This window comes from Falsiroseomonas sp. (assembly GCF_051860665.1).
Classification (GTDB): Bacteria; Pseudomonadota; Alphaproteobacteria; order Acetobacterales; family Acetobacteraceae; genus Falsiroseomonas.
Window position 1 is genome coordinate 1 of the sequence record NZ_JBHYDM010000010.1, and the last position, 55,231, is coordinate 55,231.

The 55,231-nt window shown below is 70.7% G+C and carries 53 protein-coding genes (1 of these 53 cut by a window edge); 31 read left to right on the forward strand and 22 right to left on the reverse strand.

All coding sequences use genetic code 11. The features are described from left to right. A partial coding sequence (locus ACTIF1_RS12385) for a VCBS domain-containing protein (RefSeq protein ID WP_439596733.1) occupies positions 1–2,948 on the reverse strand: 2,948 nt, incomplete at its 3' end. Positions 2,949–3,081: 133 nt separating this feature from the next. Continuing rightward, positions 3,082–6,144 (reverse strand): autotransporter outer membrane beta-barrel domain-containing protein, encoded by a 3,063-nt coding sequence (locus ACTIF1_RS12390; RefSeq protein ID WP_439596734.1) that lies wholly within the window; start codon positions 6,142–6,144, stop codon positions 3,082–3,084. A gap of 433 nt (positions 6,145–6,577) precedes the next feature. On the opposite strand from ACTIF1_RS12390, the gene ACTIF1_RS12395 reads away from it, so the two are divergent. The 4 genes from ACTIF1_RS12395 to ACTIF1_RS12410 are packed head-to-tail and all read left to right on the forward strand — an operon-like array spanning position 6,578 to position 11,055. Next, positions 6,578–7,123, forward strand: coding sequence for a demethoxyubiquinone hydroxylase family protein (locus ACTIF1_RS12395; RefSeq protein ID WP_439596735.1), 546 nt, complete (start codon positions 6,578–6,580; stop codon positions 7,121–7,123). Between the two features lie 51 nt (positions 7,124–7,174). After that, positions 7,175–8,449 (forward strand): FAD-dependent oxidoreductase, encoded by a 1,275-nt coding sequence (locus ACTIF1_RS12400; RefSeq protein WP_439596736.1) that lies wholly within the window; start codon positions 7,175–7,177, stop codon positions 8,447–8,449. A gap of 14 nt (positions 8,450–8,463) precedes the next feature. Continuing rightward, positions 8,464–9,441, forward strand: a complete 978-nt coding sequence (locus ACTIF1_RS12405) for a Bug family tripartite tricarboxylate transporter substrate binding protein (RefSeq protein WP_439596737.1) — start codon at positions 8,464–8,466, stop codon at positions 9,439–9,441. Between the two features lie 3 nt (positions 9,442–9,444). Then, complete coding sequence (locus ACTIF1_RS12410) at positions 9,445–11,055, forward strand: FAD-dependent oxidoreductase (RefSeq protein WP_439596738.1); 1,611 nt, start codon at positions 9,445–9,447, stop codon at positions 11,053–11,055. Positions 11,056–11,058: 3 nt separating this feature from the next. Here ACTIF1_RS12410 and ACTIF1_RS12415 read toward each other — a convergent pair whose 3' ends face one another. The 3 genes from ACTIF1_RS12415 to ACTIF1_RS12425 are packed head-to-tail and all read right to left on the reverse strand — an operon-like array spanning position 11,059 to position 13,863. Next, complete coding sequence (locus ACTIF1_RS12415; RefSeq protein WP_439596739.1) at positions 11,059–12,348, reverse strand: TRAP transporter large permease; 1,290 nt, start codon at positions 12,346–12,348, stop codon at positions 11,059–11,061. Further along, positions 12,345–12,845 (reverse strand): TRAP transporter small permease, encoded by a 501-nt coding sequence (locus ACTIF1_RS12420; protein WP_439596740.1) that lies wholly within the window; start codon positions 12,843–12,845, stop codon positions 12,345–12,347. The genes ACTIF1_RS12415 and ACTIF1_RS12420 overlap by 4 nt, the downstream gene beginning before the upstream one ends. A gap of 7 nt (positions 12,846–12,852) precedes the next feature. Next, positions 12,853–13,863: a TRAP transporter substrate-binding protein gene (locus ACTIF1_RS12425; RefSeq protein WP_439596741.1), complete on the reverse strand. Its 1,011-nt coding sequence runs from the start codon at positions 13,861–13,863 to the stop codon at positions 12,853–12,855. Between the two features lie 87 nt (positions 13,864–13,950). Between ACTIF1_RS12425 and ACTIF1_RS12430 the strand changes: the two genes are divergently transcribed. Continuing rightward, entirely contained in the window at positions 13,951–15,198 is a 1,248-nt protein-coding gene (locus tag ACTIF1_RS12430) for a M24 family metallopeptidase (protein ID WP_439596742.1), read from the forward strand. 62 nt (positions 15,199–15,260) lie between these two features. Further along, positions 15,261–16,238 (forward strand): Bug family tripartite tricarboxylate transporter substrate binding protein, encoded by a 978-nt coding sequence (locus ACTIF1_RS12435; protein ID WP_439596743.1) that lies wholly within the window; start codon positions 15,261–15,263, stop codon positions 16,236–16,238. Here the strand turns inward: ACTIF1_RS12435 and ACTIF1_RS12440 are convergent, their stop codons facing one another. Together ACTIF1_RS12440 and ACTIF1_RS12445 are read right to left on the reverse strand one after the other, a co-directional pair. Next, positions 16,239–16,871, reverse strand: coding sequence for a fumarate hydratase C-terminal domain-containing protein (locus ACTIF1_RS12440; protein ID WP_439596744.1), 633 nt, complete (start codon positions 16,869–16,871; stop codon positions 16,239–16,241). A 20-nt stretch (positions 16,872–16,891) separates the two neighbouring features. Further along, entirely contained in the window at positions 16,892–17,761 is an 870-nt protein-coding gene (locus tag ACTIF1_RS12445) for a fumarate hydratase (RefSeq protein WP_439596745.1), read from the reverse strand. A gap of 76 nt (positions 17,762–17,837) precedes the next feature. On the opposite strand from ACTIF1_RS12445, the gene ACTIF1_RS12450 reads away from it, so the two are divergent. The 10 genes from ACTIF1_RS12450 to ACTIF1_RS12495 all read left to right on the forward strand — a co-directional run bounded on the left by ACTIF1_RS12450 (position 17,838) and on the right by ACTIF1_RS12495 (position 26,938). Beyond that, complete coding sequence (locus ACTIF1_RS12450; RefSeq protein WP_439596746.1) at positions 17,838–18,776, forward strand: NAD(P)-dependent oxidoreductase; 939 nt, start codon at positions 17,838–17,840, stop codon at positions 18,774–18,776. Positions 18,777–18,845: 69 nt separating this feature from the next. Further along, positions 18,846–19,445, forward strand: coding sequence for a glutathione S-transferase family protein (locus ACTIF1_RS12455; RefSeq protein ID WP_439596845.1), 600 nt, complete (start codon positions 18,846–18,848; stop codon positions 19,443–19,445). Beyond that, positions 19,445–20,647 (forward strand): CaiB/BaiF CoA transferase family protein, encoded by a 1,203-nt coding sequence (locus tag ACTIF1_RS12460; protein ID WP_439596747.1) that lies wholly within the window; start codon positions 19,445–19,447, stop codon positions 20,645–20,647. The genes ACTIF1_RS12455 and ACTIF1_RS12460 overlap by 1 nt, the downstream gene beginning before the upstream one ends. Next, positions 20,644–21,237, forward strand: coding sequence for a carboxymuconolactone decarboxylase family protein (locus tag ACTIF1_RS12465; protein ID WP_439596748.1), 594 nt, complete (start codon positions 20,644–20,646; stop codon positions 21,235–21,237). The genes ACTIF1_RS12460 and ACTIF1_RS12465 overlap by 4 nt, the downstream gene beginning before the upstream one ends. A 69-nt stretch (positions 21,238–21,306) precedes the next feature. Beyond that, positions 21,307–22,284, forward strand: coding sequence for a Bug family tripartite tricarboxylate transporter substrate binding protein (locus tag ACTIF1_RS12470; protein ID WP_439596749.1), 978 nt, complete (start codon positions 21,307–21,309; stop codon positions 22,282–22,284). Between the two features lie 5 nt (positions 22,285–22,289). After that, complete coding sequence (locus tag ACTIF1_RS12475) at positions 22,290–23,267, forward strand: Bug family tripartite tricarboxylate transporter substrate binding protein (protein ID WP_439596750.1); 978 nt, start codon at positions 22,290–22,292, stop codon at positions 23,265–23,267. Further along, complete coding sequence (locus ACTIF1_RS12480) at positions 23,264–24,232, forward strand: Bug family tripartite tricarboxylate transporter substrate binding protein (protein ID WP_439596751.1); 969 nt, start codon at positions 23,264–23,266, stop codon at positions 24,230–24,232. Before ACTIF1_RS12475 ends, ACTIF1_RS12480 begins: the two co-directional genes overlap by 4 nt. After that, positions 24,229–25,191: a Bug family tripartite tricarboxylate transporter substrate binding protein gene (locus ACTIF1_RS12485; RefSeq protein ID WP_439596752.1), complete on the forward strand. Its 963-nt coding sequence runs from the start codon at positions 24,229–24,231 to the stop codon at positions 25,189–25,191. Before ACTIF1_RS12480 ends, ACTIF1_RS12485 begins: the two co-directional genes overlap by 4 nt. Then, a complete protein-coding gene (locus ACTIF1_RS12490; protein WP_439596753.1) occupies positions 25,188–25,958 on the forward strand; it encodes an enoyl-CoA hydratase/isomerase family protein in 771 nt (256 codons plus the stop codon). Before ACTIF1_RS12485 ends, ACTIF1_RS12490 begins: the two co-directional genes overlap by 4 nt. Before the next feature lie 11 nt (positions 25,959–25,969). Beyond that, positions 25,970–26,938 carry a Bug family tripartite tricarboxylate transporter substrate binding protein gene (locus ACTIF1_RS12495; RefSeq protein WP_439596754.1) on the forward strand — a complete coding sequence of 323 codons (969 nt, stop codon included), beginning with the start codon at positions 25,970–25,972 and terminating at the stop codon, positions 26,936–26,938. 3 nt (positions 26,939–26,941) lie between these two features. Here the strand turns inward: ACTIF1_RS12495 and ACTIF1_RS12500 are convergent, their stop codons facing one another. Both ACTIF1_RS12500 and ACTIF1_RS12505 read right to left on the reverse strand, forming a co-directional pair. Further along, the gene (locus ACTIF1_RS12500) at positions 26,942–27,385 is read right to left on the reverse strand and encodes a PaaI family thioesterase (protein WP_439596755.1); all 444 of its coding nucleotides are present in this window, start codon (positions 27,383–27,385) and stop codon (positions 26,942–26,944) included. Next, positions 27,382–28,119: a class I SAM-dependent methyltransferase gene (locus ACTIF1_RS12505; protein ID WP_439596756.1), complete on the reverse strand. Its 738-nt coding sequence runs from the start codon at positions 28,117–28,119 to the stop codon at positions 27,382–27,384. Before ACTIF1_RS12505 ends, ACTIF1_RS12500 begins: the two co-directional genes overlap by 4 nt. A gap of 126 nt (positions 28,120–28,245) precedes the next feature. Between ACTIF1_RS12505 and mutM the strand changes: the two genes are divergently transcribed. The 4 genes from mutM to dnaA all read left to right on the forward strand — a co-directional run bounded on the left by mutM (position 28,246) and on the right by dnaA (position 32,260). Next, positions 28,246–29,145, forward strand: a complete 900-nt coding sequence (gene mutM / locus ACTIF1_RS12510; protein WP_439596757.1) for a bifunctional DNA-formamidopyrimidine glycosylase/DNA-(apurinic or apyrimidinic site) lyase — start codon at positions 28,246–28,248, stop codon at positions 29,143–29,145. Positions 29,146–29,196: 51 nt separating this feature from the next. Continuing rightward, the gene (locus ACTIF1_RS12515; RefSeq protein WP_439596758.1) at positions 29,197–29,973 is read left to right on the forward strand and encodes an enoyl-CoA hydratase; all 777 of its coding nucleotides are present in this window, start codon (positions 29,197–29,199) and stop codon (positions 29,971–29,973) included. Between the two features lie 142 nt (positions 29,974–30,115). Continuing rightward, positions 30,116–30,394, forward strand: a complete 279-nt coding sequence (rpsT, locus tag ACTIF1_RS12520; protein ID WP_439596759.1) for a 30S ribosomal protein S20 — start codon at positions 30,116–30,118, stop codon at positions 30,392–30,394. Positions 30,395–30,736: 342 nt separating this feature from the next. After that, positions 30,737–32,260 carry a chromosomal replication initiator protein DnaA gene (gene dnaA, locus ACTIF1_RS12525; RefSeq protein WP_439596760.1) on the forward strand — a complete coding sequence of 508 codons (1,524 nt, stop codon included), beginning with the start codon at positions 30,737–30,739 and terminating at the stop codon, positions 32,258–32,260. 64 nt (positions 32,261–32,324) lie between these two features. On the opposite strand, the gene ACTIF1_RS12530 is transcribed toward dnaA, so the two are convergent. The 13 genes from ACTIF1_RS12530 to ACTIF1_RS12590 are packed head-to-tail and all read right to left on the reverse strand — an operon-like array spanning position 32,325 to position 45,679. Then, positions 32,325–33,356, reverse strand: coding sequence for a hypothetical protein (locus tag ACTIF1_RS12530; protein WP_439596761.1), 1,032 nt, complete (start codon positions 33,354–33,356; stop codon positions 32,325–32,327). A 3-nt stretch (positions 33,357–33,359) separates the two neighbouring features. Further along, positions 33,360–34,337: a hypothetical protein gene (locus tag ACTIF1_RS12535; protein WP_439596762.1), complete on the reverse strand. Its 978-nt coding sequence runs from the start codon at positions 34,335–34,337 to the stop codon at positions 33,360–33,362. Next, complete coding sequence (locus ACTIF1_RS12540) at positions 34,334–35,503, reverse strand: amidase (RefSeq protein ID WP_439596763.1); 1,170 nt, start codon at positions 35,501–35,503, stop codon at positions 34,334–34,336. The genes ACTIF1_RS12535 and ACTIF1_RS12540 overlap by 4 nt, the downstream gene beginning before the upstream one ends. After that, positions 35,500–36,960 (reverse strand): 4-hydroxyphenylacetate 3-hydroxylase family protein, encoded by a 1,461-nt coding sequence (locus ACTIF1_RS12545; protein WP_439596764.1) that lies wholly within the window; start codon positions 36,958–36,960, stop codon positions 35,500–35,502. The genes ACTIF1_RS12540 and ACTIF1_RS12545 overlap by 4 nt, the downstream gene beginning before the upstream one ends. After that, positions 36,954–38,399 carry an NAD(P)-binding domain-containing protein gene (locus ACTIF1_RS12550; protein ID WP_439596765.1) on the reverse strand — a complete coding sequence of 482 codons (1,446 nt, stop codon included), beginning with the start codon at positions 38,397–38,399 and terminating at the stop codon, positions 36,954–36,956. The genes ACTIF1_RS12545 and ACTIF1_RS12550 overlap by 7 nt, the downstream gene beginning before the upstream one ends. 2 nt (positions 38,400–38,401) lie before the next feature. Then, complete coding sequence (locus tag ACTIF1_RS12555) at positions 38,402–39,187, reverse strand: substrate-binding periplasmic protein (protein WP_439596766.1); 786 nt, start codon at positions 39,185–39,187, stop codon at positions 38,402–38,404. Further along, positions 39,184–39,966, reverse strand: coding sequence for an amino acid ABC transporter ATP-binding protein (locus ACTIF1_RS12560; protein WP_439596767.1), 783 nt, complete (start codon positions 39,964–39,966; stop codon positions 39,184–39,186). Before ACTIF1_RS12560 ends, ACTIF1_RS12555 begins: the two co-directional genes overlap by 4 nt. Continuing rightward, complete coding sequence (locus tag ACTIF1_RS12565) at positions 39,963–41,219, reverse strand: amidohydrolase family protein (protein ID WP_439596768.1); 1,257 nt, start codon at positions 41,217–41,219, stop codon at positions 39,963–39,965. The genes ACTIF1_RS12560 and ACTIF1_RS12565 overlap by 4 nt, the downstream gene beginning before the upstream one ends. Continuing rightward, positions 41,216–41,869: an amino acid ABC transporter permease gene (locus ACTIF1_RS12570; protein WP_439596769.1), complete on the reverse strand. Its 654-nt coding sequence runs from the start codon at positions 41,867–41,869 to the stop codon at positions 41,216–41,218. Before ACTIF1_RS12570 ends, ACTIF1_RS12565 begins: the two co-directional genes overlap by 4 nt. A gap of 3 nt (positions 41,870–41,872) precedes the next feature. Next, positions 41,873–42,739: a polysaccharide deacetylase gene (locus ACTIF1_RS12575; RefSeq protein WP_439596770.1), complete on the reverse strand. Its 867-nt coding sequence runs from the start codon at positions 42,737–42,739 to the stop codon at positions 41,873–41,875. Further along, positions 42,739–43,758, reverse strand: a complete 1,020-nt coding sequence (locus ACTIF1_RS12580) for an ABC transporter substrate-binding protein (protein WP_439596771.1) — start codon at positions 43,756–43,758, stop codon at positions 42,739–42,741. Before ACTIF1_RS12580 ends, ACTIF1_RS12575 begins: the two co-directional genes overlap by 1 nt. Positions 43,759–43,769: 11 nt before the next feature. Next, the gene (locus ACTIF1_RS12585) at positions 43,770–44,246 is read right to left on the reverse strand and encodes an ureidoglycolate lyase (protein WP_439596772.1); all 477 of its coding nucleotides are present in this window, start codon (positions 44,244–44,246) and stop codon (positions 43,770–43,772) included. After that, positions 44,243–45,679, reverse strand: a complete 1,437-nt coding sequence (locus ACTIF1_RS12590) for an FAD/NAD(P)-binding protein (protein WP_439596773.1) — start codon at positions 45,677–45,679, stop codon at positions 44,243–44,245. Before ACTIF1_RS12590 ends, ACTIF1_RS12585 begins: the two co-directional genes overlap by 4 nt. A 410-nt stretch (positions 45,680–46,089) precedes the next feature. Between ACTIF1_RS12590 and ACTIF1_RS12595 the strand changes: the two genes are divergently transcribed. From ACTIF1_RS12595 to ACTIF1_RS12645, 11 genes are all read left to right on the forward strand, one after another. Beyond that, complete coding sequence (locus ACTIF1_RS12595; protein WP_439596774.1) at positions 46,090–46,629, forward strand: sigma-70 family RNA polymerase sigma factor; 540 nt, start codon at positions 46,090–46,092, stop codon at positions 46,627–46,629. Then, positions 46,626–47,318, forward strand: a complete 693-nt coding sequence (locus tag ACTIF1_RS12600; protein WP_439596775.1) for an anti-sigma factor — start codon at positions 46,626–46,628, stop codon at positions 47,316–47,318. The genes ACTIF1_RS12595 and ACTIF1_RS12600 overlap by 4 nt, the downstream gene beginning before the upstream one ends. Before the next feature lie 103 nt (positions 47,319–47,421). Then, a complete protein-coding gene (locus ACTIF1_RS12605; protein ID WP_439596776.1) occupies positions 47,422–48,294 on the forward strand; it encodes an imm11 family protein in 873 nt (290 codons plus the stop codon). Positions 48,295–48,394: 100 nt separating this feature from the next. Continuing rightward, the gene (locus ACTIF1_RS12610) at positions 48,395–49,225 is read left to right on the forward strand and encodes a DUF4394 domain-containing protein (RefSeq protein WP_439596777.1); all 831 of its coding nucleotides are present in this window, start codon (positions 48,395–48,397) and stop codon (positions 49,223–49,225) included. A 114-nt stretch (positions 49,226–49,339) separates the two neighbouring features. Continuing rightward, positions 49,340–50,266: a 2-dehydropantoate 2-reductase gene (locus ACTIF1_RS12615; protein ID WP_439596778.1), complete on the forward strand. Its 927-nt coding sequence runs from the start codon at positions 49,340–49,342 to the stop codon at positions 50,264–50,266. Beyond that, positions 50,263–51,132: an aldose 1-epimerase family protein gene (locus ACTIF1_RS12620; protein ID WP_439596779.1), complete on the forward strand. Its 870-nt coding sequence runs from the start codon at positions 50,263–50,265 to the stop codon at positions 51,130–51,132. Before ACTIF1_RS12615 ends, ACTIF1_RS12620 begins: the two co-directional genes overlap by 4 nt. A 69-nt stretch (positions 51,133–51,201) precedes the next feature. Then, positions 51,202–51,885, forward strand: coding sequence for a fumarylacetoacetate hydrolase family protein (locus tag ACTIF1_RS12625; protein WP_439596780.1), 684 nt, complete (start codon positions 51,202–51,204; stop codon positions 51,883–51,885). Between the two features lie 37 nt (positions 51,886–51,922). After that, positions 51,923–52,342, forward strand: coding sequence for a hypothetical protein (locus tag ACTIF1_RS12630; protein WP_439596781.1), 420 nt, complete (start codon positions 51,923–51,925; stop codon positions 52,340–52,342). A 50-nt stretch (positions 52,343–52,392) separates the two neighbouring features. Then, positions 52,393–53,211 carry an exodeoxyribonuclease III gene (locus ACTIF1_RS12635; RefSeq protein WP_439596782.1) on the forward strand — a complete coding sequence of 273 codons (819 nt, stop codon included), beginning with the start codon at positions 52,393–52,395 and terminating at the stop codon, positions 53,209–53,211. Position 53,212: 1 nt separating this feature from the next. After that, entirely contained in the window at positions 53,213–53,584 is a 372-nt protein-coding gene (locus ACTIF1_RS12640) for a DUF2946 family protein (protein WP_439596783.1), read from the forward strand. Between the two features lie 38 nt (positions 53,585–53,622). After that, positions 53,623–55,231 carry the 5' portion of a TonB-dependent receptor family protein gene (locus ACTIF1_RS12645; protein ID WP_439596784.1) on the forward strand. It continues 482 nt past the right edge of the window, so 1,609 of the gene's 2,091 nt are visible here — the first part of the coding sequence; its start codon is at positions 53,623–53,625; the stop codon falls past the right edge of the window.

Consider the following 55,231-nt stretch of genomic DNA (forward strand, 5'->3'; position numbering starts at 1 on the left):
TAGGTGCCGGCGAGCGACGCGGGCGTGCGGAATACCGCCTCGCCGGCGTCGACATCGGCGACGTCGAGGTCGCCCGTGACACTGGTGCCACTGCCCTCGGTGATCGCGCCGGAGGCCGAGCCGCTGATGCTGGCGGCGTCGTTGGCGCCGGTCACCGTGACGGTGATGGCCTGGCTGGCGGTGCCGTCGGCGGAGGTGACGGTGAGGCTGTCGGTAACGATCTGGCCATCGGTCAGCGCCTGGGTTGCCGGGCGCGTGTTGTCGAGCGCGTAGCTCCAGGCGCCGGTGGCCGCGTCGAACGCAAAGGTGCCATAGGTGCCGGCGAGCGACGCGGGCGTGCGGAATACCGCCTCGCCGGCGTCGACATCGGCGACGTCGAGGTCGCCCGTGACACTGGTGCCACTGCCCTCGGTGATCGCGCCGGAGGCCGAGCCGCTGATGCTGGCGGCGTCGTTGGCGCCGGTCACCGAGACGGTGATGGCCTGGCTGGCGGTGCCGTCGGCGGAGGTGACCGTCAGGCTGTCGGTGACGATCTGGCCGTCGGTCAGCGCCTGGGTCGCCGGGCGCGTATTGTCGAGGGCGTAGCTCCAGGCGCCGGTGGCCGCGTCGAACGCAAAGTTGCCGTAGGTGCCGGCGAGCGACGCGGGCGTACGGAACACCGCCTCGCCAGCGTCGACATCGGCGATGTCGAGGTCGCCGGAGATCGTATCGGTGCTGCCCTCGGTCAGGGTGCCGGAGGCCGAGCCGCTGATGCTGGCGGCGTCATTGGCGCCGGTCACCGTGACGGTGATGGCCTGGCTGGCGGAGCCGTCGGCGGAGGTGACGGTGAGGCTATCGGTGACGATCTGGCCGTCAGTCAGGGCCTGGGTCGCCGGACGCGTATTGTCGAGCGCGTAGCTCCAGGCGCCAGTGGTCGCATTGAACGCAAAGGTGCCGTAGGTGCCGGCGAGCGACGCCGGCGTGCGGAATACCGCCTCGCCAGCGTCGACATCGGCGATGTCGAGGTCGCCCGAGATCGTATCGCTGCTATCCTCAGTCAGCGTCCCAGAGACGGAACCGCCGAGGCCGGCCGCGTCATTGGCACCCGTCACCGTGACAGTGATCGCCTGGCCGCCCGTGCCGAACTCCGTCCGGACCGTCAGGGTCTCGGTGGCCGTCTCGCCATCGGTCAGTGCCTGCGTCGCGGCTCGCGTATTGTCGAGCGCGTAGCTCCAGGCCCCCGTCGTGGTATCGAACACAAAGGTCCCATAGGTCCCGGCCAGCGACTCCGGTACGGCGAACCGGCTCTCCCCTGAATCCGCCGGTATGATCTCGAGGTCTCCGGTGACCGTCGCGCTCCCATCCTCCACGACACTCCCCGTTGCGCTGCCGGTGACGCGTGCGGCCGAGCCCGTGCCGCGCACGGTGACCACCAGGATCTGCTCCGCCGAGCCATCCACCGAAACCAGCCGCAGCGTATCGAACACCGTCACGCCGTTGGACAGCGCCCGCGTCGCGCCCAGGCTGTTGTCGAGGGCATAGGTCCAGACGCCGGTCGCCGCATCGAAGGTGAAGTTGCCGTAGGTGCCGGCCAGCGAATCCGGCATCCGGAAGGCGGCCTCTGCGCGATCGATGTCGGCGACGTTCGCGTCGCCCGTGAGGGTCAGCGAACTCCCCTCCCGCACCGTGCCGACGGCCAGGGTCGCGATGCGCGCAGCGTCGTTCGCGCCCGTGACGGCGATGGTGATGGACAGGGTGGTGCCGCCATCCGCCGTCGTCACCGGCAGCACATCCTGTGCCAGCTGCCCGGCCGGCAGTTCCTGCGTCGCCGCCCTGGTATTGTCGAGGCGATAGGTCCAGGCGCCGGTCGAGGGATCGAAGGTGAAGCTGCCGTACACGCCATCGAGGGAAGCTGGCATGAGGTAGCCTGCGCCGCCCGGCCCGGCGGCACCCGGCGGCAGCGCGCCGCCGATCACATCGACGCTGTCTTCTGTGATCGTTCCCGTGGAAATGCCGCCACTGGACCCGCCGCCGATCGGCGCCGTGCCGTCGTCGACCGCCTCTGCACGCAGGGTCGAGAGCAAGATCTCACTGCGGCCCGGCTGCGGACCGGCGATCAATTCGCCAAGGAGTGTACCGATCCGCGTCGGCGTATCCGCGCCCGCGGCCATTCCGGCCGCAGGCGCCGCCGTCTGGCTGCTGTCCCTGCCGGAGACGAAGCCGCCATCATCCGGCGTGCCCGCCGCCGCGTTGCCGCCGCCCTGCAGCCGTTCGGCGATCAATCCGCCAAGGATGGCGCCGATCTGCGGCGGCGTGTCACCGCTCGCCTCACGCCCCAGCTCCGCGCCCGCCGCGCTCGCGGTCCTGCTGGTCGCCACCACGAAGGCCCCGCTGGCGCCCTCGGGATCCTCCGCCGCGCCGCCGCCGCGCGGCGGTTCGGCGATTTCGCCGAGCTCCAGCGGATTGGCGACCCCTCCGCCCGGGATCGTGGCGCTCCCCGTGGCTGTCTCGCCGCCCGGTCCGTTTCCCGTCACCTGCGCCGGTTCGGCCGAAGGCGCGGCCCTCCCTTCGCGACCATGGCCGAAGCTGCCCTCGGCCTGGTCCGCCACGGCCTCGCGCTGCGGCGTGCCGGCGTCCAGGCTGGCGAACTGCGGATCCGCGCTGCCCGCCGGCAGGCTGGCCGTGCCGGCATCGCCCGAAGCCTCGGCCCCGCTGCCGTCCATGCCATCCGCGATGGCGATGAAGCGGTCGCCCGCTGCCTCCGTGGCCTCGCCGCCCTCAGGCAGTGTCACCATGGTGCCGGCGGCCAGGGCGGCGTAGCGGGCCGCGTCGTTCTCCTGCCCGATCCTCGCCGCATCCGCCCGGGACCTGCCGCGCAGCACATCCTCGCCCTCGGCGCCGAGCAGGCTGTCCGCCGTGCTCGCCCCGGCCAGGGTATCGGCCTGGCGATTGCGGTTGATGATGGTCATGGTGACGTGACCTCAGGGACGGGACATGGACGGGGTGAAGCCCCGGCCGTGCCGGACGCGGCAGAAGCCGCGGCCTTGAAAGGGAGACAGGCGCCGAAAGGGCCGAGGCGGGAGCCGCGACCCTGCCGGCCAATCAGAAGGCGTAGCGAACCCGCGCCATGCCGCTGACATCGCGGACATTGGAGGAGGTTTCCGTATCCAGCCGCGCGCCCAGCGTCAGGCCCGGCCCGATGCGGGTCTCGAAACCGGCGCCGAGCAGGGCCGCATCGCGATCCCGCCTGGCGCCGCGTACCGTGAAGCTCTGGTCCGGGAAGGCCGCAATCGCGACATCGCGCGCCACGTCCCGTTCCAGGTAATGCGCCCAGGACAGTCGCAGGAAGGCGCCGACCGGATGGTCGCCCAGCATCGCGCGGCCCTGCAGCTGCGCGCCGAGCTCGGTCCGGAAGGTCGTGGCCTCCGCGGCTGCCACCTGGCTGCCGAAGGCCGTGGCGCTGCCATCCGAGGCATGCTCGCGGTAGCCATCGGAGTCCACGCGCTGCCATTGCAGCGCCGCGACCGGCTGCAGGCGAAGGGTGCCGAGGGCCAGGCCGTCCTGCGCCGCTTCCGTCCGCATCGACCAGACCCGGGCGCTGGAATCGCCCCGCAGCCTGGTGGGGCCCAGGAAATCCAGCGTCCGCTCCGTCTCCAGGTCCAGCCAGCCGGCGGCGACGGCGGCGGAGAGCGTGACGCTGCCGAGCCGCAACCCGCCATGCAGCCCCGCCTGAACCAGGTCCCCGCGCGCGACGCCGAGCCCGCCGGAGAGCCCGGCCCGGCCCTCGCCGACCGAGATCGCGGCGCCCGCGACCCCTTGCGCGCCCACCCGCATGTCGAGCCCCAGCGCGAAGCCCGCGAGGCGCGTATTGCGCGTGGCGGAACCATCGCCGGCGTCGCCCGCCGTGCGCCGCGCCTCGCCCATGGCGCTGCCCCAGACGGAGATGCGGGGGCCTTCCTCCGTGCCGCCGCGCAGCCGGCCGCCCAGCAGCGTCTCCCGCCCATAGCTGAAGGGGTCGAGCATGGCGGCCAGGAAGCGGTCGGCGCCGGAAAAGCCGATCTCCGCCCCCGCCGTGGCAACCTCGCCGGAGAGCTGGTTCACCGCGGTGCCGAGCGTCGCCGCGGGCTGGTTGTAGACGTTGAAGAAGTCGGACATGTCGCGACCGGACGCGGCCGCGGCATCCAGCGCCGCGGCCGTGACGTGCAGGTTGTGGGCCGCGAAGCTGCCGAGCGTCGGTGTCGCCACCAGCACGGCCGGCGACAGGGTCAGCAGCAGCTCCGTGCCGGTCTGGGCGACATCCGCGGTCACGCCCGTGCCGAAGCTGCCGGTGGTCGAGACGCCGGACAGCGCGCCCGTCACGCTCGACGCCGTCAGCAGCGTATAGGGGGTGTTGAAACTGTAGCTGCCGCCGGCCGCCACCAGGCGCAGCCCGCCCGCAAGGGCCGCAGTGCCGGTGACGTTGATACGATCCGCCGTGGCGCCGGCCACCTCCATCACCAGCACGCCGCCGGAGGCGAGCACCAGGTTGCCGTTGATGGTGAGGGTGCCGATGGAATTGCCGGGCGCCAGGCTGCCGCCGGAAGCCACCGTGACCCCCGGCAGCGACCCGCCGCCGCCCAGCAGCGCCCCGGCGCCGACCGTGACGCCGGAGGAGCTGGCGATGGACCCCTCGACCAGCATGGTGCCGGCATCCACGCGCGTCGCGCCGGTGTAGCCATTCACGCCCGTCAGCACGAGCGTGCCGGAGCCGGCCTGCGTCACGCCGCCGCTGCCGCTGATGACATTGGCCAGGGTCAGCCTGTCCGCCCGATTGGCGACCAGCGTCCCGTCATTGGCGATGGGGCCCGCGCCGATGGCGCCGCCGGTGCCGCCATTGCCGAGCTGCAGCACATGCCCGGCATCGATGATGGTGCCGCCGGCATAGCTGCTGAGGCCGGTCAGCACGAGGGTTCCGTTGGTGGTGGTGCCGACATCGCCGATGCGCAGCGCGCCCGCGCCCGTGATGGCCCCCGCGAAGTCGCCCTGGCCGATCCGCAGCACCGTGGTGCCCAGGCTGCCGGTATTCACCACCCCCGCGCCGCGCAGGTCCCGGATCTGGGTCACGGCACCAAAGGTCTGGTCGTTGAAGTCGAGCGTCGCGCCGGCGGCCACCGTGGTCGTCGCCGCGCGGGCGGTGACGTCGGAGAAGGCCCCGCCGTCGCGCACCGTGCCGCCCTCGACCGCCAGGGTGAAGGTCGGCGCGAAGCCATAGACGCCGCTGGCCATCACCAGCGTGCCGGCATCCGTGGCGCTGCCCAGCCGCACCTGGCTGTTCGCATCCGCATTCAGCTGGCCGGTCAGCGTGACGGTGCGGCCGCTGGCCGCCGCCAGGATGCCATTGGCGCCGGCATTCCAGGTGACCGGCGTCGCGAGCGAGCCGGTGGCATCCACCCGCAGGGTGCCAGCCGTTGCGCCGGAGAAGATCGTCTCATCCGCACCCAGCGCGCCGAGATCGGTGATGGTGACGCGCCCGCCCAGGATCTCCACCCCGCCGGTGAAAGCCTGCGCCGCGGAGAGCAGCAGGCTGCCGCCCGCGGCCAGGGAAAGCCCGCCCGCGCCCGTGATCTGGCCGCCGAATTCGGAGCTTCCGGCGCCCACGCGCAGCGTATTCGTCCCCATGGCGACGGTGCTGCCGGCGGCGCCGAGCAGGGTCCCGACCTCCAGCGCGCCGCTGGTCAGGCCGGCGGCGCTGAGCGTTCCGCTGGTGCCCAGGGCGATGGTCGCGCCCGCCGCATTGGCAGTATCGGCGAAGCTGATCGCGGAGGCATTGCCGGCCGAGAGGCGCACGGCGCCCACGGCGGCCGCATTGGTGAAGGCGAGCGTCTGGCCATCGGCGACCGAGACCTGATGGGCCGCCGTGCCCAGGTTCGCGATGCCCGCGCCGGCAATGGTGCCGCGCGCATCCAGCAGCAGGTAGGTGGAGGCGCCGGCCGAGAAGACGATGGCCTGCAGCCCACCGCCCAGGTCGACATTGGTGACGCTGCCGCCAGCCCCGCCGAAGGTGGCGACGCCGGTCGGCACCGCGGCAGGCGACCATCGCGCCGCCGTGCCGAAATCGGCCGGGGTGCCGGCGATCCAGCTGGCATCCTGCGCCGGGGCTGAAAAGGAGATGAAAGGTGCGACCACCGCAACGCTGGCAAGCAGATATCCACGTCGACCTTTAACGCGCCCCACCCCTGTGATTCGTTTCACCCCTGCAGTCCCCGGAAACGCAATTGGCATCAATGCGGTTACGATTCCGACGCTACGAGAGAAATGGATCGCGGAAAAGTCCGACTTAAACGCGAGGCCAACGAAAGGCCGTCTCAAGAACAGGGATGCCGGAGACGATGACTGTGGTCAGGCGCGTGCGTTAACGTGACAATTGCATTCGTGAAGTTGACTAGTGCGAAATCAAACAAGTTAACGTGATTGATTATCACGTAAGCGTGATAACGCTTAGCTGGAGCTGGAAGCGCCAAAGATCGCGGCCGCGAAGGCGAGGGGGGCGGCCTGCCCGGCCTATCCCCACCCTGGCCAGGCTTGCCCTTGCGGCGACCCGGACCATCTCCGGGCCGCCATGACCCATCTCCGCCCCCCGCCTGTCGCCGACCTGCCTGCCTGGCTGATCGGCGAGTTGCGCTCCGACCACGCCGGGGAGACCGGCGCCGTGATGATCTATCGCGGCATCCTGGCCTTTGCCCGCGACCCCGCCATCCGGGACTTCGCGCAGCGACACGGCGCCACCGAACAGGGGCATCTCGACCTGCTGGAGGGGCTGCTGCCGCCCGGCCAGCGCAGCCGACTGCTGCCGATCTGGCGCGTGGCGGGCTGGCTGACCGGGGCGCTGCCGGCCTTGGCCGGCAACCGCGCCATCTATGCGACCATCGATGCCGTCGAGACCTTCGTCGATCACCACTACCAGGCGCAGATCGACCGGCTGGATGCGGAGCGCATTTTGCCCGAGATCCGCGCCCTGCTGGCGCATTGCCAGGAGGAGGAGGTGGAGCACCGGGACGAGGCGCGGGAAGCCGCCGACGCCCCGCCCGGCGCCTTGCTGCGCGGCTGGGCCTGGCTGGTGGGCAGCGGCTCCGCCGCGGCGGTCCACGCAGCGCGACGGATTTAACCCGCCGCCCCACCCCTGACGCCGCGCGGCAAGCGGCGTAGAAGCCGCCGCATGGAGCTTTCAGCGGATATCCTCGTGGCCGGCGGCGGCATGGCCGGCACCCTCGCGGCCATTGCCGCCGCACGTGCCGGCGCCGATGTGCTGCTGGTGGAGCGCTTCGGCTTCCTGGGCGGCGCCGCCACCGCGGCGGCCGTCGGCCAGTTCGTCGGCTGGGAGACCGCGGCCGGGCGCCGCGTGGTGGCAGGACTGGCGGAGGAGGTGGTGGTGCGGTTGCAGGCGCTCGGCGCCAGCGACGGCCATTCCCACTTCACCATGTCCACCGGCCACCGCATGGACCGCGTCTGCTACGACCCGGAACTGCTGAAGCCGGTGCTGGACGCCATGGCGGCGGAAGCCGGCGTGCGGCTGCTGTTCCACACCGCCATTCTGGGCGCGGAACGCCAAGGCCGCGCCATCGCCTCGGTCGATCTGCTGACCAAGGCGGGGGTGTGCCGGGTGACGCCGCGCCTGGTCATCGATGCAAGCGGCGACCTCGACCTGCTGGCGCGTGCTGGCGCCGATTTTCTCGCGCTGCAGCCGGGCCAGGTGATGCAGCCGGCCACCGCCATGTTCCGCTTCGGCCCGATCGACCTGCCGACCTTCGACGCCATTCCGCCCGAAACCCTGGCCGCCCTGGCGCAGCAGGGCGTGGCGGAGGGGCGACTTGCGCGCGCCGCGCTGCATGCCAGCCGGATCGAGGGCACGGCGGATGCCTGGTTCAACATCGGCCGCCTCGCCGTCGATGCGACGGACCCGCTGGCACTCTCCGCCGCCGAGGTGGAGGGGCGGCGCCAGTCGCTCGCCGCCGCCGGCTTCCTGCGGGACCTGGTGCCGGGCTGCGCGGCGGGGCGCATCCAGGCCTTCGCGCCACAGGTCGGCGTGCGCGAAAGCCGCCGCATCCACGGCCTGCATGTGCTGGAGGAGGCAGAGCTGCGCGAAGGCCATGCTTTTGGCGACCGCATCGCCTGGGGCGCCTATCCCATGGATATCCACCCGGCCAAGGGCGCCGGCCTGCACTTCGAAGGTTTTGGGGCCGACCACGCCTATGCGATTCCGCTGCGCGCGCTGCTGCCGCGCGGTTTTGACAATGTGCTGGTGGCCGGGCGCGGCATCTCGGCCAGCCACAAGGCGCATGCGGCGATCCGGGTGATGCCGATCGTCATGGCGATCGGCCAGGCGGCGGGAATCGCGGCCGCGATGGCGGCCAGGGGCAATGCGGCGCCTGCGGAGATCGACGTGGCCGTCCTGCAGGACGCGCTGCGCCAGGCCGGTGCGCATCTGCCGTGAGGAGGGAACAGGATATGACGGACCAGAAGCTCATCACGCGCCGGCTGGCGCTGACGGCGGGCGGCGCGCTGCTGGCGGGTGGTGCCTTCGCTCAGGCGAGCACCTGGCCGACGCGGCCGGTCCGCATCATCGTGCCCTTCGCCGCCGGCGGCCCGGCCGATGCGCTGGCCCGCATGCTGGCCGAAATCTTCGCGCCGCAGCTCGGCCAGCCCGTGGTGGTGGAGAACCGCGCCGGCGCCGGCGGCATCTTGGGGACCCAGGCGGCGGCGCAGGCGAATGACGGGCACACGCTGCTCTTCGGCAGCGTCAGCATGACCATCGTGCCGCACCTGCAGCCGCAGCCGCTGGCCTATGACGTGGTGCGCGACTTCGTGCCCCTCGGGCTGGTGGCCTCCACGCCCTTCGTGCTGGTGGTGCCCGCGGCCTCGGCCGTGCGCAGCGTGGCGGATGTGGTGGCGGAGGCACGCAAGGGCACCCTGGCGGCTGCGAATAGCGGTCATGGCACCATCTCCCACCTCACCGCCGAGCTGTTCGGCGAAGCCGCCGGCGTGCGGATCGAGCCGGTGGTCTATCGCGGCGAGGGCGTGCTGATGCCGGACCTGCTGAGCGGCGCGGTGCCGATGGCCTTCCTCACCCTCCCCACCGTGCTGCCGCAGATCCAGGCGGGGCGGCTGCGCGCACTGGCCATTGCGGGCGCTGCGCGGCTCGAAGTGCTGCCGGATGTGCCGAGCCTGGCCGAGCAGGGTTTTCCGGGCATCGAGGCGGATGGCTGGCAGGCGCTGTTTGCGCCGCGCTCGGTGCCGGAGGCGGGCGTGCAGCGCCTGGTGCCGCTGGTGCGCGATGCGGTGGCGAGCCCCGCGCTGCGCGAGCGCATTGTCGGGTTTGGCGCCATCCCGGGCACGCGGGATCGTGCGGAGTTCGCGGCGATGTTCCCGCAGGAATACCAGCGCTGGGGCGCGGTGGTGCGGGCGCGCGGCATCCAGGCGCAATAGGGCGTGGAGGACATCTATGATGCGGTGGTGCTGGGCAGCGGCGCCGCGGGGCTGACGGCGGCGCTGACCGCGGCGGTGGCGGGGCTGCGCGTGCTGGTGGTGGAGAAGACCGACAAGCTCGGCGGGACCAGCGCCATGTCCGGCGCCGGCACCTGGATTCCCGCGAACCACCATGCGGCGGAAGCCGGCATTGTGGATACGCCGGAGGAGGCACTCGAATACATCCGCGCGGCCGCGCCGGAAGGGTGGGCGGCGACGGAGGACGCGCTGTGGCAGCGGCTGGTCACGGCCTCGCCCGCCATGCTGCGCTTCGTCGAGGCGCATTCGCCGCTGCGCTTTCGGCTGACGCCGGAGGGCGATCCGCTGCGGACCCTGCCGGGCGCCAAGCCGCGCGGCCGCATGCTGTCGCCGCTGCCGCTCAGCCGTTTCCGGGCCGGGCGCTTTGCCTTCCGCATCCGGCGATCGACCATCCCCGAGATCTTCACCTATCACGAGGCGGTGGAGACGGACTTGTATCACCACCCCTATCGCACGGCGGCAAGACTGTGGCCGCGGCTGGCCTGGCGGCTGCTGGTGAACAGCCGCGGCAAGGGGACGGCGCTGATCACCGGGCTGGTTCGCGGCTGCCTCGATGCGGGCGTGCGCTTCTGTCTCTCGGCCCGCGCGGTTGCCCTGGTTCAGGACGAGACGGGCGCGGTGGTGGGCGTGGAGGTGGAACAGCGCGGCCGGCGGCGCACCGTCGCGGCACGGCGCGGCGTGGTGATCGCGACCGGCGGGTTCGAGTGGGATGCGGCGCTGCGTGAGGCGCATTTTCCGGGGAAGGTCGACTATCTCGGCAGCCCGCCGGGCAATGAAGGTGATGGCCACCGCATGGCCGAGGCCGCCGGCGCGGCGCTGGCGCATATGGACCAGGCGACGCTGACGCCGGCCGTGCCGGTGCGGCATGAGGGGCATCTGATGGCGCGCCCCGTGCCCTTCCACACCGAGCCCAATGCGATCCTGGTGAACCGCCACGCGCTTCGCTTCGTGAACGAGCTGGTCTTCAACATCGGCGAGGCGATGGATGCGCGCGATGCCGCCGGCCAGCCCGTGCATCTGCCCTGCTGGGTGATCGCCGATGCGCGGCTGCTGGATCGCCTGCCGCCGGCCCGCTGGGCCGCCAAGGACGATACGGGCTGGCTGCACCGCGCCGACAGCATCGCCGAGCTGGCGCAAAAGATCGGCCTGGACCCGGCGGCGCTGGAGGCGACGGTCGCGCGCTACAACGCGGCCTGCGCCACGCAGAAGGATGCCGATTTCGGCCGCCCTTCCGCCGCCGATGCCGCGGCCAGTGGCGACAAGCGCCGCCGTGGCGGGCTGGAGGCATTGGAAAAAGGGCCGTTCCTGGCGATGCCCTTCAACCGGTCCATTTTGGGCACCAAGGGCGGCCCGCGCACCAATGACCAGGCGGAGGTGCTGCGGCCGGATGGCAGCGTGATCGCCGGGCTGTTCGCGGCGGGCGCGTCGAGCGCCAATCCGCTCGGCACCCGCGGCGTCGGCACCGGCACCACCATCGGCCCCTATATGGCCTGGGGCCATGTGGCGGGCCTTCGGCTCGCGCAGCGAAATGCGTGAGGATCAGCCAAACGCGACGGAGGGAAGCCAGGTGGCGATGCCCGGAAACAGGCAGAGCAGACCCACGCCGACCAGCAGCGCGATCCAATAAGGCAGCGCGGCCAGCGCCGCCTCGCCGAGCTTCACCTCGCCGCCGGTGATGCCGACAAGAACAAAAAGATTCATGCCGACAGGCGGCGTCAGCATGCCGACCTCGATCATCAGCGTGACCACCACGCCGAGCCACACGGCGTCAAAACCCACGCCGGTCATCAGGGGAAAGACCAGCGGCAGGGTCATGATCATCATCGACAGCCCGTCGAAGAACATGCCCAGCAGCAGATAGACCGCGACGACCACCAGCAGCAGCACCCAGCGCGAGAGGCCCCATTCCGCCACGCTCGCCAGCAGCTGCTGTGGCAGGCCCAAAAGGCTGATCGCCTGGGCCAGCACCAGCGCGCCGATGAAGACCATGGCGATGACGGCGAAGGTACGAACGGTGCCGAGCAGGGAGTCGATGCAGCCGCGCCAGGTGAGGTCGCCGATGGTGACGCCGAGCAGCAGTGCGGCCGCGACGCCGACCCCCGCGGCCTCGGTCGGCGTGGCGAGGCCGGCGAAGAGGCTGCCGAGGACGGCGACGATCAGCCCGACCAGCGGCAGCACGGCGGGCAGGCCCCGCAGCGCCTCCCCCAAGGCCACGCGGCGTTCCTCCGGCGCGATGGCGGGGTTGCGCAGCGCGGCCACCAGGATCCAGGCCATGAACAGCGCCGCCATCATCAGCCCCGGCAGCACGCCGGCCAGGAACAGCCGACCGATCGAGGTATCGGTCAGCGCGCCGTAGATGAGCAGGGAGAGCGAGGGCGGGATCAGCAGGCCGAGCGTGCCGCCGGCCGCCAGCGAGCCCACCGTCTCTGCCCTGTCGTAGCCGCGCGATTTCAGCTCCGGGTAGGCGACGGACCCGACCGCGGCGGCGACGGACATGGAACTGCCGGACACCGCGCCGAAGACCGTGCAGACCGCGATATTCGTGTGCAGCAGCCCGCCCGGCAGCCGCGCGAAGAACGGCGCCATGGCGCGATAGACGCCGCGCGCCAGGCCGGAGGCGACCAGCAATTCGCCGAGCAGGATGAACAGCGGGATCGCCGTCAGCGTGAAGTCGTTCAGCGTGTTCCACACCGTCTGCACGCCGATGCGCGTGGAGCCGCCGGCGAAGAAATGCAGGATGGCAAACCCTGTCAGCCCCAGCGCCGCGCCGAGCACCGCGCCGGACAGCACGGTGGCTGTCACCATGCCGAGCAGAAAAGTCCAGATCACAGGTGCTGAGCCTTTTCCGCCGGAGGTGGCCGCAGGGCCGCCCAGGCCGCGACCAGCGCCGTGAAGGCGAGGCCGGCCGGCGCCAGCGCCACCCAGGGGCCGAGCGGCAGCCGCGCCTGTTCGCTCAGCAGCGACAGCCGCCAGGTGAATTCGGCCAGGCCGTAGCTTTCCCAGGCAAAGATCGCGCAGAAGGCGACCATGATGAGCTGGCCCAGCACCCAGGCGATGCGCCGGCCGAGCGGCGGCAGCCTGTCCGTCAGCAGCGACACGCGGATATTCGCATTCCCCGCCATGGCGAAGGGCAGCGCCAGGAAGGCGAGCGCGGACAGCAGCAGCCCCGCCAATTCCTCGGTGAACCAGAAGGGCGCGGCGACGGCGTAGCGCATCACCACCGCCGCCACGACGAGCCCCAGGATCCCCGCGCAGGCCGCCGCCGAAAGGGCGAGCAGCGCGCGGGAGATCGCCAGCAGCGCGCGGTCGATCAGCTTCAGGCCCATTGGCAACTCAGTTGGCGCCGAGCGCGGATTGGATGCGCGTGCGCCAGGCGGGGCCCTGGCCGCCGGCCTCGCGCATCAGCGTGTCCCAGGTGGACATGGCGGCGGTGCGGATCGCCTGCTGCTCGGCCTCGGAGAATGTCGGGTGGAAGGTCACGCCCTGGCCGCGCAGGCGTTCACGGGATGCCTCGTCATCCGCCGCATCCTGCTCGAACCGCGCGCTGCGCTGTTCCATCGCGCCGACCGCCGCCTGCAAGGCGCTGCGGTTCTCGGCCGAGAGCGCGCGAAAACGCGCCTGGTTGGCCAGGATGATATAGGGCGTCGGCGGGAAGGCGAAGCCGGTGCTGGTGGCGTGCTTTGCCACCTCCTGCAGGCTGATGGTGTGGACGATGCGCGGCGGATAGAGCGCGCAATCCACCACGCCGGTCTGCATCGCCGCATAAAGCTCCTGCTGCGGCACGATCTGCGCCGCGACACCCAGCGCCCGGAAGGTCTCGACCTGCTCCCGCGATCCGACGCGCAGTTTGACGCGCTTCAGTTCGTCCAGCGTGCGGACGGGGCTGCGGCAGAAGATGGCGGCGTCCAGCAGGCCGAGCTGCATGTATCCGACGGGCTCGATGTTCCAGCGGCGGATGCCCTGGCTGAGGCTTTCCTGCAGCGCCGGCATCACGCGGTTCAGCTCCGCCGCATTGCGGATCAAGCCGAAGACCAGGATGGAGGACATGGCCGCATCGTCGCGGCCCAGAAAGGGCGGCCAGATGAAGCTCATCTCCGGCGTCGCGCCCTGCATGGTGCGCAGCATGTCGGCATCCCGCAGGTTCATGGCATTGCCCTCGAACACGTTGAGGGTGAAGCGGCCATTCGTGCGCGTGCGCAGGTCGGCGGCGAGCTCCCGCACATGCTGGCTCTCGATCCGCGTCGGCGCGTAGCTGTTGTGGAAGCGCCATTCCACGTTCTGCGCCTCGGCCGCGCCGGCCAGGCCGACCAGGGCGGCCATCGCACCCAGGATCCAGTTCCGCATCTCCGCCACTCCGCCAGGATTTATGCGGACGATAGGAGGCGGAGGAGGAGATTGACAATCATCCATCCGGCGCCGCCCATTGCAACCATGGCAGGACATATCGACAGGGCCCGCGCCGCGCGGCTGATGCAGGCGGCCGGGTTGGATGCGCTGGTGCTGGCCGCGCCCGAAAGCTTTGGCTGGGCCACCGGCGCGCCGGCCGGCGTCGCGGCGAACTGGCGGCGGCTGGGGGCGGCGATCGCCGTGGTGCCGGCGGATCCGGCGCGGCCGGTGGGCGCGGTGGTCAGCGACCTTTTTGCCGGCGCGGCCGAGGCGGCGGGCTGCGCGCCGCTGCATCGCCACGTCACCTGGCCGGAGACCGCCGACCTGCGCCCCTTCCTGGGCACGGCGGAGGACGCGGCCACGCTGGTGGCCCGCGCCAACGCGCAGCGCGCCGCACACTTCGCACGCCCCGCCACCTTCGACCGCGCCGCCGGCCTGGCCGCCCTGCGCGCCCTGCTCTCCGACCAGGGTTTTGCGAGCGCCCGGCTGGGGGTGGAGCTCTCGGCGGTGCCGGCGGCGGATCTGCCGGCGCTGGAGGCGGCCATCGCGCCGGCCAGCATGACCGATGCCTCGCCACTGGTGGAGCGCCTGCGCGCCCACAAATCCCCGGCCGAGATCGCCCTGCTGCGGGAGGCCGGGCTGATCACGGAGACCGCCCTGCTCAGCCTGCTGCCCGAAATCCGCCAGGGCACGACGCGCGAGGCACTGGGCCAGCGCTTTCTTGAACTGGTCCGGCTGGTGGCGCAGCGCCGGGGCACGCCGGCGGTGACGGCCTGGGAGTATGTCGGCTTCGGCGCCTCCCCCTGGTCCAGCCCGGGCGGCATCGCGCGCGGCGACGTGGTGAAAGTGGATGTCGGCGCCGTGGTCGGCGGCTATTCGGCCGACCTCGCCCGCACTTTTGCCTGCGGCCCGCCGCCCCCGGCGGCGCGCGAAATCCACGCGGCCCTGCGCCACGCCTTCGAGATCGGCCGCGCGCTGTTCCGCCCCGGCGCCGCGCTGCGCGACATCCACGCCGCCTGCCTCGGCGCGATGCATCGGGCGGGTTTCCCCAGCTATGCGCGGGGCCATTTCGGCCATGGGCTCGGCGCCTCCATCTGGTCCGAGGAGTTTCCCTATACGGCGGCGGACAGCGAGGTGGTGCTGGAGCCCGGCATGGTGATGGCCTTCGAGCTGCCCTGGTACCTGGACGGGCTCGGCGGCTTCATCGTGGAGGATATGCTGCTGGTGACGGAGGAGGGGGCAGAGACGCTGGCCGGTGGTGGGCTGCCGCACGCGCTGGTGGAACTTCCCTGATCCGGACTTCACGCCCGGGTCATCCGGTGCAACCCTGGGTTCAACGGCACAGGGGCAGGCACATGGCAGGGTTTCGTTCAGGCCGCCGCCTGGTTCTTGTGGCGGGTGCCGCGGCGCTGGCGGCGCCCGCGCTGGCGCAATCTGCCTGGCCCGCGCGCCCCATCCGCCTGGTGGTGCCCTTCGCGGCGGGCGGCGGCACGGATGTGGTGGCGCGGATCTATGCGGCGAAGATGAGCGAGCTGCTCGGACAGCCGATGACGGTGGACAATCGCGGCGGCGCCGGCGGCAATTTCGGCATCGAGAATGTGGTGCGCTCACCGGCGGATGGCTATTCGCTGCTGCTCTCCTCCAACGGTCCGGTGGCGGTGAACCGCTTCCTCTACCCCGGCCTGCCCTTCGACCCGCTGCGCGACCTGGCGCCGGTCAGCCTGGCCTTCCGCATCGAGCAGGCGCTGGTCGTGCGGCCCGACCTGCCGGCGGCCGATGTGGCGGAATTCGTCGCCCTGGCGCGGCGGGAGGAGCTGCACTGGGGCTCCGGCGGCACCGGCAGCACGCTGCACCTGGCCGGTGCCCTGTTCAACCTGCGCGCCGGGGTGCGGCTGGCGCATGTGCCCTATCGCGGATCGGCGCCGGCCATGGCGGATCTGCTGGCCGGGCGGATCGATGCCATGTTCGACAGCCTGCCGAGCTGCGTGCCGCTGATCCGCGCCGGGCAATTGCGCGTGCTGGCGCTGTGCGCCGCGCGGCGCCACCCGCTGCTGCCGGAGGTGCCGACGATGCAGGAGTCCGGCATTGCCGATTACGAGGCCGGGACCTGGGGCGCGGTCTTCGCCCCGCGCCAGACGCCGGAGGCGGTGCTGGCCCGCCTGGCGGCGGCGACGCAGCAGGCCTTGGCCGATCCCGCCACACGGGCGCGGCTGGCCACGGCCGGCGGCGACGCACAGGCCTCGACCCCGCAGGAGCTGGGCGCCCTGCTGCAGGCGGACAGCGCCATGTGGGGCGAGGTGGTGCGGCAGGCCAATATCACCAGCGCGGGCTGATCAGCCCGCGCGGTCGCGGTCGAGCTGCGCCAGGATTGCGGGCATCCGGTCCGTGGCCTGCTGCGACAGCGTCTCGAACAGGCTGTTGCCATGGGCGTCGATGCCGACGGTGACGGGGCCGAGGCCGCTGACAGCGAGCCGCACCAGCCGGTAATGCGCCACCAGGTCGTTCCAGGCCACCGCGCGCACCGCGGTGATGGCGGAGGAATGCAGCGGCGCGCCGCCGCCGAGGAAGGAGAAATAGACGCAGCCGACCTCGGCCATCGCCTCCCGGCAGGCCGCGTCCAGCCCGCCCTTGCCGCCCACCGCGGTCAGGCCGAAGTGGCGGATCAGGCGGGGCATCAGCGGGTTGAAGCGGGTGCTGGTGGTGGGGTTCATGTACAGCACCTCCAGCCCGCCATCGGCCGTGTCCTGGCTGTAGCTGCCGAGATGCAGCAGGGACTGGCCCTGCAGCGGGATCGGCGGCGCGATCCCGTCCTCCATGCATTTCAGGATGCGGTGATGCGTCGGCAGGCCGGCGGTGATGGTGATCTCGCCATCCAGCAGCACCATGTCGCCGGCGCGGAGCGAGCGCGCATCCTCGCGCGACAGCGGCATGGTGACGCGGCGGTAGTTCGCGAACATCTCGCTCATGCCTTCAGCTTCACGAATGGTCATTCGATGCGCTCCACGGTTCCATCCGCATGGATGCGCGCGCGGGTGCGGCGGTTGATCCAGCAGTTGAAGCAGACGGCGACGGGCGTGTAGCCATGGCCCGCGCTGTAGTCGACATGCACGGCGAGTGCGGTGGTGTCGCCGCCCGTGCCCATGGGGCCGAAGCCGGTGGCATTCACCGCGCGCAAAAGGCGTTCCTCCATCGCCGCCAGCACCGGCTCCGGATTCACGCTGCCGATCGGGCGATAGGTGGCCTTGCTGGCGATCTTCGCCGCGACGTCGAGGGAACCGCCGATGCCGACGCCGATGATCACCGGCGGGCAGTGCTGGGAGCCGGCCTGCATCACCGCGCGCATCACATAGGCCTCGATATCCGCGAGGCTCGGGAAGCTGAAGGTCTCGGCCTGGGCCCAGCGCCCGGAGCCCAATGCCTTGGGCTGGCAGGCGATCTCGATCCAGTCGACGCCGGATTCCATCTCCCAGGTCACCAGGGGCATGTCCTTGCCCTTGTAGCCCCGTTCGTTGGTCAGCGGGTTCGTCACATGCTTCAGCAGCGGCGGCTGGATGCGGCCGACGAGCTCGTCGAAGCCCTCCACGATGGCGGCCTTGAGGTCACCCTCCCAGCGCGCCTGGGCGCCGATCGTCACGCGAAACACCGGCACGCCGGCGTCTGAACAGACGAAGCGGTCGGTCTGCTCGGCGCGCATGGCGCTGCCCAGCATGATCTCCAGCACCCGCTGCGCCCCCTCATGCGTCTCGGTGGCGCGGGCGCGGCGCAGCGCGTCCTTGGTGTCGTCGGGCACGCGGCGCAGGGACCAGTCGTAGAGCTGGGCGGAGAGCGTCTTCACGGCCTCCTGGGTGATCGGCATGGCGGACGGGCTTTCCTTCCCCAAAAAGGTCATTACTCTGGCCTTTCTGGCATCATAGCCCCATAGGACGCGTTCCATGCAAGCCACTCAAGGCGAATCCCTTCTGGTCATGACCGCGGTGCCCGCCGATCTGCGGCAGGCGCTGGAGGCGGAAGGGCATCGGCTGGTGGAATTGTCCAGCCAACCAGCGGGGCCGGTGACCGGCTTCCGGATCGGCGTGACCAGCGCCATGGCGGGCTGCGATGCCGCGATGTTCTCCCGCATCCAGGGGATGAAGCTGCTGGCCAGCACCGGAACGGGGTTGGACCGGATCGACCTGGATGCGGCGCGCGCCGCCGGCTGCGCGGTGCTGAACACGCCCGATGTGCTCACCGAGGATACGGCGGACTATGCCATCGCCCTGCTCTACGGCATCGCCCGGCGCGTGGTCTATGCGGATACCTTCGTGCGTTCCGGCGCCTGGGCCAAGGGGCGGCCGGAGAGCGGCACGCGGCTCTTCGGCAAGACCTGCGGCATTTTCGGGCTCGGCCGGATCGGCGCGGCGGTGGCGCGGCGGGCGCAGGGCATCGGCATGAAGGTGCTCTGGTCCGGCCCCCGCCCGAAGCCGGAGGCGCCCTGGGCCTATGTGCCCTCCATCGCCGAACTGGCCGAGAAATCCGATGTGCTGGTGATGTGCTGCCCCGGCGGGGCGGAGACGGCGGGCATCGTGAATGCCGCGATCCTGCAGAAGCTCGGGGCGGCGGGCTTCCTGATCAATATCGCCCGCGGCTCGGTGGTGGAGGAGGCGGCGCTGGTGGCGGCGCTGCGGGACGGCACCATCCGCGGTGCCGGCACCGATGTGTTCCAGTCCGAGCCGGTGCCCGACCCGCCGATGCTGGCGGCGCCGAACCTGGTGGTGGCGCCGCACTACGCCTCCCTCACCCGGGAGACGCGCGTCGATATCGTGCGGATGATCGTGGACGGCATCGGCGCCTTCCGGGCCGGCCGGCCGCACCACGACGCCACGCGGGGATAGACGGGAGGTGCCGAACCGGCTTAAGGTCATAGAGCTGACCTAAGCCGGTTCGGAGGAAACAAAGTGTCCATGCTGCTGCACTGGTCGCCGCGCTCGCCTTTCGTGCGCAAGGTGATGATCTTCGCGCATGAGACCGGCCTGGCGGACCGCATCACCACCACCCGCACGCCGGTCGCCATGCTGGCGCCGCATGCCGGGCTGATGGCGGAAAACCCGCTGAGCAAGATCCCGACGCTGCGCCTGGAAGACGGCAGCGTGCTCTACGACAGCTATGTCATCTGCGAATATCTCGACACGCTGCATGGCGGCCCGCGGCTGATCCCCACCGAAGGTCCGGCGCGTTTCCTGGAATTGCGCCGCCATGCCCTGGGCACCGGCTTCCTGGACCTGCTGATCCTCTGGCGCAACGAGCGGGACCGCGCGCAGCCGCTGCAGCCGATGATGGATGCCTTCGCGGTGAAGACCAGGGCCGCGCTGGCCGCGGTGGAGGCCGAGATCGACAGCGTGCCGCGTGGCCTCGCGCAATTCACCTTCGCGGTGCTCGGCAGCTACCTCGATTTCCGCTTCGCCGATCTCGACTGGCGCGCGAACTGCCCGCGCTTCGCCGCCTTCCATGCGGAATTCGAGAAGCGTCCTTCGATGCAGGCCACGCTGGTGACGGAGGGCTGATGGGCCCGCTCTCGCATCTGCGGGTCCTCGACCTCGGCCGCATCATGGCGGCGCCCTGGTCCACGCAGATCCTCGCCGACCTCGGCGCCGACGTGATCAAGATCGAGCGCCCCGGCGTGGGCGACGACACGCGCGCTTGGGGGCCGCCCTTCCTGAAGGATTCGGACGGCAAGCCGACGAAGGAGGCCGGCTATTTCCTGGCCGTCAATCGCGGCAAGCGCTCCGTCACCATCGACATCACCAGGCCCGAGGGCCAGGCGGTGGTGCGGCAGATCGCGCAGACCGCCGATATCGTGGTGGAGAATTTCAAGGCCGGCGCACTCGCAAAATACGGGCTGGATGCCGCGACGCTGCGCGCCCTGAAACCCAGCCTGATCTGCTGCTCCGTCACCGGCTTCGGCCAGGACGGGCCGCGCGCCGACCAGGCCGCCTATGACTTCATGATCCAGGCCATGGGCGGGCTGATGAGCGTGACCGGCGCGCCCGAAACGCCGCCCCAGAAGGTGGGCGTGCCGATCGTCGACCTGATGACCGGCATGTATGCCACCGTCGCCATCCTGGCCGCCGTGGCGCGGCGGGCGGAGACCGGGCAGGGGGAGACCATCGACCTCGCCATGCTCGACGTGCAGGCGGCGTTTCTCGCCAACCAGGCGATGAACCATTTTGTCGGCGGCCGCGTGCCGCAGCGGGCGGGCAACCGGCACCCGAATATCCAGCCGCAGGATGTGTTTCCGGTGGCGGACGGTTTTGTCGTGCTGGCGGTCGGCAATGACGGGCAGTTCGTCAAGCTGTGTCAGGCCATCGACCGGCCGGACTGGGCGACCGATCCGCGCTTCATCCGCAACGCCGATCGCGTGAAGAACGAATCCCTGCTGACGCCGCTGCTGACCGAACGCTTTGCCGAGTACACCCGCAGCGAGCTCACCGCGCTGCTGGATGCGGCAGGCGTGCCCTGCGGGCCGATCAATACCGTGCCGGACGTCTTCGCGGATCCGCAGGTGGTGCATCGCCAGATGCTCCGCAAACTGCCGCATCCGCATGGCGAAGTGCCGCAGGTGGTCAGCCCGATCCGCCTGCAGGATGCCCCGCTGGAATTCAACCGCCCGCCCCCGCTGCTCGGCCAGCACACGGCGGAGGTTCTGGCGGAACTGGGTTTGGATGACGCCGCGCGAGCGGCCCTGGCCGAAAGTGGCGTGACATGAAGCCTCGAATTCCCCTCCCCGGCCGCGAAGACCTGGACGCGGCGCAGCGCGAGGTCTGGGACAAGGTGGTCTCCGGCCCGCGCGGCCAGGTGATCGGGCCGCTGCGGGCCGCCATCCACAATGCGGAACTCGCCGGGCGCTGGTCCGCGCTGGGCGAATCGCTCCGCTTCTCCACCAGCCTGCCGAAGCGGCTTTCGGAGCTGGCCATCTGCGTCACCGGCCGCCGCTGGAGCGCGCAGGTGGAGTGGTTCGTGCATGCCCGCACCGCCGAGCAGAATGGCATTTCGCCCGCGATCCTGGATGCCATGCGCGAAGGTCACGCGCCGGTCTTCGAGAAGGCGGATGAACGTCTCGTTTATGAATTCGCGCGCAGCCTGCAGCAGGAAGGCCGCGTGCCGGATGCGATCTATGCCGAGGCTGTCGAGGCCTTCGGCGTGCGCGGCGTGGTCGAGCTGACGGCGCTGGTGGGCTACTACACCATGGTCTCCATGACGCTGAACGCGCATGGCATCCCGCTGCCGGAGGGCGAGGTGCCGCCGCTGACGGCGCCGGAGCGTGGCCTGTTTACCCTGCCGGAGGCCGCAGCGTGACCCGGCCCCCAAGACACCCGGCGCGCCAAGACTGACGCCGGGACAATCGACATGGAGGAAACGAAAACAATGAACATCACCCGCCGCGCCGCACTCGGTGCCCTCGCCCTGCCGCTGGCCGCGCCAGGCCTGGCCCGTGCCCAGGCCGCCTTCCCGGACCAGCCGATCCGCATGATCGTGCCCTTCGCCGCCGGCGGCCCCGCGGACCTGATCGCGCGGGTCACCGCGCGGGTGATGTCGGAACGCCTCGGCAAGCCGATCGTGGTGGAAGCGCGTGCCGGCGCGGGTGGTGCCATCGGCGTGGATGCGGCGGCCAAGGCGCGGCCGGATGGGCATACCATCGTCATGGCCAGCTCCGGCGCCATCGTCATCCTGCCGCATCTGCAGGCAACCATGCCCTATGACGCGCAGAAGGACCTGGCGCCCATCACCCAGGTGCTGGCGGTGCCGCAGATCATCGCCATCGCGCCCAACCTCGGCCCGAAGAACCTGGCGGAATTCGTCGCCATGGCGAAGGCGCGGCCCGGCGCCCTGTCCTTCGGCTCCGCCGGCGTCGGCTCCTCCCTGCATATGGCCGGGGAGCTGTTGAAGATCCGCGCCGGCATCGACATCGTGCACATCCCCTATCGCGGCGCCGCGCCGGCGGTGACGGATCTGCTGGCGGGCCGCATCCAGATGCTGGCGGCGGATGTGCCGGCGCTGCTGCCGCATGTGCAGGGCGGGTCCGTGCCCGCCCTGGCGGTGACGGCGGAGGAACGGCTCGGCATCCTGCCCAACCTGCCCACCGCCATCGAGGCCGGCGTGCCGGGCATGATCAGCGAGACCTGGTACGGGCTGCTCGGTCCCTCCGGCATTCCCGCCGACCGGCTGCGCATCCTGGCCGAGGCCGCGCAGGCGGCGCTGCGGGACACGCAGACGCGGGACGCGCTGATCGCCCAGGGCGGCCGCGTGGTCGGCAGCAATCCCGACGATTTCGCCAATTTCATCCGCACCACTTCCACCACCTGGGCCGAGGTCGTGCGCACCAACAACATCAAGCTGGATTGAGCGCCATGCAGCGACGTTCCCTTCTGCTGTCCGGCGCCGCGCTGGGCCTTTCCGGCGCGGCCCGCGCACAGGCCCAGGGGTCCCATTGGGCGCCGGCGCGGCCGATGCGCCTGGTGGTGCCCTTCGCGCCCGGTGGCGCGGCGGATACCGTGGGGCGGCTGCTGGCGGAGCCGCTGGGCACCACGCTCGGCCAGACGGTGACCATCGACAACCGCCCGGGCGGCGGCACCACCATCGGCGCGCAGGCGGTGGCGCGGGCGGCGCCGGATGGGCTGACGCTGCTCTATGCCACGCCGAATGTGCAGATCCTGAACCCGCATCTGATGCGCAGCCTGCCCTATGACCCGCAGCGGGATTTCACCCCCGTCATCGCCATCCTGCGGGCGCCGAAACTGCTGGTCGTGCGGCCGGATTTTCCGGCGCAGGACGTGGCGGGGCTGATCGCGCATGGCAAGGCGAAGCCGGAAGGGCTGACCTATGCCAGCGCGGGCGTCGCTTCCTCCGGCCATCTGGCCGCGGCGATGTTCGGGCAGATGGCGGGGATGGAGATGCTGCACATCCCCTTCCGCGGCACGGCGCCGGCGACGCAGGACGTGATGGCCGGGCGCGTCGACTTCATGATGGACAATATCGCGACGCTGCTGCCGCTGGTGCGCGATGGCCGCATGAAGGCGCTGGGCGTCAGCACCGCGGATCCGGCCGCCGCCGCCCCCGAATTGCCGCCGATCGGCCGCACCCTGCCCGGCTTCCACGATGCCAGCTTCAACTACCTGCTGGCCCCGGCCGGCACGCCGCCCGAAATCATCGCGCGGCTGAACGCCGTGCTGAACGAGATCCTGGACTCGCCCGCGCTGACCAGCCGTTTCGAGGTGCTGGGCATCGAGAAGCTGGGCGGCACGCCGCAGGCGCTGGAGGCCATGGTGCGGGAGGAGCATGACCGCTGGGGCCCGGTGATCGAGCGCGGCGGAATCCGGCTGCAATGAGCCTCACCCGTCGCCATCTGCTCGGCGCCGCCCTGGCCGCGCCGACCCTGGCCCAGGCCCAGCAAGGCTGGACGCCAACGCGCCCGATGCGCATCGTGGTACCGCTGGCGCCCGGCGGCACGGCGGATACGCTGGCGCGCATCGTGGCCGATCCGCTCGGCGCGCAATTCGGCCAGCCCGTGATCGTCGAGAACCGCCCGGGCGGCAGCAATTCGGTGGCCGCCGTCGCGGTGGCGCGATCGCAGCCGGATGGGCTGACCATGCTCTATGCGCCGCCGGCGGTGCAGATCCTGAACCCGCTGATGATGCGCAACATGGCCTATGACGCCATGGGCGATTTCACGCCGCTGGTCGCCCTGATGCGCGCGCCGAAGATCTTTGCCGTGCGGCTGGATTTTCCGGCCCGCAGCATGGCGGAACTGATCGCGCTGGCGAAGGCGCGGCCCGGTGCCTACACCTACGCCACCTCGGGCATCGGCTCTTCCGGCCATCTGGCCGTCGCCATGCTGACGCAGATGGCGGGGATCGAGCTGCTGCATGTGCCCTATCGCGGCACCGGTCCCGGCCTGCAGGATGTGATGGCGGGGCGCATCGACATGGTGCTGGATACCGCCGCCGCCGTGCTGCCGCTGGTGCGGGATGGCCGGCTGCGCGCGCTGGCCGTCAGCACGCGGGACAAGGCCGCGGCGGCGCCGGAGCTGCCGACCATCGCGGAGACGCTGCCGGGCTATCACGACGCCTCCTTCAACTACCTGCTGCTGCCCTCCCGCACCCCGCCCGAGATCGTCGCGTCGCTGAACGCCGCCATGAACCGGGTGCTGGCCGATCCCGCCATCCGCGCGCGTTTCGCGGCGCTGGGGGTGGAGCCGCTGGGCGGCACACCGCAGGACCTCACCGCGCAGATCGCGGAGGAGGTGGAACGCTGGCGCGCCGTCATCACCGCGCATGGGATCACGCTGGAATGAATCTCACCCGTCGCACGACGCTCGGCCTGGCCGGGCTGCTGGCCACACCGGCGCTGGCCCAGACCTTCCCCAGCCGCCCCCTGCGGATGATCGTGCCCTTCGCGGCCGGCGGGTCCGCCGATGCCTCCGCGCGTATGCTGGCGGAGCCGCTGGGCGCGGTGCTCGGCCAGCCCGTGGTGGTGGAGAACCGCCCGGGCGGCGGCGCCACCATCGGCGCGCAGGCGGTGGCCCGTGCCGCGCCGGATGGGCATACGCTGCTCTACGGCACGCCGGGGCCGCAGATCGTGAACCCCTACCTCATGCGCAGCGTGCCCTATGACCCGGTGCGGGATTTCGCGCCGATCTCCGGCATCAAGCGCGCCCCGAATCTTCTGGCCATCGGGCCGCAAGTGCCGGTCACGACCCTGGCGGAGCTGATCGCGCTCGCAAAAGCGCGGCCGGGGCAGCTGACCTTCGCCTCCTCAGGCGTCGGCTCCTCCTCGCATCTGGCGGGGGAGATGCTGAAATTCCTGGCGCGGATCGAGATCACCCATGTGCCCTATCGCGGCACCAGCGCGGCGCTGACCGACCTGATGGGCGGCACGGTGACCATGGCGCTGGACACGCTCTCCATCCTTCTGCCGCAGGCGCGGGAGGGCAAGCTGCGGGCCCTGGGCGTCACCACGCCGGAGCGCTCCGCGCTGGCGCCGGACCTGCCGGCGCTGGCGGAGACGCTGCCGGGCTTCGATGCCGCGCCCTTCAACTACCTGGCGACCACCGGCGGTACGCCGGCGCCGGTGGTGGCGAAGCTGAGCGAGGCGGTGCAGGCGATTCTCGCGCGCCCCGATTATCGCGCGCGCATGGAAGCCCTGGGGGAGGAGCCGACACCCTCCACCCCCGAGCAGCTGGCGGAGACCATCCGGGCGGAAAGCGCGCGGTGGAAACAGGTGATCGAGGCGGCAGGGATACGCGTGGAATGAGTTTTTCGACTTTGCGCCTGGATGTGGCGGATTTCGTCGCGACGGTGACCATCGACCGCCCCCCGGTGAATGCGCAGAACGGCGCCTTCCGGGAGGAGATCGTTCGCGTCTTCGACGAGCTGCACGACCGGGAGGACGTGCGCGCGATCGTGCTGACCGGCGCGGGCAAGACGTTTTCCGCCGGGGCGGACCTGAAGGACCGGCCGGATCGCAGCGCACCGGGCGCCTTCCCGCGCCACAACCGCCTGGTGCGCGCGGGCTTCGACTGCGTGCTGGAATGCGAGAAGCCGGTGATCGCCGCGGTGAATGGCGCCGCCATCGGCGCCGGCTGCGTGCTGGCGCTGTGCTGCGACATCCTGGTCGTCGCCGAGGAATCCTTCCTGTCGATGACCGAGGTCGATGTGGGCCTCGCCGGCGGCGTGAAGCATGTGCGGCGGCATCTCGGTGAATCCGATGCGCGGCTGATGATCTATACGGCGCGTCGCATCACCGGGCCGGAGCTGTACCGGATGAACGCGGCTTCGGTCTGCGTGCCGCGCGAGAAGGTGGTGGAAGCCGCGCAGGCCATCGCCGCGGAAATTGCGGGCAAGGTGCCGCTGGCGGTGCGCGCGGCGAAGCGGAGTTTCCAGGTGACCGAGGACCTGCCGCTGCATGAGGGCTATCGCTACGAGCAGTCGCAGACCGTGGCGCTGGCCTCGACCGAGGATACGCAGGAGGCGCTGCGCGCCTTCGCGGAGAAGCGGAAGCCCGTCTTCAAGGGGCGCTGAGGAGAAGGGCCATGCGGATCACTCGGCGCGGCATTCTGGGCGCGTCCTTGGCGGCGCCCGGCGTGGCGCGCGCGCAGGAAAGCTGGCCGCAGCGGCCTATCGTTCTCATCGTGCCCTTCGCGCCCGGTGGGCCGGTGGACAATGTGGCGCGGCCGGTGGCGGAGGGCATGCGTCGGCGGCTCGGCCAGGCGGTGGTGGTGGAGAACCGCGCCGGCGCCGGCGGGCTGGTCGGCGCCCGCGTCGTCGCGGCGGCGCGGCCGGATGGCTATACGCTGCTGGTGGGCTCGCCCGGCCCGCTGGTGATCGCGCCGGCGGCCGGCGCGGCGGATGCGCCGGACCCGCTGCGCGCCCTGGCGCCGGTGGCGCTGATCGCCGACAGCCCGCAGATCCTGGCGGTGACCAAGGACCTGCCGGCGGCGGACCTGGCGGGCTTCGTGGCGCTGGCCAAGGCCCGGCCCGGCATGCTGAACCTGGGCTCCGCCGGCATCGGCACCACGCCGCACCTGGCGCTGGAACTGTTTTCGGAGCTCGCCGGCATCCGTCTGGAACATGTGCCCTATCGTGGCACCGGAGCCGCGCTGCCGGACCTGGTCGGCGGCAAGATCGAGGCGCTGTTCGGCGATGTCTCCGCCCTGCTGCCGCTGGTGGAGACGGGGCGGGTGCGGGCGCTGGCCGTCACCGCCGATGCGCGGCTGCCGCTGGCGCCCGCCATCCCGACCACGGCGGAGCTCGGCTATCCGGCGCTGGTGGTGCGGAATTTCCAGGCGCTGCTGGCCCCCGCCGGCACCCCGCCCGCCATTCTGGAGCGCCTTTCCTCGGCACTGGCGGAGGCGCTGACCGATGACCAGGTGCGCGGCGCCCTGGCCCGCATCGGCGCCCTGCCGGCCACCAGCGGCCCCGCGCACCTCGCACAGTACCTGGCGGCGGAACGCGCGACCTGGGAGCCGGTGATCCGGCGTATCGGGTTGCGGCTGGAGTAGCGCTCAGCGGGCCTCGGGCGCCGCCGCCATCATGGTGGCGAGCATGGTCGCCACCAGCGTTTCCGCCCCAGCGGCATCGCGCACAAAAATGTCCGCGCGGCAGAAGGTGAGGGTGCGGCCGGGCTTCACCACCTCGCCGCGCGCCACGGCGACCAGGCCGGCGGCGGGGCGCAGGAAGCTGGTCTTGAACTCCACGCTCAGCACTTCGCCGCCCGGCGGCAGCAGGCTCATGGCGGCAAAACCGCAGGCATTGTCGGCGAGGGTGGTCAGCACGCCGGCATGGAACAGGCCGTGATGCTGGGTGAGGCCGGGGGCGAAATCGGCCTCGATGGTGCACTGGCCCGGGCTGAGCGCAACCAGCCGGCCGCCCAGCGTGGCCATCAGCCCCTGGGTGGCGAAGGCGGCCTCGATGCGGGCCCGGAAATCCGGGTCCCGCGGTTCGGTCACAGACGCCAGCCGGAGTGGATGGCCACAATGCCGCCCGAGAGGTTGCGGTGGGCGACGCGCTCCAGCCCGGCGTCGCGCATCATGTCCTCCAGCGTTTCCTGGTCGGGGAACTTGCGGATGGATTCGGCCAGGTATTCGTAGCTGTCGCGGTCCTTGGCGACGCGGGCGCCGATCTCGGGCAGTACCTTGAAGGACCAGAGATCGTAGACTTTCGCGAGGGGCTCGATCGCGACCTTGGAGAATTCCAGGCAGTGGAAGCGGCCGCCGGGGCGCAGCACGCGGCGGGCCTCCCGCAGCACCGCGGACTTGTCCGTGCAGTTGCGCAGGCCGAAGGCGATGGAGATCTTTTCCACCGAGCGGTCCGGCAACGGGATGTGCTCGGCATCCACCACGGCGAAGTCGAGGCCGGTGGTGATGCCGCGGTCCAGCGCCCGCTTCTGGGCCACTTCCAGCATGGCCGGGTTCACATCGGTGAGGATCACCCGCCTGGCGCCGCGCGCCAGCGCCCCGAAGGCGATGTCCCCCGTGCCGCCCGCCAGGTCCAGCAGCGTCTCCCGCGGCGAGGCCGCGATGGAATTGACAAAAATCCGCTTCCAGATGCGGTGGATGCCCAGCGACATCAGGTCGTTCATCAGGTCGTAGCGGGGGGCCACGCTCTCGAAGACCTCCCGCACCAGGGAGGCCTTTTGGGTGCGGGGCACCTCGCGGAAGCCGAAATCGGTTGTGTCGCTCATCGTCGCACCTTGCCCCTTTGGCGGCAGCCTTGCCAGTAGCACGCCCCAGCGCGATGACAGATGGCACCGCCCGCCCAAGATGCAGCGCCCCGCTGTGCCTCACGACCGCGGCAGCCCGAGGAAAAAATGCCGGAATTGCCGGAGGTGGAGACGGTGATGCGGGGCCTTCGGGCGGTGCTCGAGGGGCGGCGCATCGTGAGGGCGGAGACGATGCGGGAGGGGCTGCGCTGGCCCTTTCCGGCGGGGTTGGCTGGGCGGCTGACGGGGGCGGTGGTCACCGGGTTCCGGCGGCGGGGCAAGTATATGCTGGCGCGGCTGGATAGGGGCGAAAGCCTGCTGATCCATCTCGGCATGTCCGGGCGGATGGTGGCGCGGCCGGTGGCGGGGCCGGTGGTGCCCTTCATGGGGCCGCAGGGCGTCTTCTCCGATGCGCGCGGGCACAACCAGCCGCCGGAGGCGCATGAGCACCTGGTGATGGAAACGGATGACGGCACGCGGGTCGGCTTCGTCGATCCGCGGCGTTTCGGCAGCGTCGATCTGGTGCCGACCGCGGGCGAGGAGTCGCACAAGCTGCTGGCCGGGATGGGGCCGGAGCCGCTGGAGGAGGCCTTTTCCGCAGCCAGCCTCGCGGCGTCGCTGGCCGGGAAGCGGACGCCGATCAAGGCGGCGCTGCTGGACCAGCGCGTGGTGGCGGGCTTGGGCAATATCTATGTGGCGGAGGCGCTGTTCCGGGCGCGGATCTCCCCGCGGCGGGAGGCGGCGACGGTGCCGGGTGCCCGGGCCCAGCGCCTGGCGCCGGCCATCAAGGCGGTGCTGGAGGAGGCGATCGGTGCCGGCGGGTCCAGCCTGCGAGATTATGTGCGGGCGGATGGGGAGCTGGGCCGGTTCCAGGACCGGTTTTCCGTCTATGACCGGGAAGGCCAGCCCTGCCCGCTCTGCCCCGGGCCGGGCGCCGGCTGCGCGGGGGTTTCGCGGATCGTGCAGTCCGGGCGCAGCACCTTCTATTGCGCGCGGACGCAGCGTTGAGCGGTTTCGCCGGGTGCGCTACCGCTTAAGGGCAAGCGGGGGAGATGGCGCATGGCCTATGAGATGATCCTGGTCGAGACGCAGGGCCGGGTCGGTGTCATCACCCTGAACCGCCCAAAGGCGCTGAATGCGCTCTGCGACCAGCTGATGACGGAGCTGGGGGAGGCGCTGCGCGCCTTCGATGCGGACCCGGCGGTGGGCGCCATCGTCGTGACCGGTTCCGAAAAGGCCTTCGCGGCCGGGGCGGATATCAAGGAGATGAAGGACCGCGACTTCCCGGCGGTCTATTTCGACGATTTCATCGGCAAGCGGTGGGAGGATGTGCTGCGCATCCAGAAGCCGGTGATCGCGGCCGTGGCCGGCTTCGCGCTGGGCGGCGGCTGCGAACTGGCGATGATGTGCGACCTGATCCTGGCCGCGGACAATGCGAAATTCGGCCAGCCGGAGATCAATCTGGGCGTCATCCCCGGCGCCGGCGGCAGCCAGCGCCTGACGCGGGCCATCGGCAAGTCCAAGGCCATGGAGATGATCCTGACCGCCCGCATGATGGATGCGGCGGAGGCGGAGCGCGCCAACCTGGTGTGCCGCGTGGTGCCGGTGGCGGACCTGCTGCCGGAGGCGCTGAAGATGGGCGAGAAGATCGCCAGCCTCTCCGCGCCTTCGGTCGCCATGGCGAAGGAGGCGGTGAATGCGGCCTTCGAGACGACGCTGCGCGAGGGCGTGCGGCTGGAGCGGCGGCTGTTCCAGTCCCTCTTCGGGACGGAGGACCAGAAGGAAGGCATGGCCGCCTTTGCGGAGAAGCGGAAGGCGGCCTTCCGCAACCGGTAGGACAGGGCGCGCGTGGCGGGCCAAGGTTCTTCGCGAAAGGCGTGCATTGACTCCCGCGCGCCGCAAAGGGTAGTAACCCGGCCTTCGCTGGTGGCGCGTGCCACCGGCCCCCGAAACTTTTGACTGGTCAGATAAAGACGCCATGGCGAACACGGCTTCCGCGCGCAAGCGCATCCGCCAGACCGAGAAGCGCACGGAGCGCAACCGGGCGCGCCGCTCCCGCGTGCGCGGTTTCCTGCGCAAGGTCGAGCTGGCCATCGCCGGCGGCGACAAGTCCGTGGCGCAGGAAGCCTTCCGGGCCGCGCAGCCCGAGCTGCAGCGCGCCGCCGACAAGGGCGTGTTCCACGACAATACCGTTGCCCGCAAGCTGTCCCGGCTTTCGGCGCGCATCAAGGCCCTGGGCGCAGCCGCCCAGGCCTGACCCGGCCGCCGGGCCCGCCGCCAGGTGCGGCGGGGTCCAGGGCAGTCGCCTTCCAATATTTTGCGACGAAAGACAAGCAACCTGCCGAAACGGTGGGCTGCTTGCCATTCCTGTTGTGAAATGTCGGCGTCTCGCTGGCGCGACTACTTGGGCTGGTGGCGCAGCAATTTTCGAATCCCCCAGTAATCATTTGCGCCGGCCAAGCGCGTCGCGGTAACTTCGGGGCAGTCGCGCTCATCCCCCCGGAGCCGCGCGCCTGTCTCTTCGCGGCCGGATCCTCCGCAGCCGATCGGTCAAATGCACATCGCCCGCAAGGGCCCACGAGGTTGGCAGGTGCATCACATGGAGAATACGGTCGGCCCGTCGTCTCCTTCCTCCCCCACACAATTGGCGGAGGTCTGGGCACGAGTCCGGGGTAGGCTGAAGGAAGAGGTGGGTGAGGTCGAGTACCGCACCTGGCTGCGGCAGATGACGCTCGCCGCGGTGCAGGGCGAGGAAGCCATCATCCTGCTGCCCACGCGCTTCCTGCGCGACTGGGTGCGTGGCCATTACGGCGACCGCCTGCGCGCGCTGTGGCAGGCGGAGTTGCCCTCGATCCGCCGTCTCGATTTCCGCGTGATGCCGGAAAGCCGCGCGCCGGAGCCGCGGCCGGCGGCCGTGGCGGAACCGCCGGCGGCCGTGGCAGGCCCTGCCGAAGCCACGGAAACGGCTGGCAAATCCGCGCGCATCACGGCGCGCCAGCTGGCCGAGCCGGTGGAGGCCTCGGGCCTGGCCGAGCCGCTGGGGCGCCCGGCGGAGCCGCGCGCCGGGGAGGCGCGCGGCGACTGGTCCGCGCCGCTCGACCCGCGCTTCACCTTCGACAGCTTCGTGGTGGGCAAGCCGAACGAATTCGCCCATGCCTGCGCGCGGCGCGTGGCGGAACGCCCGGCCAGCCCGGGCTTCAACCCGCTCTTCCTCTATGGCGGTGTGGGCCTGGGCAAGACCCATCTGATGCATGCCAGCGCCTGGGCGATCCGCGAACATGCGATGGCGGAAGGCCGCCCACCGCTGACCGTCGCCTATATGTCCGCCGAGAAGTTCATGTACCGCTTCATCGCCGCGCTGCGCAGCCAGAGCACGATGGAGTTCAAGGAATCCCTGCGCAGCGTGGATGTGCTGCTGATCGACGACCTGCAGTTCCTGATCGGCAAGGACAATACACAGGAAGAATTCTTCCATACCTTTAATGCACTCGTCGATGCCGGCAAGCAGATCATTGTATCCGCCGACAAGTCACCTTCCGACCTTTCCGGCATCGAGGACCGCCTGCGCACCCGGCTGGGCTGCGGCATGGTGGCCGACCTGCATGCCACCACCTATGAGCTGCGCATCTCCATCCTGCAGGCCAAGGCGCAGACCCAGGGTGTGCCGGTGCCGGCCAAGGTGATGGAATTCCTGGCCCACAAGATCACCTCCAATGTGCGGGAGCTGGAGGGGGCGCTGAACCGGCTGATCGCCCACGCCAATCTCTTCGGCCGCCCCGTGACGCTGGAAGGCGCGCAGGAGGTGCTGCACGACATCCTGCGCGCGCATGACCGCCGGGTGACGATCGAGGAGATCCAGAAGCGGGTGGCGGAGCACTACAATATCCGCCTGACCGACATGTCCTCCCCCCGCCGCGCGCGGGCCGTGGCGCGGCCGCGGCAGGTGGCCATGTACCTGGCCAAGCAGCTCACCAGCCGGTCGCTGCCCGAGATCGGCCGCCGTTTCGGCGGGCGCGACCATACCACGGTGATGCATGCGGTCAGCCGGGTGGCGGAGCTGATGCAGTCCGACAGCGCCTTTGCCGAGGATGTCGAGCTGCTGCGCCGGATGCTGGAGACCTAATCGGGTCTCCTTACGAGGCCCTCTCCACCCAGAGGGGGAGAGGGTTGGGTGAGGGGGCGCCCCGCTACGCCGCCTTCGCGGAATTTTGGGGCGGCAGCACCGCCGCCAGCAAATCCTCCAGCAATTCAGGCAGGGCCAGCGGCGTGGCATCGCCGCCGCCGCGCCCGAAATGGCCGGCGGCCTCCGCCTGGCTGCGGCCGAGGCGCGTGGCGAGGCGGGCGAGGGCCTCGGCGCATTGCCGCCGCGTCGGCAGCGCGGTGAGGGCAAGCTCCGGCGCCAGAAGGTCATTCGCGCCGGTCAGGGCAAGACGCTCCCTCCCCACCTGCCGCGTCGCCACGATGCCATGCGCCGCGCGCTCCGCCTTGGCCACCACGAAGCTGCGATGCGTGAGCCCGGGCGCGACCCAGGAGATGCGGCGCGCGTACAGCCCGCCGAAACGCGTCAGCGCCGTCGCCACGGCCTGCGCCATGGCATTGTGCATCTCGACATAGGCGCGCTTTTCCGCCGGCCCCCATTTCCAGCGCGTGGCCGAAACCCGCTCGGCGGTGCAATCCGCGCGCCAGGGGGAGACCGCATTGCCACGTTCCTCGAACAGACCGGGATCGTCGTAGAGCACGGCGGGGGAGGTGCCGCCCGGCCAGTCCAGCATATGTTCGTAGGGCACCAGGCCCAGCGGCTCGCTGATCACCGCGCGATGCACCACCACGCCCAAGGGGTTTGTCAGCGGCGCCAGGCTGAACAGCGCCTCCGGCTCCTCCGACGTCCGGAAAGCCAGCAGACGGGGCTCGGCCGGCGCGGTGGGCACGAAGCCGGCGGCGAGCAGCGCGGCGTTGATGCGGCGATGCTCGGTCGAGAGGATGTACGGCTTGGTGCGCGTGCAGGGCAGCAGCAGCAGCACGTGTTCGCGGGCCTCGGGCAGCTTCGGCACATAATCCTGGCCGATGAAGCGCATCCAGGCGGAGATGCGCGGATGTTTCAGTGCATCCACATTGTCCTGTGGCGAATACAGCGCGAGCGACGGGTCCAGCGTGAAGGGCGCCCGGAATTTTTGGGCCGATTCAAGCAGCCGCTGCGCGCGGTCATCGGTGGTGACCATGGCTCAGGTCTCCAGCAGGGAGGCGGGAAACAGGTCCTCCGGCGCCAGGTCGCGGGCCAGAAGACCCTCGGCGCGGAGGTAGCGGATCAGCGTGGCGAAGACCTCGCGATTGGCGGCGAAGCCGGTGGACCAGAAGGCGGGGCCGAGCAGGCGTTCCGTCTCCTCCAGCTGCTGGGCCAGGAAGGGCAGGCCGACGGCGAGCGTCGCACTGTCATGCAGCCGCAGCCGCGCGAGGCGCTGGGATTCCACGAAGGCATCGAACAGCGCGCGCGGCAGCCAGGGATTCTCGTCCACGATGTGGCGCTTCACCGCGATGAGGTGCATCGGCGGGAAGATTCTTGTGCGCGCGAAATAGTCGAGCTCGGCGGCCATCGGATCGGCGAAGAGGCGACCGACCTTGTCGGGCGCGCTGAAAAAACTGTCGGGAGCGCGGGCGGTGTAGAGGGCGTCGATCTCTCCGGATTCCAGCATCTCGGACAGGCTGCGATCGGTGACATGCTCGATGGCGACGCCCTCCGGGTATTTCTGGGGGTGATCCTCGCCAGCGCGCGGCTCGTTCAGCCCGGCATTGACGTAGATCGGCGACCGCCAGGGCAGGCCGTAGTGGTCCTCGAAAATGCCGCGCAGCCAGACGGCCGCGGCCATGTCCCAGACCATGGTGCCGATGCGCCGGCCGGCGAGATTCGCCGGCTTCGTCAGACCCTTCGCCTTGTTCACGAAGACGCAGGAGAAGCGGAAGTGGCGGGAGGGAAAGACAGGGATGCCGACGTAGTCCTGCTGTGGTCTGTCGAAATGCCGCAGCCAGGTAGCGATGGGGAATTCGCAGCAGTCGAACCTGTGCTGCATCATCTGCAGGTTGAACAGCGGCTGCAGCGGCATGACGGTGGTCTCCGCCGTCACGCCCGCGATCGGCACGCGGCCTTCGGCCAGGGCGCGGGCACGGTCGCAGTCGGAGACACCGATGGTGAGGTGGAGCGTCATGCGAGGCGCGCCCCCAGCGCCTCGGCGGCCGCCAGCAGCGCGGCATCCTGGTACGACCCGCCGATCAGCGACAGGCCGATGGGAATGCCATCCAGCGTGCCGGCGGGAATACTCACCTGCGGCAGGCGACACAGGCTGGCCACGCAGGTCAGCGCCAGCGTCCTGTCGCGGAATGCCATCTGCGCGGAGACGGGCGCATCGCGCAGCGGCGGCAGGTCGTGCGCTGTCGGGATGACAAGCACGCCGTCCCGCCCCAGCAGCGCATGCAGCCGCGCGGTCAGGCGTTCGCGTTCGCGCCAGGCGCTTGCGATGGCGTCCGGCGTGACGGTGGCCGCAAGCTCCAGCCGGTCCGCGACCGCGGGGCTGAGGCGCCGACCTGGCTCGCGCGCCCAGGTACCGTGGGTGGTCCAGAGTTCGCCGAGCTGCAGCGGCCGGAAGGTGTCGAGCCAATGGGCCGCGCCTTCCTCATAGAGCGTCACGCTTTGCGCTGCGCCCAATCCGCGCGCCGCATCGCGCAGCGCGGTGCCCAGGGTGGGCACGGGAATCTCGAAGGCATCCTCCGCGATCAGCAGGCGCGGCGCGATGGCGGGCGGGGGGCCGAAGAAGACCTCACCGATGCGGCGCAGCAGCGCGGCATCGCGGGCGAACCAGCCGACCGTGTCGATGCTCGGCGCCATCGGCATGACGCCCGCCACGGAAACGCGCCCATGCGTGGTGCGGATGCCGTAGAGGCCGCAGAAGCTGGACGGCACGCGGACGGAGCCGCCGGTATCCGTGCCGAAGGCGAAGTCGCACAGCCCGCCGGCGACGGCGGCGGCGGAGCCGGAGGAGGAACCGCCCGGCACGCGATCCGGCGCGCGGGGGTTGATCGGCGCGCCGTAATGCGGATTTTCGCCGAAGAGCCCGCTCGCAATCTCATCCGTATGCGTCTTGCCGATCAGTGTCGCGCCGGCGTCCAGCGCCGGCAGCAAGGCGGAGGCGGTGGTGAGCGAGACGGGCGCATCGCGCAGCCGATCTGGATTGCCCCAGCCGCTGCGCGTGCCCGCCACATCGAACAGGTCCTTCACCGCAAAAGTGAGTCCGGCGAGCGGGCCGGTGGCGGCGCCCGCGATGCGGATATCGCCATGTGCCACGAAGGCGCTGGCACGGATTTTCTCGGGCGTCATTCGGCGGCGGCCTTCTGCTTGCTGCGGTCCAAGGCGTAGCTGTTCATGAAACTCTCCACGCAGGCCGTCTCCCGCGCCCAATCATGAAAGCGGTAGCTGTTGCCGCGGGTCACGAAGGGCGCGCCGGAATAGAACATCTCGTATTGCAGATGACGCGAGCCGAATTCGGAGCCGATCGCGTCCCAGGCCAGCTTCATGAGCTTCACGCGCCCCTCGCTATCCGTGACGGGTGAGCGTTGCGCGGCGCGGATCAGCCCCTCGATCTCCCCACTATCGAAATCCGCGGCGGAAGACGGCACCATGATGACGCCGCCACCGGCCAGGCCACGGATCGCCTCGATGAATTCGGGATAGGTGGTCTGCGCGATGACCTGCGCGGTGACGAGCATCGGGCGGTTCGGCACGAAATAGCCGTGGAAGTTCTCGCCCGCCGCTTCCATGGCGACGACCAGCGCCTCGATGTTCTGCGACTTTGCCGCCAGCAGGCCGAGTGTCTCGCGGGTTTGCGGAAAGCCCAGAATGCCGTTCGTCTCCGCCACCTTGTGCGCCAGGCCGAGCAGAAAGCGCAGCTTCACCATCAGGCGGACGATGCATTGATAGTTCTGCATCACATGCGCCCGCGTCTCATGCCACTGCGCCTGGGCCATCCGCAGATCCTTGTGGACGAAGACGCGGTCCCAGGGGATCTTCACATCCTCGAAGACGACCACGGCATCGTTCTCGTCGAAGCGGGAGGAGAGCGGGTAGTCGAAGACGGAGGTGGCGGCGGCTTCATAGCTGCGGCGGGAATGCAGCTTCAGGCCGCGCGTCGCGATCGGCGTGACGGCGGTGAAGGCAAAGGCCTCGTCGCCCGGGGCGAGGGCGGCGAAGCCGGAGACCATCAGGTCATTCGCCATGATGCCGCTGGTCGCCAGCATCTTGGCGCCGCGGATGGTGATGCCGTGGCTGTCCTCATCCACCACGCTGGCGACCAGGCCGCCGCCCGGCTGATCCTTGGCGGATTTCGCCTTGTCCGCCTGCGGATTGACGATGACATAGGACAGGAAGCGATCCGCGTCCCGCGCCTCGCGGAAATAGTCCGCCAGCGCCGCGGCGCGCGGCGCCTCATAGGCGTGCAGCCCCATCATGAAGCCCACGAAGGTGGAGGCGACGTGGTCGGGCGAGCGGCCGATCATGCCGCAGCTCCGCTCCGCCCAGCGCTCCATGGCGCGGCGGCGCGTGACGAGCTCCGCATGGCTGCGCGGCAGCGACCAGGCGAGGTTCGTGCGCGCGCCGGTCTCGGTGACGAAGGTCATCTCGTCGGGGTGCAGCGCCTGGTAGTCGTAGAGCGACGCGGCGGAGGCGACGGCGCCGGCGAAGGCGGGGTCGGTGGTCACATCCTGCACGCGCTGGCCATCAATGAAGATGCAGCGATCGTCACGCAGGCTGCGCAGATGCGCGGCGCCGTCCTTCACCATACGCGTGCTCCATCCGAGGCGAGGGTCAGGTCCACCAATTCCCGCTCGTCATAGGCGAGCAGGGAGTCGTAATCCGCGCCCGCCTGTTCGATGAAGAGATCGCGGGCGATGCCGCGCACAATGCGCTCCACCGTCGGCCGCAGCGTCGAAATGCCGGCGGAGGAGGCGGTGGAGGGCATGGCGGCAAAGGAGGAGGAGCGCAGCCGCGCGAGCCAGGGCGCCGCGCCGGGGCTTCGGGCGGTGAAGGCGAAGCTGTCGCTGAGATAGGGATAGGCGCCGAGCGAGCGGTCTTCCGCAGCCGGCGCGAAGCGGTCGCGCCACAGCGCGATCTCGCTCGCGATGGAAGCAAGTTCGGGGCGCAGGGAAAGATCCACCACCAGGCCGGTGCCGACGATCAGGAAGTCGGCCTCCACCGTCGCGCGCGGCGTCTCCAGCCGAATGGCGTCACCCGTCATGCCGAGCGAGGTCAGCGGCGCGCCGAGATGCAGGAAGAAGCGATCATGCGCCGCACAGCGCGAGAACGTCTCCTGCGGGGGCGGCTGGTTCAGCGCGAAGAGCGTCTGCATGAACCGCCATTTTTCCGGATCCGGCAGATCCGCGAAGTGGTGCAGGAAGCCGAAGAACTCCATCCAGCGATTGGGGTTCACCGCGGGCAGCACCGGCCGGCGCGCCAGCAGGTCGACGCGCGCCGCACCGGCCTCCAGCGCCGTGGCCGCATTGTCGAAGGCCGAGGCGCCGGCGCCGAGAACCGCCACGCGGCGGCCGGACAGTCGGGCAAAATCGATGCTCTGCGCGGTGTGGGCGTAGTGCGTGGTGGGCAGCGCCTGCGCGATCATCGTTGGAACCTGCCAGGCGCCACAGCCATCCAGCCCGGTGGCCAGTACCACCTGCCGCGCCAGAAGGCGTTGCGCGCGGCCATCCGCGTGAACCGCCTGCACCGCCAGCAGCCTGTCGCCCTCCGGCCCGATGACCGTCACGCGCCAGCCATGCCGCAACGGCAGCGCCAGCACGCGCTGCAGCCAGGTGAGATAGGCCTGCCAATCCTGCCGCCCGATCTTGTGCAGCGCCGCCCAGGCCGCCTCGCCATGGCTTGCCTCATACCAGGCACGGATGGAGAGCGAAGGCAGGCCGAGCTCCGGCCCCGTCACATGCTTGGGCGTGCGCAGCGTGTGCATGCGGGCGAAGCGCGTCCAGACGCCGGCCTGGCCCTCGGGCTCCGCCTCCAGCACGGCGATGTTCTCGATGCGCGCGCGCTTCAGCGCGAAGGCGGTGGCCAGCCCGCATTGCCCGCCGCCGACCACCAGCACATCCAGCACCGGGCCCTCGGGATGGGTCACCGGCCGCACCCAGGGGCGCGCGGGATAGGCCAGCGTCTCCAGCTCCCAGGCCACACGGCGCTCGAGCCGCGTCAGCGCATCGGGTGGCGGCAGCGCGTCCATGCTCAGCCCGCCTGCCCGAACCACTTGGTGTCCAGCGAGGCCAGGAAGCCATCGGCCTGCATCGCCGCCAGGTGCCGGTTGATCTCCGCCATCAGCGCCGTGTCCTCCTTCCGCGTATTGATGCCGACATCGCGCGCATCCCAGACGGGAGAGACGCCGAGCCGCACGCGGCTGTTGCGCGCGATGTTCCAGCGCAGCACGGGCTGCGTGTTCACCACGCATTCCACGCGCCCCACCACCAGGTCCTGCAAGGCCAGCGGGAATTCGTTGTAGACCCGAATCTCCTTCACCGCGCCGGCGTGGTTGTCGCGCACATAGCGCTCGCCGGAAGTGCCGACCTGCACGCCGACGATGCGGCCCGCCAGATCCTCCGGCCGGTCGATGGCCAACCCCGGGCGGTAGCCCGCCGCGATGCCAGTCTTGTAGTAGGGGGTGGAGAAGGCGACGCGCTCGGCGCGCTCCGCCGTCCAGGTCATGGCCGTGATCAGCGTGTCGACGCGGCCGGAGGTCAGTGCGGCCAGCAGTCCCGCGAAGGCGATGACCTGCCACTGGATGCGCAGCCCCATGCGGCGGCCGAGCTCCTCGCCCAGATCGACGTCATAGCCGGTCAGGGTGCCAGCCTGCATGAACTCGAAGGGCGGAAAGGCGCCCCCATTGCCGACCTGCAGCACGCCGGCGGCGCGCGCCTTGGCGAGCGTATCCTCCGCCTGCGCCAGGGCGAGGGAGGGCGCGGCGAGCGCGGCGGCGAGCGTGGCGCGGCGGGTCAGCGACATGCGTGTGTCCTTCATGCGGGAATCGATTCGGGCCGGGTGACGCGACCGAGGAAGGCGCGGGTTCGGGCCTCGCGCGGGGCGCCGAGCACCGAAGCCGGCGGCCCCTGCTCCACCACCAGCCCGCCATCCATGAAGACGACGCGATCCGCGACATCGCGGGCAAAACCCATTTCGTGGGTGACGACGAGCATGGTCATGCCCTCCTCCGCCAGCTTGCGCATCGCGGCCAGCACTTCGCCGACCAGCTCGGGGTCGAGGGCGGAGGTCACCTCGTCGAAGAGCATCACCGCGGGCTGCATCGCCAAGGCGCGCGCGATGGCAACGCGCTGCTGCTGGCCGCCCGAGAGATCGGCCGGATAGGAGTCCGCCTTATGCGCCAGGCCGACGCGGGCGAGCAGGGCGCGCGCCTCGACTTCCACCGCCGCGCGCGGGCGACGCAGCACCTGGACCGGTGCTTCCATGACATTGCCGAGCGCCGTCATATGTGGAAACAGGTTGAAGGCCTGGAAGACGATGCCGATGCGGCGGCGGGCCAGCGTCATGGCGCGTTCCGGCACGCGCTGCCGGGCGCCGCCGCGTTCGGGGCCCCAGCCGATATGCTGGCCGTCCACGATCACCTCGCCGGAGTCGAAGGGCTCCAGCCCGTTGAGGCAGCCGAGCAGCGTGGATTTGCCGCTGCCGGAGGGGCCGATGACGCAGACCACCTCACCGGTTGCGACGGTGAGATCGACGCCGCGCAGCACCGGCGTGGCGCCGTAGGACTTGTGCAGGTTGGTGACGCGGATCGCGCTCATGGCAGCGCAGCCAAAGCGGGGGGAACCAGGGCGCCGTCGCGCATCAGGAAGGCGCCGTCCGCCATCACGTGCTTCAGGTCCCGTGGCCTGGCTGCCATCAGCAGGCGGGGCGCCAGCTCCTCCGGCTTCGCATCGGTGAAGGCGGCGGCGCGCAGGTCGAAGGCGAGCAGGTCCGCGCGCGCGCCGGGCACCAGCGCCGCGCCGCCGGTGGCCATGGCCAGCACCTGTGCGGGCGTTGGCCATTCGGCATCGGGCCGTCCCGCGCGCGGCAGCAGCAGCGCGAATTTCGCGGCTTCCAGCATGTCCTGCGTGTCGTTGCTGCCGGGGCCGTCGGAGCCGATCGCCACGCGCACGCCACGGGACAGCGCCCGGGCCACCGGCGCGATCCCGCTGCCGAGGCGGAGGTTCGCCAGCGGATTGTGCACCATCAGCGTGCCGGTTGCGGCCATGCGCTCCAGCTCCGCATCCGTCAGATGCACGCAATGGGCGAATTCTGCGCGGGGGCCTGTCAGGCCGAGCTTCTCCAGATGCGCCACCGGATCGGTGCCGAAGCGCGTGCGGCAGTCGGCGGCGTCCTTCACGGTTTCGCAGAGATGCAGATGCAGGAACGCGCCATGCTCCCGCGCCAAGGCGCCGAGACCCGCCAGCAACTCGTCCGTGCAGCGCTGCGGGGCGGAGGGGCCGAGGCCGATCTCGGCGCCCTTCGGCGGCGCCTTCACCAGCGCCTCCGCCACCGCCAGGGCCTGCGCCGTGCTCGGCGGGGTGAAGCTGGCGCTGGGCGAGGGCAGGTCGCGCAGCATCATGGCGATGCGGCCGCGAATGCCGCCCTCGGCCCAGGCGGCGGCGGCGATGGCCACCGACTCCACATTGGGCGGGATCTGACGGAAATGGTCGGTGACCTGCACGGCGCCACCACGGATCGCCTCCGCCGCGGAGACCAGGATGGCCTGGCGGATGCGCGCCTCCGGCAGCGCGTCCTGGCCATCGGCATATTCGGCGGCGAGCCATTCATCGAGGCGCGCCATCGGCGCGCGGCCGCGCGCGAGCGCCTCCGGCGAATGGGTATGGGCATTGATGAAGGCGGGCAGCAGCAGCATGGGCCGCGCGTCGATGACCTCGGCATCTGTGACGTCGAGCGCCGCGCCGATGGCGGCGATGCGGCCCTCCGCCACCAGCACGTCGACGCCCGCACGCGGCGCCCAATCGGTTCCACCCGCCAAAAGGGTGGCGCCACGGAACAGCAGGGGCCTCATGCCACCCTCCAGCGCGATTCCAGCCGTGCCACCAGCCAGACCATGGGCAACGTCATCGCCAGGTACATCAGCGCGACGCCGGCGAAGGGGCTGAAGGTATTCGCCTGCCAGGTCATGATGTCCGTGCCGGCGCGCAACAGGTCCGGGATGGCGATGACGGAAACGAGCGCGGTGTTCTTCAGCAGCGTGATCGCCTCATTGCCGATCGGCGGCAGCACGCGGCGCAGCGCCTGCGGCAGGATGATGCGTCGCATCGCAAGCGGCCAACCCATGCCGAGGGAACGCGCCGCGCGCAGCTGGCCGCGGTCGATGGACTGGATGCCGGCGCGGACGATCTCGGTCACATAGGCGCCGTTGGTCAGCGACAGCGCCAGGATGGCCACAACCTTCGCCTCCAGCAGCAGGCCGAGCGAGGGCAGGCCGTAGTAGAGGAACAGCAGCGTCACCAGCAGCGGCACGCCACGCAGCAGCGTCACGTAGAACACCGCCGGCACGTTCAGCGCCGCGATGCCGGAGACGCGGGCGAGCCCGCCGAACAGGCCGATCACCAGCCCGATCAGGATGGAGACGAAGGCGAGCTGCGCCGTGGTCGCCGCGCCGGCCGCGAGCGTCGGCAGGGAGTCGACAAAGAGGTCCCATTCGAAATCCATGCGTCAAAGCACCTTTCGCGCATGGGCGGCGATCTCGCCCGGCCGGCACAGCCAGATGCGCGAGCGCGCCGCGGCGATATGCGCCAGCACACGGCGCAGACGCAGCAGCCGGAAGGGATGGCCGACGAGGAAGGGGTGCAGCGACAGGTTGAAGACCAGCGGCCATTTTTCCGAAAGGCGCAGCTGTTCCTCGAACTGGTCGATCAGGATATCCGCCCAGACGGAGGGCGGCCATTTCGCCGCATGCAGCGCGGGGATGTCGTTGGTCGGGCGGGAATAGGGAATGGTCACCAGCGGGCCGGCGCGGGTGGCGAGCAGGGTCGGCTGGTCGTCATGCGTCCAGTCCATGCAGTAGTCGAAGCCGGCTTCCGCCAGCAGGTCGGGCGTGACGTGGGTTTCCGCCACCCAGGGGCCCATCCAGCCGCGCGGCGCGGCGCCTTCCTCCCGCGCGATGCGGTCGCGGCAGGCCAGGATCGTCGCGCGCTCCGCGGCCTCGTCCATGTCGGACTGGCGCTCGGCATTGGTGCGTCCATGTCCCACGAATTCGTCGCCGCGTGCGCGAAAGGCCTGCGCGACCTCCGGGCACAGGTCGTAGATGGCGGTGTTGAGCAGGGCCGCCGCCGGTATCGCGTGCTCATCCAGCGCGTCCAGAAGATTCCAGACGCCGACACGGTTGCCCCAATCCCGGAATCCGTAGTTCTGCACATCAGGTTCGGGCAGGGGGTTCACCAGCGGCAGGCCCATGCCCTCGGCGAAGGGAAAGGCCTCCAGGTTCACCGCCACATGCACGGCCAGCCGCGTGCTATTCGGCCAGTCCCAGGCCGGGCGCCGCGCGATGGCGGAGAAGGCGTAGCGGCCGTGATGGCGCATCAGGCGCGCATCGCCGGCAGCATGCGCTCCGCCGCCGGGGGCAGGTAGTCCATGCGCATGAAGCTCTCGGCGGAGGGCGGATTGGCGACTGCGAAGGCCTCCGCCATGGCGGCGACCATGGCGCTGGCGCGCGCCGGGTCGACATGGCCGATGCCCTGCGCGGCGGCTGTGGGGGTCAGCACCGCCTCCCGCATGATGAAGCGCATGCGCTCCGTCTCCAGCGGGATATCGGCCAGGGGTTCGCGCGCCTGCACGGCGGCGATGGCGGCGGCGGGGTCTGTCAGCGCGTCCTTCAGCCCGGCGAGGGTGGCGCGCACGAAGCCGCGCACCATCTCCGGCTCCCGCGCCGCCATCTCGGCCGGCAGCAGCAGCGCGTTGCCGAAGACATCCACGCCGAAATCGTTGAAGCGGAACATGCGGATATCGGCCTCCTTCGCGCCCAGGGCGCGCAGGTTGAAGAAGGCGCCGGAGACGAAGGCGGTGATGGCATCGGCCTCGCCGCGGAACAGCATCGGCTCGCGCAGCGGCGGCGCCACGGTGATCCAGGTGACCGCGTCGGCGGCCAGGCCATTGGCCCGCGCGAAGACCGGGAACAGCACGCGGCCGCTGTCGCCGACCGGCGCGGCGATGCGCTTGCCGCGCAGATCCGCCGGCCGCGCGATCCCGCGTCCCGCCAGGGTGATGACACCGGCCAGCGTGCGGTCGAAATACTGGAAGACATTGACCATGGCGCGGCCGGGATTGTCGGCATTGTGCTTCACCACCGCGCCCGGATCGCCGAAGCCGATTTCCGCCGCGCCGGCCGCCAGCTTGGTGACGACATCGCCGGAGCCGAAGCCGCGCTGGATGGTGACGTTCAGCCCCTCCTTCGCGAAATGGCCACGCTCGGCAGCCAGGAACCAGGCGGCGTGGTAGCCCTGCGGCGTCCAGTCCAGCATCAGTCGCAGGGCGCGCGGCTGGGCGATGGCGGGCGCGGCCAGAAGCGCGCCGGCGGTGGCGATGAGGCTGCGGCGAAGCATCGGCATTCTCCTCAGGCGGCGATGGCGAGGGCGACGCCGAATTGCGCGTCGATCCGCACCGTGTCGTGGTCGGTCTCGTTGGTGTCGGAGAGTTCCAGGTTGAAGAAGGCCTGGCTGTCGGCGACGAAGAAGGGGCCGGCGTGCCAGGTGCCACGATGCAGGGCGAGCGCGGTGCCGCCGGGGATGCGGAAGCAGGCGATGGCATCCGCCGTCAGCGGCGCATCGGCGCGCGCCAGGCCGATGAACCAGTCCGCACCATCGGCGGAGGCCAGGCATTGCGTGACGCGCAGGTGCCGCGTGATGCCGCGGATCAGCAGCGGGCGGTGTGGCAGGCGCATGATGTAGAAGCGGGGCCGGCCCTGGCTGAGGTCCAGGCTGGCATCCTGCGGGCCGAAGGGCGTGCCGTCCTCGCCCGGCAGCACCAGCGTGCCGAAGGGGGCGATGCTGTCCGGCGTGGCGGCCAGGGGGGTAACGGGAATGGTCCTCATGCGGCGGCGCTTTCGGGCAGGGTGAAGGGGGCCAGCTCGGCATGGTCGCCGGACAGGAAATGCGCCCAGTCGGCCTCCTGCTGATCCAGGAACAGGCGGCGCTTCACCCCTTCGACCAGCCGCGGCAGGGCGTATTTCATGCCGCTGACACTGGCCGCGATCGGGCCGAGGCTGAGCGAGGCGGCGCCGGTGATGCTGAAGACCCGCTCCACCCAGGGCGCCGCACCTGGCACGCGCTGCTGGAAGCCGCCCATGCGGTCCAGATAGGGCTGCCGGCCCAGCCGCGGCTCCGCGACCGCGGGCGCAAAGCGGTCGCGCCACAGCGCGATTTCGGGCAGCAGCGCCGCATATTCGGGGCAGAGCGAGAGGTCGGAGAGGAAGCCGGTGGCGATCACCAGCCGGTCGAAGACCTGCCGGCGCCCATTGCCCTCGACCAAAATCTCGCTGCCGGTCCAACGCACGGTCTCCCAGGGCATGCCGGTGGCGAGCCGAAAGCCGGGCAAGGCGAGGGCGGCGTCGAAGGTGGGCTGCGGCGGCGGCTGGCCGATGCGGCGCAGGCGCAGGGCGTAGTCCCACTTCACCGCATCCGGCAGGTCCACGTAATGCGCCAGGAAGCCGGCATTCTCCATCCAGCGGCGTGGGTTGTCGCGCGGCAGTTCGGGGCGGCGGATGCAGATGGTGGCGGTGGCGGCGCCGGCCTGCAGCGCGGTGATGGCGATGTCGAAGGCGGTGGCGCCGGCGCCGAGCACGCCGACGCGCTCGCCCTGGAAGCAGCCGGGGTCGATCAGGTCGTTCGCATGCAGCACGCGGCCCGCGGGAAGGGCCTGCGCGATCTCGGGCGGAATCGCATGGCCGCCGCTGCCGCCGGAGCCGGTGGCCATCACCACGCTGCGGGCATGGTGCAGCACGGGGCCGGCCGGCGTTTCGAAGCGCAGTTGCAGCAGCAGGCCGTCCGCGGTCGGCTCCATCGCCACCAGTCGAGACTGGTTCTGGACGGGCAGGTCCATCACCCGGCGGAACCAGCGCAGATAGTCCATCCAGGCGGTGCGCGGCACGCGGTACATCGCCGCCCAGCCCGCCTTGCCGTGCTGCGCTTCCCACCAGGCGCGAAAACTGGCGGCGGGCAGGCCGCCATCGGGGCCGGTCAGGTCCTTCGGCGTGCGCAGCATGGCCATGCGCGCGAAGCTGACCCAGGGGCCCTCGCGGCCGGGTGGGGAGGCATCGAAGACGGCGATGCGCGTCACCCTCTCCCGCCGCAGGGCCGCGGCGGTGGCCAGGCCGTACATGCCGCCGCCGATGATGGCGCAGTCCAGCGCCTCCGCCCCATCCGGCGCCGGCAGCGGGGCGACCCAGGGCGCGGCGGGATAGGCGAGCAGGGCCAGCTGATGCGCCAGCTGGCGCTCCAGCTCGGCCAGGGAAGTGGGTTCGGTCACGCGGAACTCCGCCGATGCGGGAGGATCGGGAACAGGGCGCGGCAATCCGTCCGCGCGTCCCGCAGCGGGACGCGACGGCCCTGGATCAGCCGGCTGGTCGCCACCGTCCGCGGGCGCGCGCCAGGCCATGCGAACGCGGCGGCCGGCCGGGGCGCCCAGGGGAGCGCCCTGCGCGTCCGGCGGCGGCATTTCGGCAAGGCGGCCAGCGGGTCATGGCTCCGGCCACGCAAGGCGCGTGCCAGCCCATGGGGCCCTGTGGCCGGTCCTGCGGGGCTGGGTCTGGCGCGGCTTTCATCAGTCCGTTCCGCCTCTGCCCGCCTTCCAAGCAGGGCCCGCGGGCGGCACGGCTCCGTGAGAGCGTCCCATGCTGGGTTGCCCGCGCCGCGGCGGCGTGGTCATCCTGCCGCCCGATGGACGCCGCCGCTGACCTCGCCCCGCTGCTATCCGCCGTCGCCGGGGGCGATCGCCAGGCGCTGCGCGCGGTCTATGAGCGGCAATCGACGCGTCTGTTCGGCGTGGCCAATGCCATCCTGCGCGACCGCGACGCCGCCGCCGATGCGCTGCAGGACGCCTTCTTGCGGATTGCCCATCGCGCGCATCAGTTCGATGCGGCGCGGGGGGCGCCGGAGGCTTGGCTGGCGGCGATCGTGCGCTATGCCGCGCTCGACCTGGCCCGCGCGCGCGGGCGCGAAATCCCGAGCGACGATCCGGCGCTGGGCGACCTGCCGGTGGAGCCGGAGGCGCTGGAGCGGGTGTCCGCCAAGGCCGAGGGTCGCCGGCTGCGCCAGTGCCTGGCGACGCTGGAGGAACGCAACCGGCGGGGGATCGTGCTCGCCTTCGTGCATGGGCTGAGCCATGCGCAGGTCGCGGCGAAGCTGGAACTGCCGCTCGGCACGGTGAAGGCCTGGATCCGCCGCGGCTTGCTGCGCCTGCGGGAGTGCCTGGCATGATCCCGCCGGGCATGACTCCCGAGGAGCGCGAGGCGCTGGCCGCCGAATATGTGCTCGGCACGCTGGAGGCGCGGGAGGCTGCGGCCGTGGCCGCCGCGCTGGAACACGATGCCGCGCTTGCCGAGGCGGTGGCGGCCTGGGAGGCGCGGCTCGCGCCGCTCACCGCCCTCGCCCCGCCCGAGGCGCCGCCGCCCGGCTTGTGGGACCGCATCGCGGCGGCGCTCGATCCTGCGCCCGTCGCGAAGCGCGGCTGGCTGGCGGGGCTGCTAGACCCCTGGCGGATGGGGGCCATCGGCGGCACCGCGCTGGCCGCGGGCCTCGCTGCCTTCATCCTGCTGCGGCCGGAGCCCGAGCCGCGGATGATGACGGTGCTGCTGAGCGAGCGTGACCAGCCGGCCTGGCTGGTGGAGGCCGATGGTGGCGGGCTGCGCCTCGCGTCCCTGAACCCGCGCCCGGCGCCTGAGGGTCGCGCGCTGCAATTGTGGGCGCTGCCGCAGGGCGCGACGGCGCCGACCTCGCTCGGCCTGATCCCGGCCGAGGGGCGCATCAGCGTGGCACCCAGCACCATCCGGCCGAGCCCGGGCATGCTGATCGAGATCACGGTGGAGCCGCCGGGTGGTTCGCCGACCGGGCGGCCGACCGGGCCCATCCTGTTCATCGGCCGCCTGGCGCCTGCCGCCGGCACTTAGCGCGACCTGCGTCGGCGCGGTTGCCGCCTGTGCTGGTCGTGGTGGACGCTGCGTCCCGGTTGAGGTTCGATCACGGGCACGCTGGCATGCCTGCGGAGGGCCGATGACCGAAACGCCGACCTGGATAGACCCCAGCATCGCGTATCTCGCGAGCCGGGCAGCGGCTGATGCACGCTATGCCGGCACGGCGATGCGGCGCTATTCAGAGATGCGCGTCACCCTGCGCTCGACCTGCATTCGCGGCGACAAGCCGGTGCTGACCTATCCCGCCCGCGGCAACCCGGCACATCCGCCGCTGAGTGGGGACAACGGAGAGGCCGGATGGGGCGGCGGCCGTGGCTGGGACAGGCTCCGCACGCCCGAGGCCATGGCCTCCCCCATCCGCCTCCAATCCCGCGCGCGCCAGGCGGAGCAGATCGGCGATATCGTCAAGTCCGAATTTCTCGGGAACATGATCATCGTCTCCAAAAAGGCGGCGGCGCTGATGCGGGAATTCGAGCCGGATGGCGTGGATACCTTTCCCATCGAAATCACGCTTGCGACGGGCGAGCTGGTGCCGGAAGGCCGCTTCCACTTGTTCGAGGCCACGCGCGACATCCCGGCGGTGGATCTCGAGGCCAGTGGCTGGCGCTGGATGCTCAACATGAAGGGCAGGCCCATCCTGACCTGGCCCAGTCCGACAGATCCGGATGAGCCGGACGTGCCGATGTACATCCTGCGCGACGAGGTGCTGCCTGACAGCGTGCATCTGTTCCGTGATCGCCGCTTTCACGGCGGCGGCCCGATCTGGGTTTCGAATGCATTGAGGGAGGCGATGGTCGCGCAGGGCATCACGAACCCTAGCTTCTCCTGGGGCGATCGCATCTGGCACACCATGGCGCTGGAACCGCAGCGCAGACGGAGGAAAGGGGCGAATACAATCCGGGTAGTGGGATGCTCGCCGCCCGCCGGCCGCGCAGGCGACACGGCGGGCTGACCCACAAAATTTTCTCCACACGCTGCATCCAGCCGCATCCGCCCTCCGTAACGCCAGCAGCAAGGCCGCCAAGGCCTGCCCTGGATATGGAGAGACGCCGATGCCGAAGACCCTTCGCACCGCCCTGGCCGCCGCCGTGATCGCCGCCGCGCCGCTGGCCGCCCCCCTTGGGGCCCAGGCCGCCACGCTCATCGCGCTGACCGCCGACAACCGGCTGATCCGCATCGACAGCGAGACCCGCCGGGCCGAGGCGCCGGTGCGCGTGACCGGCGCCGAGGGCCGGCTGCTCGGCATCGACCAGCGGCCGCAGGATGGCGCGCTGTATGGGGTGACGGATGCCGGCCAGATCGTCCGCATCGATCCGGCGAATGGCCGCGCCACCCAGGTCTCCCGCCTGAACATGGCCTTCGAGAGCGGCGGCCGCGCCGTGGTGGACTTCAACCCGGTCGCCAACCGCCTGCGCCTGATGGGCATGAGCGGGGTGAATTTCCGGGTGAATGTGGACACCGGCGAGGTCGTCCGCGATGGCCAGCAGAAGTACATGGACGGCTCGCCGCAGGCCGGCACCGCGCCGCGCATCACCGCCGGCGCCTATACCAACAGCGTGGCCCCGCCGGCCGGCGCCCCCGCCGCCGGCCAGCCCGGCGCGCCGAGCACCGCGCTCTATACGATCGACACGCTGCTCGGCACCTACAACCTGCAGGCGCCGCCGAATGATGGCGTGCAGCAGGTGAAGGGCATGCTGGGCATGAGCCTGCCGGTGGCCCTGGGCTTCGACGTGCTGGCGGATGGCCGGGGCGGCAATACCGGCTTCGTCCTGGCTGGCGGCACGCTGCATGGCATCGACCTGGAGAATGGCCGCCTAACCGCCCAGGGCATGGTCGCCGGACTGCCCGATGTCGAGGTCATCGACCTCGCCGCGATGCGTTGAGCCCATTCCCCGGAAATAGATGAGGGGTCCGGGGAGAATACCTTCTCCCCGGCCTTCCTCTGGACAGCGGTGTCTTTGTCAGGATTGTTCCCCCGCAAATCGGGGGATCGCAGGATGCGAATGCTGGTTCTGGGCGCCGGTGCGCTCGGCGGCTATTTTGGTGGGCGCGCCTTGGAGCGCGGCCTGGACGTCACCTTCCTGGTGCGGCCCGGCCGCGCCGCGGTGCTGGCGCGCGACGGGCTGCGGGTGCGCAGCGTCTTCGGCGATATCGACCGCCCGGTGGCCACGACCGGGACGGCCGGGCCCGGCTTCGATGTCGTGCTGCTGTCCTGCAAGGCCTATGACCTGGACAGCGCCATTTCGGCGATCCGCCCGGCGGTGGAGGCCGGCGCCAGCGTGCTGCCGATCCTCAATGGCCTGTCGCATGTCGAGACCCTGAACGCCGCCTTCGGCGCCGAACGCGTCTGGGGCGGATTGGCAAGATGCGCGGCGACGCTGACGGCCGATGGCGTGGTGCAGCATCTCGGCGACTGGCACTGGCTGACTTTTGGCGAGCAGGACGGCCGGATGGATGGCCGCGCCGCCGCCTTGGCCGCAGCACTCGGCCAGGCGCCGGGGCTGGTGGCGGAGGCGGTGCCCGATATCCAGCGGCGGATGTGGGAGAAGCTGGTGCATCTCGGCACCGTCGCGGCCGCCAGCCTGCTGATGCGCGCCAGCGTGGGTGAGATCGTGCGCGCCGGTGGCACGGATTTTCTCCTCGGCCTGCTGGCGCGCAATGCGGCGATCGCCGCCGCCCAGGGCCATCCGATGACGCCGGCCTTCATGGCCAACTACCAAAAGCTGTTTTCCGACCCCGCCAGCGGCTACACCGCCTCCATGCTGCGGGACCTGGAGGCGGGCGGGCGGACCGAGGCGGACCATATCCTGGGCTTCCTCTGCGCCGCGGCGCGCCAGGCCGGCCTGCCGGCTGAGGAGCAGGAATTGGCCCATCTGCATGCGCGTGCCTATGACCAGCGGCGTGAAGCGGGGCGGTTGCCATGACGGATCTCGTCACCCTCGCCTCCGGCCAGCTCAGCATCGCGGTGAAGCCGCAGGGGGCCGAGCTCGCCAGTCTGCAGGATGCGGCCGGTCGTGAATTTCTGTGGCAGGCCGGGCCGGAATGGCCGCGGCATGCCCCGGTGCTGTTTCCCTTCGTCGGCCGGCTGCGCGAGGACACGCTGCGCATCGGGCACGAGGTCTATCCCATGGGCCAGCACGGCTTCGCCCGTGACAGCCGCTTCGAGCTGGTGGAGCAGACGGCGGAAAGCTGCCGCTTCCTGCTGGCGGACAGCGCCGCGACCCGCGCTGTCTATCCCTTCGGCTTCCGGCTGGAGGTGGGCTACGCCCTGCATGGTGCCTCGCTTACCGTCACCACCACCGTGCACAATCCGGGGGAGGGCACGCTGCCCTTCGCGGTCGGCGCGCATCCCGCCTTCCGCTGGCCGCTGCCCGGCGCCGGCGGCAAGGCCGCGCACCGGATCGAATTCGAGCAGGAGGAGGCCGGGCCGGTCTGGCGGCTGGATGAGAACGGGCTGATCGACCCGACGCCGCAGCCGCTGCCCGTGCATGGTCGCAACCTCGGCCTGCGGGAGGAGCTGTTTCGTCCGTCTGCCATGATCCTTCTGCAGCCCGCGAGCCGCCGTCTGCGCTATGCCGCGCCCGGCGCGCCGGCGCTGGAGATCACCTGGCAGGGTTTTTCGGAACTCGGCCTGTGGATGAAGCCGGGTGCGGAGTTCCTCTGCATCGAGCCCTGGGCGGGCTACGCCGACCCGGCGCAGTTCTGGGGCGATATCTGGGCCAAGCCGGGCATGCAGATGCTGGGGGCCGGCGAAAGCCGCAGCTTCATGTGGCGGGTGACGGTCGGCTAGGCCGGGCTCTTGCCAGCCGCCGGGGCGGGGCTATGGTCCCGCGCATCGCGTTCCCAAGGAAGCATCCGCATGGCCGACTACGTGATTCCGCCGCCCGCCCAGGCCTTCATCCCGGTGAAGGGCGGCGGGTCCTTCCCCGTCCGCCGCATCTTCTGCGTCGGCCGCAACTATGCCGAGCACGCGATCGAGATGGGCAGCGACCCGACCCGCGAGCCGCCCTTCTACTTCACCAAGCCGGCCGATGCCGTGGTGATCAACGACGCGGACATGCCCTATCCCCCCGCCAGCAAGTCCCTGCACCATGAGATGGAGCTGGTGGTCGCCATCGGCACGGGCGGCAAGGACATCAGCCAGGCCGATGCGCTGAAGCATGTCTGGGGCTATTGCTGCGGCCTGGATATGACGCGCCGCGACCTGCAGAACGAGGCGAAGAAGACCGGCCGCCCCTGGGACATGGGCAAGGGTTTTGATCACTCCGCCCCCATGGGCCTGCTGATTCCGGCCGGCGATTTCGACCCCTCCAAGGGCAAGATCGAGCTGAAGGTGAACGGCAAGGTCACGCAGACCTCCGACCTGTCCAAGCTGATCTGGTCGGTGCCGGAGGTGATCGCGAACCTTTCCGGCCTGGTGAAGCTGGAGCCGGGCGACCTGATCATGACCGGCACGCCGGAAGGCGTGGCCGCCGTGGTGAAGGGCGACCTGCTGGAAGGCATGGTCGAGGGCGTCGGCACGGTCACCGTCAAGATCGTCTAAGACCTTGGCAGCGCCAGCGGGTTGGATCTTTCAGGCGGTGCCCGAGCAGTATGACCTGCGAAAGGCGCTTGCGGACCTTGAGGAAGATGTCTGGCTGGCGCGCCAGCGCGCTGATGATATTGCGCCAGGCCAGAAGGTCTTTTTCTGGCTCGCGCGGAAAGGTGGGGGGCTGATCGCGACGGGACAGGTTTTGTCGCTCGCCGAAGATCAGCCAGCACCGTCTTGGCAACTTCCGTACTGGACTGCGGCAGCGATGCCGGCAGCAGGGCTTGTGGAGCCAAGGGTTCGGGTGAGGTATCAGTCGAAGTTCGCCACCAGCCCGCTCACGCGCGATTTCCTGAAGCTGGACCCTGTTTTGGCTAAGCAGCGACCTATTGGGCCGGTTCACGTCGGGACTAATTTTGGTCTCAGTGCCTCTGCGCTTTCCGCGATTGAAGCTCGGTTGGCAGGTCGTTGATGCGTTCCGCTCCAACTCACCCCGTCTAACCAGACTGCGATTCCGGCCGCATGACCCTCCGCATCGTCACCTGGAACATCAATTCCGTCCGGCTGCGCCTGCCGCTGCTGGCCGATCTCGTCGCGGCGCTGCGCCCCGACGTGATCTGCCTGCAGGAGACCAAGTGCCCCGACGAGCATTTCCCGCATGAGGGCGTGGCCGCGCTGGGCTTCGAACACCGCGCGGTGCGCGGCATGAAGGGCTACAACGGCGTCGCGATCCTTTCGAAACTGCCCTTCACGCGGCGCGACGGCGTGGACCCCGACTGGTGTGCCAAGGGCGACTGCCGCCACATCGCGGTGGAACTCGACGCCCCCGGCGGCCCGGTGGAGCTGCACGACTTCTACATCCCGGCCGGTGGCGACATTCCCGACCGGGCGCTGAACCCGAAATTCGCCCACAAGCTGGATTTCGTGGCGGAGGCCACCGCCTGGTCCGCCGCGCGCGCCGCCGCCGGCGGTTTTCGGCGGGCCGTGCTGGTCGGCGACCTGAACATCGCCCCGCTGGAACACGATGTCTGGTCGCACAAGCAGCTTCTGAAGATCGTCTCCCACACGCCGGTGGAGACCGAGGCGCTGACCGCGATGATGAAGGCGGGCGCCTGGCACGACGCGCTGCGCCACTTCGTGCCTGCGGAGCAGAAGCTCTATACGTGGTGGTCCTATCGCGCGGCGGATTGGCGTGCGGCGGACCGGGGACGCAGGCTGGACCATGTCTGGGTCTCGCCCGACCTCGCGGGAAGCCTGCGCGGCATGAGCGTGCTGAAGGATGCGCGCGGCTGGACCCAGGCCTCGGACCATGTGCCGGTGCTGGTGGAGATCGCGGCCTGAGATGATCCGCCGGCCGGTCCTGCTGGCGCTGCTGCTGGTACTGCTGGCGCAGACCGGCCTGGCGCCGGCGCTGTGCCTCTGGCGGAAATCCGCCCATGCGGGCGGCCTGGTGACCGAGCTCTGCACCATGGACGGCACGCGCCGCGTGGTGATCGGGCCGGATGGCCATGTGCTGCCGGACCGGCCGGCACATGCCGATTTCTGCCCGGTCTGCCACGGCCTGCCGCAGGTGCTGCTGCCGGAGCCGCCGCTACTGCCGCGCCCGAGCTGGGTGCTCGCGCCCGCGCAGCACGCCGGCCCCGCCGCCGCGCCGCTGCGCCCGCCGATCCGCGGCCCACCCCTGGGAGCCCAGGCCCCACCCGCCCTCGTCTGAGACGCCCCGCTTCCGCACTCAGACAAGGATTCTGCTAGATGACCAAGATCACGCGCGCCCGGCTGGCCGGCGCCGCCCTGATGCTGCCTGGGCTTGCCCTGGCCCAAACGCCCAACCCGACCACCCTGCCCGACCTGCTGGTCACCGCCCCGCGCGTGCCGCCGGCGGCTGCGGTGCCGGACAACGCCGCCGCCGCCGAGGCCGTGCGGCGGGTGCCGGGCAATGTCTCCGTCGTGCCGGCCGAGAGTTTCCTCGACCGCCCCGGCACCACCACGCTGCAGGATATGCTGGATCTGACGCCCGGCGTCTTCGCCCGGCCGAAATGGGGCGAGGATTCCCGGCTCTCCATCCGCGGCTCCGGCCTCTCCCGCAACTTCCACCTGCGCGGCGTGCGGTTGACGCTGGATGGCGTGCCGCTGAATCAGGCCGATGGCAGCGGTGATTTCCAGGAGCTGGATTCGCAGACGCTGCAACGCCTGGAAGTCTTTCGCGGCGCCCAGGGTTTTGCCCAGGGCTCCAATACGCTCGGCGGCGCCATCAACGCCGTGTCGCAGACCGGGCGCAGCAATCCCGGCGGCACGGTGCGCGCCGAGGCGGGCAGCGACGGTTTTGCGCGTGGCCTGCTGACCTATGGCGTGGAGAGCGGCGCGGCGGATGCCTTCCTCGCCTATTCCACCCTGACCCAGGAAGGTTTCCGGGATCACAGCGCCGGCCGCAGCCAGCGGATCTCCGGCAATGTCGGCTATCGCTGGTCGGAGCAGGCGGAGACGCGCTTCTACCTCAGCTACAACAACATCTGGCAGCAGATCCCGGGCTCGGTCACCCGCGAGCAGGCGCTGCGCAATCCGCGCGGCGCGGCCTCGGCCAATCTGCTGCAGGACTACCAGCGCAATATCGAAAGCCTGCGCATCGGCAGCCGCACCGCCTATCGCCCGATGGAGGGCGTGCTGCTGGAAGCCGGCCTCGGAGCGGTGCGGCGGGAGCTGGACCACCCGATCTTCCAGTATATCGACCAGCGCAACGACGATGTTTCCGCCTTCGGCCGCGCCACGCTGGACGGCCGCATCGCGGGGCTGGAGCATCGGCTGGTGGTCGGCGCCAATGCCGCGATCGGCGTGACGGACAGCAACCGCTACGTGAACAATGGCGGCCGGGCGGGGGCGATGACTGCCTCCTCCACCGACCGGGCGCGCACCAATGACGTCTATGCCGAAAGCACGCTGCGGGTGCTGCCGACGGTCGCCGTCATCACCGGGCTGCAGGCGGGCGAGGCCTATCGCGCCAGCCGCGACCGCTTTCTCAGCGAGGCGGTGACGGCGGCCGATCCGAAGGCGGATGACAGCGGCAGCGGCCGCTGGCAGTGGGTCAATCCGCGCTTCGGCCTGGTCTGGGATGCGACGCCGCAGGCCCAAATCTTCGCCAACCTGTCCTGGAGCACGGAGCCGCCGACGCTCTCGGACCTGACGCCGCTGGTGCCGACCGCCGGCTTCTCCGGCCTCGATGCGCAGCGCGCGACCACGGCGGAGATCGGCACGCGCGGGCGGATCGGCGAGGTGGGCTTCGAGGTGGCGCTGTACCGCGCCTGGATCCGCGACGAGATCCAGCTGCTGCAGGGCCCCACCGCCGGCTCCTCCCTCGCGCAGAATG

Excerpts from the sequence above, each read along its gene's own strand:
- ACTIF1_RS12545 (WP_439596764.1), bottom strand. The coding sequence starts at position 36,960 with ATGGTGAAGGACGGCGCCGCGCATCTGCGCAGCCTGCGTGACGATCGC.
- ACTIF1_RS12440 (WP_439596744.1), bottom strand. The coding sequence starts at position 16,871 with ATGAGCGAGATGTTCGCGAACTACCGCCGCGTCACCATGCCGCTGTCG.
- ACTIF1_RS12445 (WP_439596745.1), bottom strand. The coding sequence starts at position 17,761 with ATGCCGATCACCCAGGAGGCCGTGAAGACGCTCTCCGCCCAGCTCTAC.
- ACTIF1_RS12470 (WP_439596749.1), top strand. The coding sequence starts at position 21,307 with ATGAACATCACCCGCCGCGCCGCACTCGGTGCCCTCGCCCTGCCGCTG.
- ACTIF1_RS12505 (WP_439596756.1), bottom strand. The coding sequence starts at position 28,119 with ATGAGCGACACAACCGATTTCGGCTTCCGCGAGGTGCCCCGCACCCAA.
- ACTIF1_RS12465 (WP_439596748.1), top strand. The coding sequence starts at position 20,644 with ATGAAGCCTCGAATTCCCCTCCCCGGCCGCGAAGACCTGGACGCGGCG.
- ACTIF1_RS12425 (WP_439596741.1), bottom strand. The coding sequence starts at position 13,863 with ATGCGGAACTGGATCCTGGGTGCGATGGCCGCCCTGGTCGGCCTGGCC.
- ACTIF1_RS12430 (WP_439596742.1), top strand. The coding sequence starts at position 13,951 with ATGGCAGGACATATCGACAGGGCCCGCGCCGCGCGGCTGATGCAGGCG.
- ACTIF1_RS12575 (WP_439596770.1), bottom strand. The coding sequence starts at position 42,739 with ATGCGCCATCACGGCCGCTACGCCTTCTCCGCCATCGCGCGGCGCCCG.
- ACTIF1_RS12450 (WP_439596746.1), top strand. The coding sequence starts at position 17,838 with ATGCAAGCCACTCAAGGCGAATCCCTTCTGGTCATGACCGCGGTGCCC.
- ACTIF1_RS12460 (WP_439596747.1), top strand. The coding sequence starts at position 19,445 with ATGGGCCCGCTCTCGCATCTGCGGGTCCTCGACCTCGGCCGCATCATG.
- ACTIF1_RS12605 (WP_439596776.1), top strand. The coding sequence starts at position 47,422 with ATGACCGAAACGCCGACCTGGATAGACCCCAGCATCGCGTATCTCGCG.
- ACTIF1_RS12555 (WP_439596766.1), bottom strand. The coding sequence starts at position 39,187 with ATGAAGGACACACGCATGTCGCTGACCCGCCGCGCCACGCTCGCCGCC.
- ACTIF1_RS12400 (WP_439596736.1), top strand. The coding sequence starts at position 7,175 with ATGGAGCTTTCAGCGGATATCCTCGTGGCCGGCGGCGGCATGGCCGGC.
- mutM (WP_439596757.1), top strand. The coding sequence starts at position 28,246 with ATGCCGGAATTGCCGGAGGTGGAGACGGTGATGCGGGGCCTTCGGGCG.
- ACTIF1_RS12475 (WP_439596750.1), top strand. The coding sequence starts at position 22,290 with ATGCAGCGACGTTCCCTTCTGCTGTCCGGCGCCGCGCTGGGCCTTTCC.
- ACTIF1_RS12560 (WP_439596767.1), bottom strand. The coding sequence starts at position 39,966 with ATGAGCGCGATCCGCGTCACCAACCTGCACAAGTCCTACGGCGCCACG.
- ACTIF1_RS12405 (WP_439596737.1), top strand. The coding sequence starts at position 8,464 with ATGACGGACCAGAAGCTCATCACGCGCCGGCTGGCGCTGACGGCGGGC.
- ACTIF1_RS12530 (WP_439596761.1), bottom strand. The coding sequence starts at position 33,356 with ATGGTCACCACCGATGACCGCGCGCAGCGGCTGCTTGAATCGGCCCAA.
- ACTIF1_RS12535 (WP_439596762.1), bottom strand. The coding sequence starts at position 34,337 with ATGACGCTCCACCTCACCATCGGTGTCTCCGACTGCGACCGTGCCCGC.
- ACTIF1_RS12435 (WP_439596743.1), top strand. The coding sequence starts at position 15,261 with ATGGCAGGGTTTCGTTCAGGCCGCCGCCTGGTTCTTGTGGCGGGTGCC.
- ACTIF1_RS12615 (WP_439596778.1), top strand. The coding sequence starts at position 49,340 with ATGCGAATGCTGGTTCTGGGCGCCGGTGCGCTCGGCGGCTATTTTGGT.
- ACTIF1_RS12565 (WP_439596768.1), bottom strand. The coding sequence starts at position 41,219 with ATGAGGCCCCTGCTGTTCCGTGGCGCCACCCTTTTGGCGGGTGGAACC.
- ACTIF1_RS12600 (WP_439596775.1), top strand. The coding sequence starts at position 46,626 with ATGATCCCGCCGGGCATGACTCCCGAGGAGCGCGAGGCGCTGGCCGCC.
- ACTIF1_RS12610 (WP_439596777.1), top strand. The coding sequence starts at position 48,395 with ATGCCGAAGACCCTTCGCACCGCCCTGGCCGCCGCCGTGATCGCCGCC.
- ACTIF1_RS12635 (WP_439596782.1), top strand. The coding sequence starts at position 52,393 with ATGACCCTCCGCATCGTCACCTGGAACATCAATTCCGTCCGGCTGCGC.
- ACTIF1_RS12490 (WP_439596753.1), top strand. The coding sequence starts at position 25,188 with ATGAGTTTTTCGACTTTGCGCCTGGATGTGGCGGATTTCGTCGCGACG.
- ACTIF1_RS12570 (WP_439596769.1), bottom strand. The coding sequence starts at position 41,869 with ATGGATTTCGAATGGGACCTCTTTGTCGACTCCCTGCCGACGCTCGCG.
- ACTIF1_RS12585 (WP_439596772.1), bottom strand. The coding sequence starts at position 44,246 with ATGAGGACCATTCCCGTTACCCCCCTGGCCGCCACGCCGGACAGCATC.
- ACTIF1_RS12395 (WP_439596735.1), top strand. The coding sequence starts at position 6,578 with ATGACCCATCTCCGCCCCCCGCCTGTCGCCGACCTGCCTGCCTGGCTG.
- dnaA (WP_439596760.1), top strand. The coding sequence starts at position 30,737 with ATGGAGAATACGGTCGGCCCGTCGTCTCCTTCCTCCCCCACACAATTG.
- ACTIF1_RS12455 (WP_439596845.1), top strand. The coding sequence starts at position 18,846 with ATGCTGCTGCACTGGTCGCCGCGCTCGCCTTTCGTGCGCAAGGTGATG.
- ACTIF1_RS12595 (WP_439596774.1), top strand. The coding sequence starts at position 46,090 with ATGGACGCCGCCGCTGACCTCGCCCCGCTGCTATCCGCCGTCGCCGGG.
- ACTIF1_RS12550 (WP_439596765.1), bottom strand. The coding sequence starts at position 38,399 with ATGGACGCGCTGCCGCCACCCGATGCGCTGACGCGGCTCGAGCGCCGT.
- ACTIF1_RS12420 (WP_439596740.1), bottom strand. The coding sequence starts at position 12,845 with ATGGGCCTGAAGCTGATCGACCGCGCGCTGCTGGCGATCTCCCGCGCG.
- ACTIF1_RS12480 (WP_439596751.1), top strand. The coding sequence starts at position 23,264 with ATGAGCCTCACCCGTCGCCATCTGCTCGGCGCCGCCCTGGCCGCGCCG.
- ACTIF1_RS12580 (WP_439596771.1), bottom strand. The coding sequence starts at position 43,758 with ATGCTTCGCCGCAGCCTCATCGCCACCGCCGGCGCGCTTCTGGCCGCG.
- ACTIF1_RS12620 (WP_439596779.1), top strand. The coding sequence starts at position 50,263 with ATGACGGATCTCGTCACCCTCGCCTCCGGCCAGCTCAGCATCGCGGTG.
- ACTIF1_RS12540 (WP_439596763.1), bottom strand. The coding sequence starts at position 35,503 with ATGACGCCCGAGAAAATCCGTGCCAGCGCCTTCGTGGCACATGGCGAT.
- ACTIF1_RS12515 (WP_439596758.1), top strand. The coding sequence starts at position 29,197 with ATGGCCTATGAGATGATCCTGGTCGAGACGCAGGGCCGGGTCGGTGTC.
- rpsT (WP_439596759.1), top strand. The coding sequence starts at position 30,116 with ATGGCGAACACGGCTTCCGCGCGCAAGCGCATCCGCCAGACCGAGAAG.
- ACTIF1_RS12625 (WP_439596780.1), top strand. The coding sequence starts at position 51,202 with ATGGCCGACTACGTGATTCCGCCGCCCGCCCAGGCCTTCATCCCGGTG.
- ACTIF1_RS12485 (WP_439596752.1), top strand. The coding sequence starts at position 24,229 with ATGAATCTCACCCGTCGCACGACGCTCGGCCTGGCCGGGCTGCTGGCC.
- ACTIF1_RS12495 (WP_439596754.1), top strand. The coding sequence starts at position 25,970 with ATGCGGATCACTCGGCGCGGCATTCTGGGCGCGTCCTTGGCGGCGCCC.
- ACTIF1_RS12640 (WP_439596783.1), top strand. The coding sequence starts at position 53,213 with ATGATCCGCCGGCCGGTCCTGCTGGCGCTGCTGCTGGTACTGCTGGCG.